This window comes from Frateuria sp. sgz306004 (assembly GCF_057750885.1).
In genome coordinates this window covers 1-57,671 of record NZ_JBYLFE010000007.1, presented here as the reverse complement: position 1 = coordinate 57,671, position 57,671 = coordinate 1, and the positions used below count along the sequence as shown (strand labels likewise).

The window sequence follows — 57,671 nt, the reverse complement described above, 5'->3', positions numbered from 1 at the left end:
GGCGCTGAAATAGGTGTCGATGAAGCGCTGGTGGTCGCCGTACACCGTGCGCATCTGGCCCGGCCAGGAGTCGGTGATCACCAGGTTGCCTTCGGTGGCGCCCTCCAGCACGTTGCCACCGGCATCCACCACGGCGGGCACCACGCCGAAGAACGGCAGCGTGGCCGAGCCGGGCTTGGTATCGATGGCGCCGGCCAGCGGGGTGATCAGGATGCCGCCGGTTTCGGTTTGCCACCAGGTATCCACGATCGGGCAGCGCTCGTCGCCCACCACGCGGTAGTACCACTCCCAGGCTTCCGGGTTGATGGGTTCGCCCACCGAACCCAGCAGGCGCAGCGAGGCGCGCGAGGCCTTCTTCACCGGCGCCTCGCCTTCGCGCATCAGCGCGCGGATGGCGGTGGGGGCGGTGTAGAACAAGGTCACCTGATGCTTGTCCACCACGTTCCAGAAGCGGCTGGTGTCGGGGTAGTTGGGCACGCCGTCGAACATCAGCGTGGTGGCGCCGTTGGCAAGCGGGCCATACACCACGTAGCTGTGGCCAGTGACCCAGCCCACGTCGGCGGTGCACCAGTACACGTCGTCTTCGCGCAGGTCGAATACCAGCTCGTGCGTGTAGCTGGCGTACACCAGGTAGCCGCCAGAGGTGTGCAGCACGCCCTTGGGCTTGCCGGTGGAGCCGGAGGTGTAAAGGATGAACAGCGGATGCTCCGCGTCCACCGGCGTCGGCGGGCAGTCGGCCGATTGGCCTTCCATCAGCGTGTGGTAGTAGCGATCGCGCGGGGACTGCATCGGCACGGCACTGCCGGTGCGACGCACCACGATCACCGTTTCCACGCTGTTGGTGCCGGCGCGCTCGAGCGCCGCATCCACATTGACCTTGAGCGGGATCTTCTTGCCGCCGCGTACGCCCTCGTCGGCGGTGATCACCACCTTGGCGGTGGAGTCGGCGATGCGGCCGGCCAGCGAATCGGGCGAGAAACCGCCGAACACCACCGAGTGGATCGCGCCGATGCGCGCGCACGCCAGCATGGCCACCGCCGCTTCGGGGATCATCGGCAGGTAGATCGCTACGCGGTCGCCCTTGGTCACGCCCAGGTGCTTGAGCGTGTTGGCGAACTTGCACACCTCAGTGTGCAGCTCCTTATAGGTGATGTGGCGCGACTCGTTGGGGTCATCGCCTTCGAAGATGATGGCGGTCTTGTCGCCACGCTCGGCCAGGTGGCGGTCCAGGCAGTTGGCCGACACGTTGAGCTCGCCGTCCTCGTACCAGCGGATATGCAGATTGTGCGGGTCGAAGGAGACGTTCTTGATTTTGGTCGGCGTCTTCAGCCACTCCAGCCGTTGGCCCACCTTGCCCCAGAACCCGGCCGGGTCCTTCACCGACTCAGCGTAGAGCCGCTGGTAATCGTCCTTGCGGATGCGCGCCTTGGCGGCGAATTCGGGCCTGACGGGGTAGAGCTTGGTCATCGCGTGGCTCCTGCGGCTGCTAGCCGGCTTCCTCATACGTTGTAGGTACCGCTCCGGCGCTTTGGCCGGCGGTGACCACGGAGTGTAGCGGTTGGCTGGTGAGCGGGATGTTGCCGCCTCCTTTCGACTTTGGTCGAGGTTCGACCAAAGGGGAATAGTCGCTCGCAATGCAGCATCGACAAGCTCGGTCTGTCATCGACCTGGGGAGGCTTGCCATGACACTTCCTACCACCGCACGCCCACACCGGCTGCTGGCGCTCAGCATAGCCTGCGCGCTAGCCCTGCCGCTGGGCGCGCAGGCTCAAAGCGCACCGAGCAAAAGCACCGCCAAGACCACCACGCACGAAGCGCAGTTGGAAAAACGCGTCAATCAACTGGAGCAGGAGCTGGCCGAACTGAAGGCCATGATCCAGGAACAGAAGACGGCCACCACGCAGGCAGCACAGACGGCCCAGGCCGCTCAGGTCACCGCCGAGCAGGCCAACACCACGGCGCAAGCCACCTCTACCAAGGTAGAGGCCGCACCCAAGCCGCAGTTCGTCACCGCCAATGGCTTGACCGTGGCGTTGCATGGCTTCATCAGTGCGAGTGCCTTCGGCCAGGATCGGACATTCTCCAACTACGGCAATGGCCAGAACGCGTTGATTCCAGCGCCGGCCACTGCGGCCAACAAGGAGAATGGCTACACCGGCTCGCTCAGTGGCTTTGATGTGCGCAATACCCGCTTCTGGCTGGACTTCACCGGCGCCAGGCTCAATGACAGCTGGAGCGGCGGCGGTCGCATCGAGATGGATTTCTTCGGCGGCAACAACGGTACCGGCGCGTACGCACAACAGCAGCCAATTCCCCGCCTGCGCCAGGCCTATATGGATCTGGTCAACCCCGATTTCGGCTCTACCGTGCGCATTGGCCAGCAGTGGGACCTGATGTTCCCACTGGAGAACGTGGCAACCTCACTGTCACACATCGCCTTTCCTCTCGGTTATGGCGCCGGTTTCGTCGGTTGGCGCTATCCGGGCGTGGTGTGGATGCAGGATCTCAATCACGGTTCCGATGGCGTGAAGTGGCGCTTGGACCTGGGCGTGTTCGAGGGCAATTGGAACGGTCCGCAGAATCTGGCGGGTACCTCCAACACCAATTACCTCAACGCGGGTGCTGCGAACTTCCATCCACAGGTGGAAGCGCGATTGCATGCACAGGGCAAGGATTGGCTCGCGTACTTTGTGGCGCACTGGTCGCAAATCGACCTGCACGGCGTCGGCGATATCGCGCCCAAGCCCATCAAGGACACGCTGCAGAGCGTGGGCTACGAAGTCGGTGGGCAATGGAAGCCCGGTCCCTGGACCTTCAAGGGCCTGGCCTATTCGGGCAAGGCTTTGGGCGAGCTGTTCGGCGCGATGTCCCAGTTCGGCGACATCAAGGAAAGCGGCGGCTATGTGCAGGCCGGTTACAACTTCACGCCCAAGTGGAGCGTCAATGCGTTCTATGCGATGGGACGGCCCAACAACAACGACGTCATCCGCTGGACCACCACCAGTGCCGTGGCCGGCACCGCACTGCTGCGCAACGATCAGTCCGCGTTGAGCCTGCAGTACGCCTCGGGCAATTACGAGCTGGGCGTGGAGTGGATGTACGACAAGCTCCGCTATCAGGTGGGTTCGGCCGGCCAACGCCAAAGCACCGACGGCAATCAGGTCAGTCTGAACGGTTTGTACAAGTTCTGAAGGAGTTCAGGCGGCGGTGCCCGGTGGGCGCCGCCGTCGCTGCAACATCGGGAAAGCGGCGCGGGGAGGCGCCCGGACCCGACGAAGGAGAGGGAGGCCGAAGGGTGGCGCCAAGCCGCTGCGGAAGCTTGCGCCCCGACATCACCATCCAACGTCCTGACCGGGCACACGTTTAGAGGGCAACATCATGGCAACGACTGCAGTCGATATGCGGGGGCCGCTCGACACCAGCCATCGCCGCGTCATCCTGGCATCCAGCCTGGGCACGGTGTTCGAGTGGTATGACTTTTATCTCTATGGTTCGCTCGCCGCACTGATCGGCAAGCACTTCTTCAGCGGCCTCAACGAAACCAGCCAATTCATTTTCGCATTGCTGGCCTTTGCCGCTGGCTTTGCGGTGCGTCCTTTCGGCGCCATCGTGTTTGGCCGTCTCGGCGACATGATCGGGCGCAAGTACACGTTCCTCATCACCATCATCATCATGGGTCTGTCGACCTTCCTGGTCGGCGTGTTGCCCAGCTACACCACCATCGGCATGGCCGCGCCCGTCATCCTCATCGCGCTACGTCTGCTGCAGGGCCTGGCGCTGGGTGGCGAGTACGGCGGCGCGGCAACCTACGTGGCCGAGCATGCGCCGCACGGTAAGCGTGGCCTGTACACCAGCTTCATCCAGATCACCGCGACCTTCGGTTTGTTCCTGTCGCTGCTGGTGATTCTGGGTACGCGTCTGGGGCTGGGCACGGAAACCTTCGAGGATTGGGGCTGGCGCATTCCGTTCCTGATCTCCTCGCTGCTGCTGCTGGTGTCGGTGTACATCCGCATGCAATTGCACGAGTCGCCGGTGTTCCAGCAGATGAAGGCCGAGGGCAAACACTCCAAGGCACCGCTCACCGAAGCGTTCGGGCAGTGGAAGAACCTCAAGCTGGTTATCCTCGCACTGCTGGGCGCCACGGCGGGACAGGCAGTGGTGTGGTACACCGGCCAGTTCTATGCGCTGTACTTCCTCACCCAGAGCCTGAAGATCGATGGCACCACGGCGAACCTGCTGATCGCCGGCGCGCTGGCCATTGGCACGCCGTTCTTCGTGCTCTTCGGTTGGTTGTCCGATCGCATCGGCCGCAAGAGCATCGTGCTGGCGGGCTGCCTGCTGGCGGCACTGACCTACTTCCCGATCTTCAAGGGGCTAACCCACTTCGGTAACCCTGCCATCGAGCACGCCGCAGCATCGGCGCCGGTGAAGGTGGTGGCCGATCCCAAGGCTTGCAGCTTCCAGTTCGATCCGGTCGGCAAGAGCAAATTCACCAGCTCCTGCGATGTGGCCAAGAGCGCACTCGCCAAGAAGGGCATTCCGTATACCAACATCACTGCCGAATCCGGTGCCATTGCCGAGGTAAAGATCGGCGACCAGGTGATCTCCTCCTTCGAAGGTGGCGCGCTGGACAGCAAGGCATTCGCCGAGCAGGGCAAGGCTTTTGGCACGCAGCTGGGCGCCGCGCTGAAAACGGCGGGTTACCCGGAGAAGGCCGATCCAGCGCAGAGTAACTACCCGATGCTGGTGGTGTTGCTGGCGATCCTGGTGATCTACGTCACCATGGTGTACGGCCCCATTGCCGCGTGGCTGGTGGAGATGTTCCCCACGCGCATCCGCTACACCTCGATGAGCCTGCCGTATCACATCGGCAATGGTTGGTTCGGCGGCTTCGTGCCCACCATCGGCTTCATGCTCGTGGCGTGGAAGGGCGATATCTACTACGGCCTGTGGTATCCGATCATCGTGGCGGTCGGCACGTTCTTCATCGGCCTGCTGTTCCTGCGTGAAACCAAGGACGTGGACATCAATTACTGACTTCCCTCCGCGTTTCGAAGTGCAAGGGTGCGGCGAGTGAATAGCCGCACCTTTTTTTGTCGGTCACGCGCGAGGACTATGATTGGGGCAGCCACGGACCCCGCGAGGAAGGCATGCCCAGCAACGCGCGTGCAAGGACAACGCCCCGTTCTCACGTGCGGCGCCATTGGCGACGCGTGATCGGGTGGACGGCGCTGTTTCTCGATCACCTCAAGCCGGTTCGCGTATCGTTGCTGGTGCTTGGCATCGCCTGTGCAGTGACGCTGGGTGTGGATCAGGCGGCCGAGTTGTTTTTGATCGCCTTATGGACTGATCCGAGTGGCTGGCGCTACACGGCCTTGTTGGCGAGCAGCGCACTGGCCGGTCTATCGATCTGGTATGCCGCACGCAACGCCTACCGATTGCGCTATCCCCGTTGGCCCGCCTTGCAAGAGAGGCGCGCCGCGATACTCCGTGACTGGTTGCCACGCATCCTGGGCGCTGTGGTTCCCTTGCTGGTATGCCTGGGCTTTGTGGTGGCTCTCGCCAAGCTACCGCATGGTCCCTGCGTCAACACCGGGCAATATTGCGATGAGCGCGGCTGGCGCGCGATGGGGCTGCTGTTGGAGTCAGTGGCGATGGTGGTGTTCTTCATCACGCGTCGTCGCCTGTGGAACGCGGCGGCGCGGCGTCTTCCGCGCCATCTCACGCCGCTCAGTCGCACGCCCGGCGAGGCACGCGTGTGGCGCGTACGTGATCTGGGGCGCGTGCCTTGCCTGTTCTATGCCGGGGTGGTGGCGCTCAACATCGCCGCCACCTTTGTGATCGCCTGGCGCCCGGAGGCACTCGATGGCCTCGGGCCGTTGGCGATGCTGCTGATCGCCGAGGCGTTCTTCTGCTCCACCGGCAGCTTATTGTGCATGGTGGGCGACCGGCGCGGCGTGCCCCTGCTGAGCAGCCTGTTGGTGCTGGCCGCTACCCTGCATGGGCTGCATCTCAACGACAACCACAAAGTGCGGCAGTACGCCGACATGGCGACTTATCAACAGCCCGCTCCCGCGCCTGTGGATAACCGTGTGCATTTCGACGATTACGCGGATGCGTGGTTGGACGATCGCTGCGCGCATCGCGACCCATGTCCGGTGCTGCTGGTTTCCACCGAAGGCGGCGGCATTCGCAGCGCAGCATGGACGGCGCTGGCGCTCAGTCGCCTCACCGCCCAACTGGATGCGTTGGCGCCGGGACAGGGCGAGCCTTTGTTCGCCCGCTATTTGTTCGCGGCCAGCGGGGTATCCGGTGGAAGCTTGGGCCTCGCGACGTACATAGGCATGTTGCAGCAACCGGATGCGGGCGGTAGCGCAGACATGGCTGCACGCGCGCAAGCCATGCTCGGCCACGACTTCCTGGCGCCCACGCTGGCCAACGCCTTGTTCATCGACTTTACCCAGCGCTGGCTGCCTGGCGCCTGGTTCAACGATCGATCCCGTGCGCTCACGCGCGCGTGGGAAGCCGCGGCGCGCGAACAAGGACTGGACAGTTTCGGCCAGCCCTTCGCCGATCTCTATCGCGGGCCCCAAGGCCGGGCGTCTACGCGCTTGCCGGCGCTATTCATCAATAGCGCGACCGTGGGCGAAGGTCGGCGCTTCATCCAGCACCCATTCCAACCGATCGATACGCCGCAGCGCCAGCCGTGGACCGCTGCTTTCGATGGTTCGGCTTGGCTGGACCCTCGCGTACCGATGAGCGAGGTGGTGCTCAATGGCGCGCGCTTCACCTATATCAGCCCTGCCGGCACGCTCATCGCCAACAACGCGCATCCGCCGGTGCCCGCACGTGTGCAACTGGTGGATGGTGGCTACTTCGAGAACTCCGGCACCACCACCCTGCTGGAAGTGATTCGGCTGCTGCGTGAGCGCGCGGCAAAGCGTTCGCTGTCCTTGCGCTTGATCGTTATCCACATCAGCAACGATCCGACCATGAGCGATTTCGTGGAGGCGCACGACGCGCAGCACCTGGCGCCGTTCTACAGCGCGGCGTGTCCCGCCGAACCTGGGCCGGCGCGTGATCGCGTGCGCGGTGAGGCGACGGCACCGCTGGACGCCTTGCTGGCAACCCGCGCCGCGCGTGGCGAGTACGCCCGCGTGCAACTGCTACGGGCGCTGCATCCGAATGCGCGCGATCCCCTTCGGGGCGACCTGTTGTGGCACCTGCGTCTTTGTCCCGGGGACTACCCGGTGCCCTTGGGCTGGACGATTTCCGCGCCGGTATTCACCGAACTCGACCGCCAGTTGACGGCGCACTATCCACTGCCAGCGATGGCGCGCCTGCTCAAGACCCAGCTTGTGCCGTAGGAGCGTGGTGTCGCGGCGATTGAGACATCGTCGGCGCACACTCCGCCCATGGATCACATCCCGCCGCCGCTGCAGGCCTTCAAAGGCCGTGGCGCCGCTTCCAACCCGGAAGGGCGCTTTGAAACCATCCGCCATCACGTCGAGGATGACGGCTGGCAAAGCCTGCTGCTGGATGAGAGCGCACCGCGACCGCGCACGCAGGTCACCGAGGAAGTCGCGCGCAGCGTGATCACGCGCAACGACTCGCCGGATATCCATTTCAGCCAGGCATTGAACCCGTATCGCGGATGCGAACACGGCTGCATCTACTGTTTTGCGCGGCCCTCGCACAGTTACCTCAACTTGTCGCCCGGCCTGGATTTCGAAACCAAGCTGCGCGCGAAGAGCAACCTGGCCGAGGTGTTGCGCCATGAGCTGGCGCGACCGGGTTACGCGGTCAGCCCGATCAACATCGGCAGCAACACCGACCCCTACCAGCCGGTGGAGCGGCGCTGGAAGCTCACGCGCGCCGCGCTGGAAGTGCTGGCCGAATGCCGCCACCCGTGCACCATCGTCACCAAGAACGCGATGGTGGAGCGCGACCTGGACATTCTCGCCCCGATGGCGCGCGCCAACCTGGTGCAGGTGTTCGTGTCGGTGAACTCGCTGGACAATCACCTCGCGGCTAAACTGGAGCCGCGCGCCAGCGCACCGCATCGACGCATTCAAGCGATCCGCACGCTCACCGAAGCTGGCGTGCCGGTGGGCGTGCTGGTGGCGCCGATCATCCCGGCCTTGAACGATGGTGATCTCGAAGCCGTGCTGGAGCGGGCCGCCGAGGCCGGTGCACGTTGCGCTGGTTACACCACGCTACGTCTGCCTTACGAATTGAAGGCGCTATTCCGCGAGTGGCTGGCATTGCACGTGCCGCAACGCGCGGCGCACGTAATGAGCCTGGTGCAGCAGATGCACGGCGGCAAGGATTACGACAGCAACTTCGCCACGCGCATGCGCGGGCAGGGCGTGTTCGCCGAATTGATTCGCCGTCGCTTCGACGTGGCATGTCGCAAGCATGGCTTTGGCCGTGCCCGCGAACTGTGGCTGGACACCACCCAGTTCGTGCCGCCGCGCGAGCCTTCGCCGCAGGGACAGTTGTTCTGACGGTGTCGGCCGCCTCCCGAAGGAGGCGGCCACACGACATCAATTCGTCGCCGGCAGGTACTTTTCGAACCACAGCAGCGCGCGTTGCAGCACATCGCGCTGGTGTTCGGGATCGACGAAGTGGTGACCTTCGTTGGGATACACCACCAGCGAGGTGGGTACGCCCTGGGCACGCAAAGCGTGCCAGTACTCGAACGACTGCGGCGCCGGGCATTCGGCATCGCGATCACCCACCACGATCAAGGTGGGTGCCTTGGCCTGCTTGATGAAGTTGATCGCCGAGCTCTTGGCATAAGCAGCGGGGTCGTCGTACACGGAGGCGCCGAAGTACGGAATCATCCACTGGTCGATGAGGTTCTGGCCGTAATAGCTCTGCCAATTGGCGATACCGGCGCCGGCCACCACTGCGCGAAAGCGCGTGGTTTGCGTGGGCACGAACATGCTCATGAAGCCGCCATAGCTCCAGCCGGTCAGACCCAGGCGTTGATCGTCCACGGGCAGCTTCTTTTCGATGGCATCGATGCCCGCCAGCGTGTCGCGCAAATCGCCGTGGCCGAAATCCTTGCGATTGGCCTGCACGAACGCCTCGCCCTGGCCGAAGCTGCCGCGCGGATTGGGCATGAACACGAAATAGCCGAGCGCCGAGAACGGCACGCCGCCAAAGCCCACGCTTGGCCAGCGTGGCAGCACGGCAGCGGCGGGGCCACCGTGCACGGCCACGATCATCGGATAGGTTTTCTTGGGGTCGTAGTCGGCCGGGTAGAGCAGCCAGCCCTGCACCGGGTGGCCATCGTTGTTCCACTCCACCGACTCGGCCTTGCCCCAGCCCGCCTTGAGCGCGGCGTTGAAATGCGTGACCGCCGCCGGCGCCTGCGTGCCGAGCGCACCGGCGCGCACTTCCGGCGCCTCGGTGTACGAGCTGTGGATAAATGCCAATTTGGTGCGATCGGCCGACAGAGACAGCGCCATGCTCTCGCTGCCGTCGCCGATGCTGGCGGCCAGCGTGAACAGCGTACGCGTGGCGCTGGCCTTGCTGTTATCCACCGCGTACTCGGCCACTTCGCTGTGGCCGCGATTGACCTGGCTTACCAGCAACTGCTGCGCGCCGGTCCAGGCCAGCCACACTGGCGTGACGCCGATGCCGGGCGTGAGGTTCACCGCGTCACCGCCGTTGGCCGGCACGGCATAAATGTCGCCGCCAGTCGAACCCTGGTCGCTCATCAGGCCGCCGATGAAGGCAATGCGCTGACCATCGGGCGAGAACCGCGGCAGCGCGATCTGCAGGCCATGCAGCGAACCCTTGGCGGTCACCGGGTCCAGCACCATCGTCGCGCGGGCGTCGACTTTGGTGTCCTGCACGTAGAGCTTGGCGAGCCACCAGTTGTTGTCGCCCGGCGGCGGCGCGCCCACATAGGCAATGCGCTGGCCGTCCGGTGCCCAAGTGAACTCGTAGGCATACGTATCGGGCGCGGTGAGCAGACGCACGTCGCCGCCGTTGGCGTCCACGCTGGCTACGCGCTGCACTTCCAGGCCATCTACACCGATCTCGCCAGCGGCCGGTTTGGCGGCGTATACCGCACTGGCGCGACGTGTGCCGTTGGGCACGTAGAGGAAACCCAGCGACTTGCCATCGGGCGACCAGCGCAAGTCGTCGGATACGCCGGGCAGGGCGGCCAGGCGCCTGGCGCTTTCCTTGCCCGGGGCATCGGCCAGCAGCAATTCGCGCTGCTTGCCGCCGCTGGCGCAGTTGGAGAAGAACGCCACGCGCTGGGAATCGGGCGACCACGCCGGATTGGCCTCGCTGCACTTGGCCGCGGCGTCGGCGCGGGTGAGGCGATGCGCTTGGCTACCGTCGAGGTTGGCGACTTCGATGCGACCCTTGCCCTCGGTGCGGACTACCCACGCCAGTTGGCGGCCGTCGGGTGAGATCTGCACGCTCTCGACCGAGCGCACCTTGCCTAGTTCGGTGAGCAGGCGCTCGATGCGCGGATCGACACGGGGCGCATCCGCGAACGCGGTGGGCACAAAAGACGCCACCAGCAGAGGCAGCAGCAGACGGGCGGGTCGGGACATGACAGTGTTGCCTGGTAACGAAACGGACTACGCACGCTAGCAGCGGCCTGGGTCGGCCGCCACTGTGGGTCCATGACCGCAGGAACTCGCCGTCGCGTTCCTGTTATTGCCGGTTAGTGCGACGCCACCGGCGTGGCGGGAGCCTGGCGCGCGGCCTGAGCTGCCGCCAGCTTGGCCTTGATGGTGGGCATGGCCGCCAGCGCGGCGCGCTCGCCTTCCAGGATGGCCTGGTTCTTCTGCTCGAAATCGGCGGCGCCGATCTGATTCACCTTGGGCCGTATCACGATGTCCGCGCGCGCCAGCTCCTGCTCGCCGAGCTTCTGGCCCATGATGCTGATGGACTGCCCGACGATGTTGAGCATGCCCTGTGGATTCTTTCCGTCCGCCTTGCTGGAGATATCCACTGCAATCACCACATCGGCGCCGAGCTGGCGTGCGGCATCCACCGGCACCGGGCTGACCACGCCGCCATCGACGTAGTGCTTGCCACCGATATCCACCGGCTCGAACACGCCCGGCACACTGCTGGAGGCACGCACCGCCTGGCCGGTGTTGCCGCGCACGAATACCGTGCGCTGCCCGGTTTCCAACTGGGTCGCCACGGCGGCGAACGGCACGTTGAGCTTGTCCAGCGGGCGGTTCTTCACCAGCTGGTTCACGTAGTCCTGCAGTTTTTGGCCCTGCACCACGCCGCCGGAGAACAAGCGCACGTCGCGGATGTTGTTCTGGTCCAGCGTGAAAGCTGTTTCCTGCAGTTGGAACGGGTCCATGCCGCTGGCATACAAGGCGCCGACCACACTGCCGGCGCTGGTGCCGCTGACCACGTCCGGGTGGATGCCGTTGGCCTCCAGCATCTTGATCACGCCAATGTGCGCAAAGCCCTTGGCAGCGCCGCCGCCCAGCGCCAGCCCGATGCGCAGCTTGGGCGGCGGCGTCACCACCACCGGCGCGGGCGGTGTGGGCTTGGTGGAGCCGAAGCAGGCGCACAGCACCAGGCTGGCGAGCAAGGGCAGGAGCGGGCGAAAACGGCGGGTGGCGGTCATGGTGTCGGCGCGTGGAAGGAGGTTGTCGCCTCCGCTGCAAAATCGGGGGCGACTGGCGCGCGAGTGTAAGGCCGCCGAAGGGCGCCGGTATGTCGGTATCGGGCACGCCGTTGGGCGGCGCTCAGCAAGCTGTGGATAACTGCCGTGATATCCGCCGGTGCGGACACCACGGCAGCGCGCTTAGATGGCCGCGTCGGCTTCGACGTGGTAGTGCGTGGCTACTTCCACTTCCTTCTTCGAGCCCAGGAACACCGGCACGCGCTGGTGCAGGCCGGTGGGCTGCAGACTCATGATGCGTTCGCGGCCGGTGGTGGCGGCGCCGCCCGCCTGCTCGATGATGAAGGCCATCGGGTTGGCTTCGTACATCAGGCGCAGCTTGCCGCCCTTGGATTTGATCTTGGCGTCCAGCGGATAGAAGAACACGCCGCCGCGAGTGATGATGCGATGCACGTCGGCCACCATGGAGGCGACCCAGCGCATGTTGAAATCCTTCGCGCGCGGGCCGTCCTTGCCGGCCAGCAACTCGCCGATGTAGCGCTGCATGGGTGCTTCCCAGTGGCGCTGGTTGGACATGTTGATGGCGAACTCGGCGGTTTCCTCCGGAATGCGGATGTCGCGGCGGCTCAGGATGAAGCTGCCGACCTCGCGGTCCAGGGTGAACTCATGGGTGCCGTGGCCAAAGGTCAGCACCATCACGGTGGCCGGGCCATACACCACGTAGCCGGCGGCAAGCTGGGTGGTGCCCGCCTGCAGAAAGTGCTCGGCCTTGGGCTCGGTGACGCCGTCGGGGCAGCGCAGCACTGAGAAGATGGTGCCGACGGAGATGTTCACGTCGATATTGGAGCTGCCATCCAGCGGATCGAACAACAGCAGGTGGTGGCCCTTGGGGTACATGTCGGGGATGGGCTGCGGGTCTTCCATCTCCTCCGACGCGCAGGCGGCGAGCTGGCCGCCCCAGGCGTTGGCTTCCAGCAGGATCTCGTTGGAGATCACGTCCAGCTTCTTCTGCGCCTCGCCCTGGATGTTGCCGGTGCCGGCCTCGCCCAGCACGCCGCCGAGGGCGCCCTTGTTGGTAGCCACGGCGATGCGCTTGCAGGCGCGCGCCACCACTTCGATCAACAGGGAAAGCTCGGCATTGATGCGGCCGGCGCGTCGCTCCTCGATGAGGAACTGGATCAGCGAGATGGACTTCATGGCGTACCCGCGAAGAAAGGGATGCCTATTGTCCCGGCAGAGCCCTCCGCTTGTCAGCTCAATATGTAACCAGTGTCTTCATCTGCCCGTCATGAAAACCTTTTCGGACAAACCACCCGCGCGTCGGGGGCGTTGCCTCTTTCATGAGCCGGACCCCTGCTGACAACACGTTGGCAGTAGGGGGTAGGCAAGCTGGGCACCGTCACGAGGAGGGATGCTTCATGCGCGATACGGTGTATTTCCTGGCGTTCGACGGCTATGCCGACTGGCACGCGGCGCAGGCGTTGTGCGAGATCCGCCGCCCCGGCGACTGGCAGCAGCGCACGGTGGGCTTTTCGATGCAGCCGGTGTTGTCCATGGGTGGCCTGCGGGTGGCGCCCGAGCTCACCCTGGCGCAGATCGATTGGGAGCGCGCCGCGCTGCTGATCGTGCCCGGCGGCTATCTGTGGGAGCACGGCCTGGGCGAGGAGGCCGTGGAAGCCGCGCGCCACGCGCATGCCGCCGGAGCCACGGTAGCCGGCGTGGATAGCGGCGTGCTGGTACTGGCCCGGGCGGGCCTGTTGGAGGGGCGTCGACATACCGGTAGTTGGCTCGGCCATATCGACATGCACGTGCCTGGCTACCGCGCCGCCGAGCTATACGACCCAACTGCGCTCGCGCTCAACGATGGCGGTGTGATCACCGCCAGCCAGCTCGGCAGTGTGGAGTTCGCGCGCGAGGTGATCCGCGCACTCGACCTGTACAACCCCAGTGATCGCGAACACTGGTATCGCCTGTTCAAGCACGCCGTGCCGCCGCCGTGGTGCGCGGGCGACTTGGCCGCGGCCGCCTGAGGAGGCGTCATGCCATTTCCACTTGGAAAGATTCTGATGGCCTATCGCCCGCTGTACCTGCGCGGATTGTTGATGGATGGCCATTACCGCCTGCCGGCCGCGCCCGCACTGACGCCGCCTGAGCCGGCTTCCACCGAAGTGAAGGCCGCGCGAGCGCAGCCCATCTGTTTGGACAAACCTCTGCAAGGAGCTAACCGATGAGTCGTCTTTACCAAGGCAGTTGCCACTGCGGTGCCGTGCGTTACCAGGCCGAGCTGGACTTGGCCGCAGGCACCGGGCGCTGCAATTGCTCTATCTGCCGCAAGCTGCGTTTCTGGGGCGCCATGACCAAGCCCGACAGCTTTCAATTGCTCAGCGGCGAAGACGCGCTCGCCGATTACCAGTTCGGTACCCACAGTGCGCATAACCTGTTCTGCAAGCACTGCGGCGTGCACGCGTTTCATCGTGGCTACGTCGAGCAGATCGGTGGCGCGTACGTGTCGGTCAATGTGGCCTGCCTGGACGATGTGAGCGATGAAGAGTGGGCCGCCGCACCCGTGCGCTTTGCCGATGGTCGCGCCAACAACTGGCGAGAGACACCGGTTATCCACAGCTACCTGTGAATAAGAGAGCAGTTATGAACAGCTCAAGCCTGATCTTCTATCACGCACCCAACAGCCGCTCCGGCGGCACGCGCGCCCTGCTGGAAGAACTGGGCGCGACCTACGAGCTGCACGTGCTCAATTTCAAGACGAACCAGCAGCGCGGTTCGGCGTACACGGCGATCAATCCCATGGGCAAGGTGCCCGCTGTGGCTTGGCATGGACAGCTGGTGACCGAGCAGCCGGCGGTGTTTCTCTTTCTCGCCGACCTTTTCGCGGACAAGGGACTAGCGCCCGCGATCGACGATGCGCTGCGAGCGCCCTACCTGCGCTGGATGGTGTTCTACGGTTCGTGCTTCGAACCCGCGCTGGTGGATCGCGCCATGAAGCGCGAGCCGGTGCCGCCGTCCACCTCGCCGTACGGCGATTGGGACACCATGTTCAACGCCTTGCTGAGCCAGCTCGAACGCGGCCCTTACCTGTTAGGCGAGCGCTTCACCGCACTGGACGTGCTTTGGGGCGTGGCGCTGCATTGGGGCACTTCGTTCAAGCTGGTGCCGGACTTGCCGGTGGTGTGTGCCTATATTGATCGCATCATGGCGCGACCGGCCGTGCAGCGGGCCATGGCGCTGGACGCGGAGCTGGCGGCACAGCTGGCCGCCTAAGGCTTCCGAGAGGTCGATGTGACTGGCCGCCCTTCCTTGTCGTCGTCCCAGCGAAGGCTGGGACCCAGCGCCTCTATGACTTTGTGCGTGAGCGAAAGTCACTGGATCCCAGCGTTCGCTGGGACGACGGAGATGGGAGCTGAGGCGAGCTTGCTGCCACCCATGGCGACGATGGATGGCGACACCGCCATCATGAAACTCCCGCACCGTGACTCCCGACGCTGGTCGCGCGGCGCGGGCTCCGCCATCATGCAACGATGCGTCGCGCCGATCGGCTCTTCCTCATCATCCACGCCCTGCGAGGCCGGCGAACCGCGCTGCAGGCGCGTCAGCTCGCCGCCACGCTGGGCGTATCCCTGCGCACCGTCTATCGCGACGTGGCCGACCTGCAGCTCTCCGGCGTACCCATCGAGGGCGAGGCAGGCGTTGGCTATCTGCTGCGCAAGGGCTCGGACATCCCGCCGCTGATGTTTACCGCCGACGAGCTTGAATCGCTGGTGGTCGGCACGCGCTTCGTGCGCGCCTTTGCCGGGCAGAAGCTGGCGGAAAGCGCCCAGGCCGCGCTGCTCAAGATCGAGGCGGTGCTGCCGCCCGAATTGCGCGAGAAGGCCACGCGCACGCGCATCTACGCGCCGATCTGGCGTGACCAGACCAAGACCGACTTTGCCGCGCTGATCGACCGCCTCAACGCGGCCATCACCGATGGCCAGGTGCTGCGCCTGGACTACAGCGACGAGGCCGGTCGCACCTCCACGCGTGAGGTGGAGCCGCTGTGCCTGGCGTTCTGGGGCGGCGCGTGGACGCTCGGCACCTGGTGCCGACTGCGTGTGGGCTTCCGCAATTTCCGTCCCGACCGCATCGCCCAATGCACCATTACCGGCGAACGCTTCGCCGATGCGCCAGGCCGCAACCTGGAGGCTTATCTCCAGGCCATGCGTGGCTACTACGAGGGCATGGACGGCTAAGGATGGTCTGATTAAACGAGATGTTGCCCGTCATTCCTGCAACCGCAGGAGGCGCTTGCCCCCCTCGTTGGGGCTCGCTGGGATGACGATCAACATCAGAGCACCCCAAAGAGCCTGCTCACAATCTACCCGCAGCGCCGACCAAGACCGTGAGCAAGCTCCAAGAGCCGCTGCGAGACGCGCCGCAACATCGGCTACCCTCGCAGGCGCCACCCGCGCCGGAGCCCTCCATGCCCGACACCGAGCACGCCACCCCTGCCTGGCATAGCGACCTGGTCGCAGGCATGTCCGTGGCAGGGCTGCTCATCCCCGAAGCGGTCGCGTACTCGGGCATTGCCGGCATGCCGCCTCAGGCTGGCGTGATCGCCTTGTTCGTGGGCCTGGCCACCTATGGCTTGTTGGGGCGCAGCCGCTACGCCATCGTGTCGGCCACCTCGTCTTCCGCTGCCGTGCTGGCGGCTGGCACGCTGGCGCTGGCCGGTGGCGATCTGGTGGCGCGCGCCGCCGTGGCTGCCACCCTGGTGCTGATGGCGGGCGTGTGTTTCCTCGTGGCGGGCGCGGCGCGCTTGGGAGGACTCTCCCATTTGATCGCGCGGCCGGTGTTGCGCGGCTACACCTTTGGCCTGGCCTGCGTGATCGCGCTCAAGCAGTTGCCCCATCTGATGGGCGTGGCGGACGTGCATGGCGACTTTGTTCCGGCGCTGCTGGTTCAACTGGTGCGCGAGCTGGGCACCGTGTCGCCCGCCGCGTTTGGCACCGGGGCGCTGGCGTTGGCTCTCTTGTTTCTGGGTGAGCGCTTGCGCCGCGTGCCGGGCAGTCTGGTAGTGATCGCGCTCGGCGTGGCCGCCTCGGGTTGGCTGGCCGGGCAGGGAGTGGCCCTCACGGGCGCCATCCGCCTTGATGCCGGCTTGGGCTGGCCGCGCTGGCCCAGCAGCGAGCAATGGTTGCCCAGCGTGGAACTGGCGGCGGCGCTGCTGTTGATCCTCTACGCGGAGTCCTACAGCTCCATCCGCGGCTTCGCGCTCAAGCACGGCGACACGGTGAACCCCAACCGCGATCTGTTGGTGCTGGGCGTGGCGAACGTGGTCTCCGGTGCGCTGCACGGCATGCCGGTGGGCGCGGGGTACTCCGGCACCTCGGCCAACGAGGCCGCCGGCGCGCAGTCGCGCCTGGCTGGCCTGATCGGTGCAGCCAGCGTGCTGGTGCTGGTGTTACTGGCGCTGCGCTGGATTGAGCGCATTCCCCAGCCGGTGCTGGCGGCCATCGTGATTCATGCAGTGAGCAAGTCGCTGCGGCTGGGTACCTTCGCGCCTTACCTGCGCTGGCAGCGCGACCGCCTGGTGCTGTTGGCCTCGGTGCTGGCCGTGTTGTCGCTGGGCATTCTCAACGGCTTGCTGTTCGCCATCGCCTTCAGTCTGGTGATGCTGCTGCGCCAGCTCGCGTCGCCGCGCTTGAGCGTGCTCGGGCGTCTCGCCAACGGCCACGATTTCGTGGACGTGGCCCAACACCCCAACGCGGTGCCGGTACCGGGCCTGCTGATCGTGCGGCCGGAAGAGCCGCTGTTCTTCGCCAACGCCGAGGCCGTACTGGCCCAGGTGCGTCATCAGGTGGTGGCGGATGCCAGCATCAAGCGCGTCGTGCTGAGCCTTGAGGAGTCCCCCGACCTGGACGGCACCGCGCTGGAATCCCTGGGCGATTTCGTCGCCTGGCTGAGCGCTCGTGGGATCGCGCTGCGCGTGGCACGATTGAAGGACGCCGCCCGCGATGCGCTTTCGCGCATGGCCTTGCCCCAGCTTCCGCCACAGGCACTGGACGACTGGAGCGTGGAGGATGCCGTGGCCGCCATAACTTCGCCCAAGGGAACAACGCAGTGAACAAAGCTCAACGCATGACCTGGCTGGCGCTGGCCGCCGTTTCGCTGGCCGCGCCGGCCTGGGCCGAGCAGGGCGCGGATGCGCGCTTCAAGCAGGTCTACGAGCAGGAATGGGCGTGGCGCAACGGCCAGGCCGGCATCGCCACCTCCGGCGAAGCGCAGCCCAACGGCTCGCGCCTGGACAACGTGGACGCGGCCAACCAGCAAAAGCGCCTGGACTACTGGCAGAAGGTGTTGACCAGCCTGGACGGCATCAACCCCAAGCAGCTCTCACCCGAAGAGCAGGTCAACTACGCCGTGTATCGCGCGCAGATCCAGAACCTCCTGGCGGCCCAGCAGTTCAAGCAATGGCAGATGCCGTTCAACAGCGACTCGGCCTTCTGGAGCGACCTGGGTTATGTGCTGGAGAGTGACAACCTGCGCACCGTGCAGGATTACCAGCACTACCTCGATCGCCTGGGCGAAGTGCCGGCGTACTTCCAGCAGCAGATCGACAACATGCGCGACGGCCTGGCGCGCGGCTTCAGCGTGCCGCGCGAGGTGCTGGCCGGGCGCGACGTGTCCATCGCGTCGGTCGCCGAGTTGAAGGACCCGACCAAGAGCAGCTTCTACGAGCCGTTCACCAAGCTGCCCGCCAGCATGCCGGCCGCCGATGCAGCCAAGTTGCGCGAGCAGGCCAGGCAGGTGATTGGCGGCAAGGTGATTCCCGCCTATGCCAACCTGCTCGGCTTCTTCCGCAACGAATACGTGCCCAAGTCGCGCACCACGCTGGCCGCCGAAGCCATGCCCGACGGCAAGGCCTGGTATCGCCAGCAGATCGTGGAATACACCACGCTGGATCTGGACCCGGACGCCATCCACAAGATCGGCCTGGAGCAGGTGGCGAAGATCCACGCCGAGATGCTCAAGATCATGCAGGAGACCGGCTTCAAGGGCGATTTCCCGCAGTTCCTGCATTTCCTGCGCACCGACCCGCAGTTCTACGCCAAGACGCCCGACGAACTGCTGATGCGCACCGCCTGGGTGGCCAAGCAGGTGGATGCGCAGCTGGGCAAGGAGTTCGGTCGCCTGCCGCGCCAGCGCTTCGCCATCGTGCCGGTGCCGGCCGATATCGCGCCGTACTACACCTCCGGTCGCGGCGGCGCAGGCACCTACCTGGTCAACACCTATGACCTGCCGTCGCGTCCGCTCTACAACATGCCGGCGCTGACTCTGCACGAATCGGCGCCGGGCCACTCGCTGCAGCTGGCGCTGGCGGCCGAGCAGCATGGCCAGCCGGCGTTCCGCCGCGAGGGCTATATCTCCGCCTACGGCGAGGGCTGGGGCCTGTACTCGGAGTATCTGGGCAACGAGATGGGCATCTACAAGACGCCCTACGATCGCTTTGGCTACCTCACCTACCAGATGTGGCGCGCCTGCCGCCTGGTGGTGGATACCGGCATTCATCACCTGGGCTGGACGCGCCAACAAGCCATCGACTTCATGACGCAGAACACCGCGCTGTCCGATCGCGAAATCGCCAACGAGGTGGATCGCTACATCAGCTGGCCGGGCCAGGCGCTGTCGTATGAGCTGGGCTACCTGAAGATCCTGGAGCTGCGCCACAAGGCCGAGCAGGCACTGGGCGCGAAGTTCGACATTCGCCACTTCCACGACACCGTGCTGCAGATCGGCTCGGTACCGCTGCCGGTGCTGGAGCAGCGCATCGATCGCTTCATCGCCGACGGCGGCCCAGCGCCGGATTTCGGCTGTGATTGCGGCAAGGACAAGGACGCCAAGAAGTAAACGCCGCGTTTTGTGCTTCTCACGCGCCGCCGTGTTCGCATGGCGGCGCGTGCACATCAGGGTTTAGCAGGAGCCATTGCGCTCGCCTGTGCATAACGCTGCAAGCGCTGCATTTGCTCCATCAACACCTTGTCCACAGCCGGCGCCAGCGTATCGAGCGTACTCGCGCTGCTGCCGTTGACGCGGTATTCCAGTTGCAACGTGCTGCCCTGCTTGGCCGGCTTGATGGTGAAGGTCATCACGCCTTGCGCCGCCATGCTCTGCAGCGGACCCAGTGCGGTATCCATCCGCAGCAGATGTCCGGGCGCGGCCCAGATGACGTGTCCATGCGCCACGCTCTGGTTGCTCCAGCGCTCGCAGAAGCAACCGCCCGCCTGGGCATCCAGGCTCAGGTGCGTGGCCTCGCCGGAATAAGTGTGTTCACTGCTCCACCAATGCCCGATGTCGATCAGCGCGGCATAGACCTGATCGGGCGTGGCGGCGATGTCGCGGCTGTCCTGGATCACCAAGTGATCGGCGGTGGCTTCCTTGACGGCTGCGTGGGCCGAACCGCCGGCAGCCAGCAGAACCAAGGCGAGGGTGGCAAAGCGCTGGCGCATGAGCGGTCTCCACGATGGCAGTGGCCGCAGTATGCGCCGGCCCGTTGGCCCAGCCCATCGGCGAAAAGGCGGATCTGGATGGCGCTGGTGAAAAATTCACCAGTAAAGTAGAATGGCTCCGAACTTCACCGGGAGAGTTACGCCATGGCTGCCCATCTCCTACCTGAAAGCCATCCCACCGCCGACCTGGGTGGCCCCGCGCTGCGGGCGTTCTTCCAACTGGCCGAGCGCTGGAACCTACGTATCGCCGACCAGCGCCGCCTACTGGGCGATCCGCCGGAATCGACCTTCTACAAGTGGAAGCGCCTGCAAAGCGGCACGCTGGGGCGCGACACGCTCGAACGCATCAGCTACCTGCTGGGCATCTTCAAGGATCTGCAGATCCTTTTCCCCGACCCCGAACAGGCCGATGGCTGGGTGCATCGCCCCAACCACGCTACGCTGTTCGGCGGGCAGTCGGCACTCGAACGCATGCTGTCGGGCAACGTGGCCGACCTCTATGTGGTGCGCGAGTACCTCGACGCGCAGCGCGGCTGGGGCTGATCCGCTCGCGAGGTAACGCCTGACGAACACCGTTGCGGCGGTCGCAGCCAGCGATACCGATCCTGTGCATACTCGCCGTCCCAGGTGAACGATCAGGATCGAGCACGTCATGGCAGACCTTCCACCGCTCAAACGCATTCGCTGGAGCCATGCTTATCGCATCGTGCCCAGCCGCTTTCCGCCGGTGGGCGTGTTCGACCGCATCGCTGCGCCCGCCGATCTGGAAGCCTTGTACGCCATTGAGGCGCTCACCAATCCACGCCTGCGCGATGAACTGGGCGATCTGCGCCTGGTGCCGAGGGATCGACGTGTCAGCGGCCCGGGCACCACGCCAGTCATGGCGGCCTTCACCCACCTCAATCCCGAGGGCAGTCGCTTTTCCGACGGTAGCTGGGGCGTGTTCTACGCGGGCCACAGCGTAGCCACGGCGGTGGAGGAAACCGTTTACCACCGCGAGCGCTTCTTGGCGGCCACCGCCGAAGCGCCCTGCCAGATCGAAATGCGCTGCTATCGCACGAGCATCCAGGCCAAGCTGCACGATCTGCGTGGTGGCTGGAAAGCCGTGCACGATCCGGATGACTACAGCGCCGGCATCGCCCTCGCGCGTCGCCTTCGCCAGGAAGGTTCCGACGGGCTGGTCTACGACAGCGTGCGCCATCGCGGCGGCGAATGCGTAGCGGTGTTCTACCCCGATCGCGTGGGCCCTTGTACGCAGGCGCAACACCTGATGTATCGATGGGATGGCACACGCATCGCGCAGGTGCTCACCGTGGATGAGTGGAAGCGGCATTGATCTGGTTGGGCCTGAATGATCGACGCATTTGGGCCTTGGTGACAGTGAAAGCAGACAGCTGATAGGGCTCATATTTGGTTAGTCGCACGTGGCGCCGATGTCAGCTTGGCAACGTCGTTCAGCCAGCGCCTCCCTTTTTTTGCAAAGCGTGTCGCACGTACTCGTTCTGGCGGCATCGGCCGGCTTACGACCGTAGGTGATAGATGATCCGCTGGGCGGCGGCGGTGCCTTAGCACTGACGTTTCACCCTCTCGGAGTCCACCTCATGCCCAAACGTAACGGCGTCCCTCGTTCCCTGAGGGAAACCGCTCGCGCGCTGGTGCTTGCCAGCCTGCTTGTGCTTCTCCATGCCTGCGGCGATCCGCCGCCAAGCATGGGCACCGACTATGCCAGCTCAGGCTGCCTACCTTGGGCCATCGACGTCGCCGCGCCACGACATATGGAGGCCTGGGTGGAGGCACTCTGGGTACTCGATACCAAAAACCATTGGCATGACATTCCCCAGGGTGTGGTCGGGCAACTGCGCGATACCGCCGGCTGGAGCGATCTGCGTGATGGTGGCGGCGGCACGCGCATTGAAGGCATGCCCCCACCGAAGGAAATCTACGTGCGCTGGCAATCGCTGGTCGAGCCGCAAGCGTACTACTGGCGATTCCCTGTGACCGATGAGTTGCGCAAGGCATTGGTGCATCGCGAGACGGCCAAGCCCTGGTATGGGCCACCACGAAGCGCTTGCCGCAGCGACATCACCGTGGGCGTAGCACCGGGCGGCCGCACCATTCTGTGGATCACCGGCGGCGGCTTGCCGCCGATGGAAATCGCGCGTGGACAGGCAACGGTCGTGCCGGAAGGGCCCGATCTTGGGCAGTTCGGCGGGCGCTACGTCCGTATGGACGACAAAACCAAGGCGTATCTGCAAGCCAACCCCATTCCCTACGGCAGTTGGTAAGCCACCTTACGGAGTATTCCCGCATGACCGAGCGCAAAGGCATCACCTGTTGCTGCAAAGTGATTCACGACGGTGAGGAGGGCTACGTACTCAATGGCTACTTGTTGAGTCGCCATAAAGGCCATGCCGTGGCTGGGCTAGGGCACATGGTTTATTGCGGCAAGTGCAAGGGCATTTTCCCCATCGTGGAATCGACCCAGTCCTTCGCCAGGTTCGCCCCTGCCGTGGAGGGCATGCGCGCCAGTTGCGGTGCGCACCTGATCGGCATGCACGACGACCTGATGTACGAGGACGACAGCGGCCTGCCGCTGGATACCCGCGATGCGCCGCCCCTCACCGCCAAGGGCGGCGGGGAGGGTAAGGCTCCTGCGCCCAGCGTCGCCCCGCCCGGCAGCGGGCAGGTGGCCGGCATGAGCGCCAGCGCGCCCGTTGCCACCCCGCGCCCCGCCGCCGTGCACGTAGTGATTCGCATCGGGGTATTTAACGATGGCACCGGCAACAATATCGACAACAGCCGTGCTTTCCACGCCAAGTGCGCGCCCGCCACCGTGGATATGCACAAGCATCCGGACATCCTCGCCAAGATGGCGCGCGACTGTGCCAAGGCCAATGACATGGCGGGTGCCAGCTATGAGGGTGGCGAGACCAATGTGCATCGATTACGCGATCTGTATTCCCGCACCCGCGCATTGGATGAGGCGGTTCGATGCAAGGATGGTCGTTTCGCCATCTATCGCAGTGTTTATGTACCCGGCATTGGTACAGTGACTGGAAAAAAGGACACCGTTATCGGTGGTGCTTTCGGATACGCAGGCACTGGCGTAATAGACCGCGCCATGGAGGGAATGCGAGGTGTCGTCGCTGAAATTCTGACGTTCATTGGAGAAAATCCGAACGTTGTGATCGACGCGATCGAATTTGATCTATTTGGCTTCAGTCGCGGCGCCGCCGCTTCGCGTCATTTGGCATGGCTGATTCATCATGGCGAACAGAGCGTATTCAGTCGCTCGCTGCGCGATGCCATGGCATCGCTCGCCTGGGTCGCCGATGCCGCACGGGGCGGTGCGAGCCCCATGGGATACGCGCCGCCTAGCGCTGGCGACGGCAGCGCCATGAATCAAGCGCTTCTGAAAGGCTTATTGCCGCTCAAGCCCGGCTGGAGCAAGCAGGATCTGCGCATCCGCTTTATCGGCCTGTTCGATTGCGTGGCCGCCATCGGCGTTCCCGACAATGCGGACAACGACCCGGTCAAGCTCTACCTGCCGCGCGATATCGCCGACAAGGTGGTGCACTTGGCCGCCCGCGACGAATACCGGCTCAATTTCGCCAGTAACCCGGTGGGCTTTCACACCACCATCGTGCTGCCGGGCGCGCACTCCGACATGGGCGGCGGCTACCCCATGCTCGGCTGGGAGCATCGGCTGATCGGCCGCCCCTTTAGCTGCACCCGCGTCAAGACCGTGGCCAATCCGCTGGCGCGCCCCAGCGACAACCCGGCTTGGAAGCAAGCCTTTGAAGAGATGATGGAGAACGGGTGGTTCGACTACCGCCTGTTAGACAAGCCCGCCAAGGGCGAGCGGAACGACAACCAGCTCCACATTCAAACCTGGTCGCACACGCACGTCGCCAGCAAGGTGGACATGGAAACCATAACTGCCGCCGTCACCTTGCAACGCTGGGTGCGTGGCGAGTACCAGTTGGTGACGTTGCGCATCATGCATGCATTGGCAGCCGAGGCAGGCGTTCTATTCACTAAGACACCAGACGAAGTTCCGGAGTTGGCGCTGCCCGACGAACTCAAACCCATCCACGCCAAGCTACTGGTCTACGCCCGCAACAACGGTCGCGGCAAATGCCCACTCACCGGAGAGGAGGAGGCGTTGCTGATGCGTCGCTACCTGCACCAATCCGCGCATTGGGAGCCCGCGCTGTGGGAGCCGGGCGTGCCACAGGGCAACGAGAGCGTAAGCCGCGACCCGGAGCCCGGGGCGCTGCCCCCGCACATGTTCATCAACCGACCGGCTCCCAAGCGCAAGCGCTTGGTGTTCGATCCGCTGCCGGGGCATTGAGCGGAGACATGATCATGATTTCTCGGCTAATGACGATTCTTGTTCTGCTGCTGACTTTGTCGGGCTGCGATAGTGGTCGTCCCTATGGCGGCTCTCCGGAATGTCCCCACTGGGCCATTCGTGTGATAGCGCCGCGTCATATGGAGGCCTGGGTCGAGAGGCTTGAGGTGCTGGATGCGCACGGCAATTGGTACCACGTGCCGCAAGGTGTGGTGGGTGAGATGCGTGACACCGCGGGCTGGAGCAATCTCGAGGCTGGTGGCGGTGGCCCGCGCCTGAAACAAGCGGGCGAACCCATGCGGGTGTACGTGCGTTGGCAATCGCTGGTCGAGCCGCAAGCATACGTTTGGGAGTTTGAGGTACCCGACACCATGCGTCAGGCGTTAACCCATCGCGAAATGGGCAAGACCTGGTATGGGCCGCCGCAGATGAGTTGCCGCAGCGATATCACAGTAGGCGTCGCCCCTGGCGGGCGAACGCGGGTATGGGTGACCGGCGATGGACTGAGCAGCCAGGAAATGTTGCGTGGTCAAGCGGCGGTGGTACCGGAAGGCCCAGATCTCGGCCGTTTCGGCGGACGTTTTGTACGCATGTCCGACGAAACCAAGCAATACATCGAAACCCACGACATTCCCTATGGCAGTTGGTGAATGGATGGCTAGGTAGTAGCTCCCAAAGCAAAGGGCCTCCCTTGCGGGAGGCCCACCCGGCTTCCGTGCCGGTAGCCCTTGCGGTGTAAGGGCCTAACCCGTTTAGAAGCGATAGCCCAAGCTCACGCCGTACACCAGCGGATCGATCTTGGCGGTGCCGACCTTGGCGCCGTTGACCTTCACATCGCTCTCGATGTTCACCCAACGCAGGTCGGCGGTGAAGATCCACTTGGGGTTGAGCTTTACGTCGATACCGGCGTGCGCGGCCACGCCCCAACTGTTGGCGATGCTCACGCTGGCACCCGAGAGCGCACCGGCGCCCTTGGTGTTGAAGAAGTTCGTGTAGTTCAGGCCGACGCCCACGAACGGCGACACCGTGCTGTCGGGCATGAAGTGATAGTTCACGCCCAGCGTGGGTGGCAGTTGCTTGGTCTGTGCCACTTTTCCCAGGCCACCGAGTTTCACGTTGTGCTGGAACGGCCAGGCGGCCAGCAGGTCCACGCCGATGTTGGGCGTGAACATGTATTCGATGCTGCCGGTGGGGCGCACGCTGGTATCGATGCTGGCGCGCGCGCCGGCGAGGTTGCCGTTGTTGCTCTTGGGGTCGACCGCATGCACGCCAAAGCGCACGACCCAATTGTCGTTGTCCTGAGCGTGAGCGGTGGGGGCGATGGCGACGGCGCCAAAGGCGGCGGCGATCATGATGGGTAGCAGTGCTTTCATGGGATTCATCCCTTGTGTGTGTGTCTTCGGGGTGAATGCATGGTCGTGAAGAAGTCGTTGGACGCGCTTGATCTGGATCAGTCGAACCTGGGGCATACGGACGCAGTCGTGAACGCGCACCAACGCAAACGGCCCGCGAGTAGCGGGCCGTTGCGCGAGATCAATAACGCGATGCCGGGTTTTCAGGTATCGGCGTTAGTGGCCCAACCTTCGCGATTACCTCGGGTGAACACGCGATCGTTGTCCAGCACCGCGCCAGCAGCCTGCGCAGGCAATTCGCGCAACTTGGCGTAGATCGGCGTGAAGTCAGGATGCGTGGCTTCGAACAACTGCTCGAAGCTGTCGATCACGAAGTAGGTCTGCTGGAAGGTGTCGATGCGGTAGCGCGTGCTCATCACACGCTCCAGACCAAAGCCGATGCGGTTGGGCGAAGGCGAATCCAGCGAGTAGATCGACTCGCCCTTGGAACTGACGATGCCGGCACCGTAAATGCGCATGCCGTCCTTGGTGTTGATCAGGCCGAACTCCACCGTGTACCAGTACAGGCGCGTGAGATTCATCAGCGCGTCGGGGCCAATCCCGAAGGCCTTCATGCCGCCGCGGCCATAGGCCTGCATGTAGTCGGCGAACACCGGGTTGAGCAGCAGCGGCACGTGGCCGAACAGGTCGTGGAACAGATCCGGCTCGCTCAGGTAGTCAAGCTGATCGGGCTTGCGGATCCACCAGCTCACCGGAAAGCGGCGATGGGCCAGGTGATCGAAAAACACTTCATCCGGCAGCAGACCCTCCACCGCCACCAGCTCCCAGCCGGTGGTGGCGCCCAGTACCTTGTTGAGGTCGGCGAACTTGGGGATGCCGCCATCGCCCAGGCCAAAGCGCGCCACGCCGTCCATGAACTCCTGGCAGGCGCGGCCCGGCAGCAGTTCGCACTGGCGCTTGAACAAGGTGTCCCACACCTCATGGTCCGTGCGGCTGTAGTCGGCCCAGGGCTGCTCCACCACGCCGGTGGCGTACACCGGCACATAGCCACGGTCGGTCTGTTGGTGCTCGACGCGGCGGGGTGTGGTGTTCATGGGGGACTCCTGGCACGGGGCCGGCTGGTTTGGACGACTCAGCATAGGGCCAATGCCGCGCACGAAGATTGTTTTGTTGTTTCATTCACAGGCATTTGCGCAATAATCGAGCGTCAAATGATGATCTGTGGATAATTTGTTGACATGCCTAGCCTGGACCGCACCGATTTGCGCATGCTCGCCGTGCTGCAGGCCGACGGGCGCATCACCAATGCCGAGCTGGCCGAGCGGGTGAGCCTGTCGCCCTCGGCCTGCCTGCGCCGGCTGCAGCGGCTGGAAGGCGAGGGCATCCTTACCGGCTATACCGCCCAGGTGGACCCCCAGGCGGTGGGTCTGGGGCTGCAGGCCTTCGTGCGCGTGCAGCTGAGCAAGCACGAAAGCGCGGCGGTGGAGCGCTTCGTCGAGCTGGTGAATGGCTGGGATGAGGTGGTGGACTGCTACGCCCTCACCGGCGACATGGACTACCTGCTGCATATCTATGTGGCGGATCTGCAGGATTTTTCGCGGTTCCTGCTGGATCGTCTGCTGAACGCCACGGGGGTGGCCGATGTCAATTCCAGCTTCGTGCTGCGCACGGTGAAGCATTCCGCCGCCTTGCCGTTGCGCCAATGGGAACGCTGATTGGCGCGACACGGGGTCGCAGGGCGCTCGACTAACGCTAAACTAACTGGACGAATGAACACCCACACCGTTTCCGCCCCGGCCCGTCGTGATCTGATGCGTCCCCTGCGTTACGTCTGGCGCGTACCCATGCTGCTGCTGCACGTTGTGCTCGGCGTACTGCTGTGCTCGCTGATCCTCAGCTGGGGCCGCCATGCCGTCATGAAGAACGGCCGCGAACCCTTCCCCCATCGCACGATTCGCTGGTGGTCCACCGCCCTGTTGCGCATCTTCGGGTTGCGCTCGGTACGCTTTGGTCAGCCGTTGGCGGACCCGGTGCTGTTCGTCGCCAATCACACCTCGTGGATCGACATCGAGCTGCTGCACAGTCAGCGCGCCGCCTGCTTCGTCGCCAAGGCCGAGATCGCCAGCTGGCCGCTGGTGGGTTGGCTGGCCGCCAGCGGTGGCACCATTTTTCATCGTCGCGGCAGCAATCATTCGCTGGCGGCGGTGATGCAGGTGATGGTGGAGCGTCTGCGCGGTGGCCGTTCGGTGGCCGTGTTCCCCGAGGGTGGCACGGGCCACAACGGTGTCCTGCGCGTGTTCCACGCGCGTATTTTCCAGGCGGCACTGGATGCCGAAGTGCCGGTGCAGCCGGTGGCATTGCGTTTTGCGCGCGGTGGCCGTCGCGTGGTGGACGCAGGCTTCCGCGAGCATGAGAACTTCATGCAGAACTTCCTGCGCCTGCTCGGCGAAGCGCCGCTGGATGCGGAAGTGCATTTCCTGGAACCTGTGCCGGCCACGCCCGAGGCGCGCCGTCGCATGGCGGAGGTGTCGCGTGAGCGCATCGCCGCCGCGCTGGATGATCAGCCCAACGTCACCGATCGCGCATGAATCTGCCCGCATGAATCTTCCCAGGGGAAAGGATTTCCTGCCGCCAAGGCCGCTGCGCAGCGGTCATGTGCAGACCATGCTCTCCTCCAGTGGCGTGCGTCGCCTGTTGCTGCCGAAAATGGCGCAGACGGTGTTGCAGGGCGCCGAGCCGGTGACCGTGAGCGGTGGCGATGGCGTGCGCCTCACCGGCGCTTACACGGCGCAGCAGGTACGCCCGCAGTCGCGAGGCCTGGCCGTGCTGTTCCACGGTTGGGAGGGTAGCGTCGATTCCACCTATGTGCTGCAGACCGGCAGTCGCCTGCTGCGCGATGGCTGGGACATTTTTCGGCTGAACTTCCGCGATCACGGCGATAGCCATCACCTCAACGAAGCGCTGTTCCATTCCTGCCGCATCGACGAAGTGGTGCACGCGCTGGGTGACATTGCGCAGCGTTACCCGGGGCGTCCGATGGTGCTGGCGGGCTTTTCCCTTGGTGGCAACTTCGCGCTGCGCGCTGCACTGCGCGCGCCGGCCGCCGGCTTGCCGTTGAGCTATGCGCTGGCGGTGTGCCCCATCATCGATCCCAGCGAAGGCCTGTTCTCGCTGGAGGAAGCCGCGCCGTGGTTCTACCAGGCGTACTTCATGCACAAGTGGCGTCGCTCGCTCAAGGCCAAGCAAGCGGCGTTTCCCCAGCGCGAATATTTCGAGCTGGCCGAGCTCAAGCAAAACCTGCGCGGCCTCACCGCCTCGCTAGTGGCGCGCCATACCGACTTCGGCTCGCTGGAAGCCTATCTGGACGGCTATTCGGTAGCCGGCCGCGCGCTGGAAGACTTGCATGTGCCCGCCACCATCCTCACCGCGCGCGATGATCCGGTGATCCCCGTGGACGCCTTCGAGAAACTGGAGCTGCCCGCCAACGTGGAGCTGGATATTTCCACCTACGGCGGCCATTGCGGCTTCATTCGCGGTTGGGACATGACCAGCTTCACCGACGACTACATCGCCGCGCGTTTCAATACCGTGGCCGACGCCGCCTGAGCGGCGTTGACAGGGGCCGCAAGCGCGCCGAGGATGCGCCTTCGAAAGGCGCCGCCAGGACGCCCGTGGACGAGGATGCGCACATGAGCAGGCAAGCACGCGGAACCTTCAAAGTCGACATCACACCCCAGCCGCCGCAAGACGGCGCGGCCGATCCTGGCGTAGGCCGCATGCTTATCCACAAGCAATTCCAGGGCGATCTCGTCGGCGAAGGCCATGGCCAGATGTTGGCGATGGGCACGCCGGTGGATGGATCGGCCGGATACGTCGCGATGGAGCGTGTCAGCGGCAGCGTACATGGCCATGAAGGCAGTTTCGCGCTGCAACATAGCGGCACCCTGCATCGCGGCGCCGCGCAGTTGTCCATCACCATCGTGCCCGATTCGGGCAGCGACGCGCTCGTGGGTATCAGCGGCACGCTGCAGATCGTCATCGAGGGCGGCGCCCATCACTACGTGCTTGATTACGATTTGCCAGATCCGTCCTGAAAGGTTTAAACCAAGGGCGCGGCGGCGCTACGCTTTCGTTCTTCCCGCTGGAGTCATGGCCATGCGCACATTCATTTTCGCCCTCATTGCCCTGCTGGCCGCGCATGCAGTTCATGCGGCACCTCAGCTGAATCAGCTGACCCTGCCCAAGGGTTTCCATGTGGCGGTGTATTCAGACCAAGTGCCCAACGCACGCGAGATCGCGCTGGGTGCCAAGGGCACCGTGTTCGTCGGTTCCAACAGCGCCGGTAAGGTGTATGCGCTCACCGACAGCAAGGGCAGCGGCCGCGCCGACAAGGTGCGCGTGATCGCCAGCGGCCTGCAGTTGCCGGTGGGCGTGGCATTCCGCAACGGCGATCTGTACATCTCCGCCGTCAGCAAGATCCTGGTGCTGCGCGACATCGAAAATCACCTGGACAAGCCGCCGACGCCGGAAGTGGTGTACGACAAGTTTCCCACGGAGACCCACCACGGCTGGAAGTTCATCGCCTTCGGCCCCGACGGCAAGCTCTATGTGCCCATCGGCGCGCCGTGCAACGTGTGCGACAAGGGCAACGCCTACGCCAAGCTCACCCGCATGAATGCCGATGGCAGCGGTTTGGAAGATGTTGCCTACGGCATCCGCAACACCGTGGGCTTCGATTGGCAGCCGGGCAGCAAGCAGTTGTGGTTCACCGACAACGGCCGCGACATGTTGGGCGACGATATGCCCAGCGACGAGCTCAACAAGCTCAGCCGCACAGGCGAGCATTTCGGCTTCCCCTATTGCCACCAGGGCGACACGCTCGATCCGGAATTTGGCCAGGGCAAGAGCTGCAAGAGCTATACACCGCCGGTACTCAAGCTGGGCGCCCACGTGGCTTCGTTGGGCATGCGTTTCTACGAGGGCACGATGTTTCCGCCAAGCTACAAGGGCGCCATCATCATCGCCGAACACGGTTCATGGAACCGCACCACCAAATCGGGCTACCGCGTGATGACGGTGCGTCTCAACGGCGACAAAGTCTTGTCCTATGAGCCTTTGCTGGATGGCTTCGAGCAAGACGAGAAAGCCTGGGGCCGCCCCGCCGACGTGCAACCCCTGCCGGATGGCAGCCTGCTGGTGAGTGACGATCTCGCCGGCGCCGTGTATCGCGTGACCTACAGCAAACCGTGAGGTGGCGCCCGCGCGGCGACGCCTGCCTTTCCCAATGACGTACCAGGAGAACCGCCTTGCAACTGCGCAGTGACAACTTCGAGCATGGCCAGCCCATTCCGGTCCGCCTTGCCTTCGGCAAGCCTGGTTCACCGGTGGCGCTGTCGGACAACCGCAGCCCGCACCTGGCGTGGAATGGTGCGCCGCGCGGCACGCGTTCCTTCGTGCTTACCTGCATTGACGTCGACGTGCCGAGTAAGCCCGACGACGTGAACCAGGCCGGTCGCACTGTGCCCGCCGACCTGCCGCGCGTGGAGTTCGTGCACTGGCTGATGGCCAACATTCCGCCCGAATGCGGCGAGCTGGCCGAAGGCGCGTGCAGCGACAGTATCGTGGCGCGTGGCAAGCGTGCGCCCTATGGCCCGCCGGGCAGCGTGCAAGGCATCAACGATTACACGGGATGGTTCGCCGGCGATGCCGACATGCGCGGCGAATACCTCGGCTACGACGGTCCGTGTCCGCCGTGGAACGATTCCATCGTGCATCACTATCACTTCCGGCTCTATGCACTGGATGTGGATAACTTGCGTCTCGCCGATGGCTTCACCCTCGCTCAATTGCGTGCCGCGATGGACGGCCATGTGCTGGCCGAGGCAGAAGTGATGGGCACGTACACGATCAACAGCGCGGCCGCCTGAATGGTTCCTTCGCCTGGCGTGAACAGAGCACAACGTGGCGTTGCCATGAGTGTTTCTTCACGCCCGCAAGGCATGGCGTGTGGGTGAATGGGGTTGGGGCGAAACGCTGCCCCGCCACGAGGAATGTATCCATGCTCCACTACGCCCTGGTATTTCTGGTCATTGCCATCATTGCGGCATTGTTCGGGTTCACCGGCATCGCCGGCACGGCGGCTGGCATCGCGAAGATTCTGTTCATCATCTTCCTGATCCTCGCGGTGATCGCGTTCTTCCGTCGGGCGAGCTGAGACGTGGCGCAGCGAAGCAGGAGCGCTTCGCTGCGCGCCCGTCGGTGATATTGGTTACAGTGGAATCCATCCCACGCCGCATCGGAGATCGACATGAGCAAGCAAGTCCAGGCGCACGAGGAAAGCAGTGCCGCCGATCGCATCGAGGAACGCGCCGATCGCATCAAGCAAGCCACGACCAACGCGGTGAACAACACCAAGGAAGCCGTGGACCGGGCAGCCGACCATGTGGAAGAGGGGCTGCATCGCGCCACCGACAAGGCCGCCGACGCCGCCACCCGCGCGTCCGTCAAGGCCGAGGAATACCGCGAGCGCACCCGTGAGGCCTACGACGATGCCATCGACCGAGCCGACGAATGGCTGGAGCGCGCGCGTGACTATGTGCGCGAGAAGCCCGTGCAGTCCGTAGCCATCGCCCTTGGCGCCGGCTGGCTGTTAGGCCGCATACTTCGTCGCTGAAGCCAGATCTGCCCTCGCCAAGGCTCCGGCGATCCGCCAGCGGTCCGCAGCGGTGGCAGCTATGCTCCGTTGATCAGAGCATCCCTTACGACGAGGACAGCGGATGGACCAGACCGGACGCGACGACGCGCCCGCCACTCCGGACGAGCCGGCGGCACCGCCGCCGCCGCCCGGTTTGCTGGATGACATTGGCCGGCTGGGCCGCGCTGTCCAGAAACTTTTTGGCGCCCAGTTACGGCTGCTCGCCGCCGAACTAGGCCTGGCGCGTACCGCCGTGCACTGGATGCTGGCGGCCGGGCTGGTCGCCACGGTCGCAGGTGTGGGCCTGGGCCTCACCCTGCTGGGGTTGGTGGGTTGGTTACTCGCCCAATGGTTCCATTCCTGGACCTGGGCCCTGGTGGTGTTGGCCCTGCTGGAGCTGGGCTTTCTTGTCGGCGCGGTGGTGTTCTTCAGCCGCTGCATGCACTGGATGAGCCTGCCAGCGACGCGAAAGGAATGGGGTGCGATGATGCGCGAGACCCTGCATCGTCCCGAGCCGCAGGGCGAGTCCCGCGGGGAGGACCAGCCATGAGTCTGCTCAAACGATTGCAAGCTGTGCGCGCGGCGCAGGAACGCGTACAGCACGCGCGCCAAGCCGTGGCCGAACCCGCGCAATCCCTGCTGGCTCGCGGTCAACAGCACCCGCTTACCACCGTGGGCATGGCTGCCGGTGCCGGCTTCGTGCTGGGTCAACTTAATGTGCATCCTCTGCGGGTGCCGGGCCTCGGCGCATTGCTAAGCGGCACTGCCGCCGAGTTGGTGGGCCAAGCGACGCGGCTGGTGGCCGAGTTCGCGCAGGACAACCTCGACCTCTCATGACGCCCACCCTTCCATCCGATGCGCCCGCCACCCCCGGTGATGCGGCGGGTACGCCGATACCTGCCGTTCCCGGTATCAGCCTGCGCGAGCCGCGCACCACGGCCCTGCGCATGCAGCGTGCACGCAGCGTGCGTCGCCATTTGCGGGCGATCCGGGTCATGCTCGGGCTGCTGCTGGCGCTGGCCTTGCTGTATACGATCACGCTCACCAAGGCCTTGCTCATCCCGCTGGTGCTCGCCGCGTTCATCGGTCTGGCGCTCAACCCCATCGTGGCGACCGGCGCACGCTGGGGGTTGCCACGTTGGCTGTGCGCCAGTGTCTTGATGCTGGGCCTGATTGCCGGCATCGGTAGCGGCATCGGTTTGCTGAGCCAGCCCGCCTTGGGGTGGTTTCATGAATCACCGGCAGCGATTCGCGGCTTTCTGCCCAAGCTCAAGGCGATCATGCAGCCGCTGGAAGCAGCCAGCCGCGCCACGCAAAGCCTGGTGGCCGGACAAAACGTGCGCGCGCCACAACCCAACCCCAGCGCATTGGCCATCAATGCATGGGATGTGGTCGCCTCCACGCCTAAAGTGCTTGCGGCCGTGCTCACCGTGGTGTTGTTGGTCTTCTTCTTCCTCGTCTACGGCGATCACTTGTTGCGACGATTGGTCGAGGCCTCACCCAGCTTCGGCTATAAACGCCATGCGGTATCGATCGTGCGCAGCATCCAGATCGAGGTGTCGCGCTACATCCTCACCACCTCGCTGATCAACCTGCTGCTGGGTGCGCTTACCGCCGGCATGCTGTGGCTGTATCACATGCCCGACCCGCTGCTGTGGGGCGCGGTGGCCATGCTGGCGAACTTCATTCCCTACGTGGGCGCCATCACGACCACGACAGTGCTGGCCCTGGTGGGGCTGATGAACTTCAACGATGCCGGCTCCGCGCTGCTACCCGCGCTCACCTTTGCCGGCATCACCGCGGTGGAAGGCAACCTGATTACGCCGATGATTCAGGGCCACCGCATGCGCCTGAGCCCCATTGCCATCTTGTTGTGGCTGCTGGTGTGGGGTTGGTTGTGGGGTATTCCCGGTGCGCTACTCGCGGTGCCGATGCTCACCAGCTGCAAACTGGTGGCCGAGCGCGTGCGTGGCTGGCGCTGGTTCGCGATGATGGTGCAGCGGTGAGTGCGCTCGTGGTCGTGCGCGCTGTACGTGCTGACGACTACATGGCGTGGAAACCATTATGGGATGGCTACAACGCCTTCTACGGGCGCAGCGGCGACACGGCGCTGGCGGATGAGGTGACGCGCACCACGTGGGCGCGCTTTCTCGATGCCCATGAACCGGTGCACGCATTGGTCGCCGAAGATAGCGACGGGCTGCTTGGCCTGGCGCACTACCTGTTCCACCGCAGCACGATCAGCATTGGCATGAATTGCTACATGCAAGACTTGTTCACCGTGCCGGCCGCGCGCGGGCGCGACGTGGGGCGTGCCTTGATCGAGGCTGTCTACACACGCGCCGCACAGGCAGGATCGCCACGCGTGTACTGGCAAACCCACGAAACCAACGCCACCGCCATGCGCCTCTACGATCAGGTAGCCGAGAAATCAGGTTTCGTGGTGTACCGCCACCTGCTGCCGCGCTGACCGCACGAGCAGCGAAGCGGCTGCGTTCAACGATCGATACCGTGCGCCTTCAACACATCGCTGATATCGAAGCGCCACAGGTTGCGCGAACCGTTGAGCGGTTCGGCCAGGCGTTGCTGCAATGAGCGATAGTCGTCGCGTGGCTTCGGATAGGCCACGGCCTCGCGGCGGTTGCTCGATACGTACAGCTCACCGAAGTTGCGCCCCAGCGATGGCGCGTTTTCCAACTGTGGGCTGTTCACCTCACCCTCCAGGTGGATCGGCTTACCCCAACGACCATCGGCCTCGCGAAAGGCGATATAGATGTCGGCGCTACCCAGCGAATCGCCTTCGTTGCCGGCGAACAGCAGAAAGCGTTGCTGCGGATCGATGGCCGGGTCCATGCGATTGCGTGACACGTCGCCCAGGTCCACGCGTTCGGGCGCGGCATAGCCCTGTTCGGTGCGACGGGCGACGTAGATCTGGTACGCCTTGCCGGAATCCTCGCGGTGGGCGGAGAAATAGATGTCGCCGTTCGCCGCCACCGACGGGTTGTAGATCATCGCGCTGTCGTTGAGCGCGCCATCCACATGAACCGGTTCGCCCCAGCGGCCATCGCGCTGGCGTTCCACGTACCAGAGATTCTTGCCGGGAAAATGCGAGCCGTTCATCTCCGCCACCAGTGGTGCGTCGCCGGCATGCGGCGGTCGATTGGAGACAAAGTACAGGCGCTGGCCATCGGGCGATATCGACGGCTCCGAGTCGTGCCACTGGCCGGAGAATGGCGCCACTTCAGGTGTGGACCACTGGCCGTTGCGCTTGTGCGTGAGCAGGATGGTGTCGTCCTTTTCAGCGAAGTCCGAACGCATGAAGTACATCGTGTTGCCATCTACCGTGAGCGTGGCGGAGGTTTCCTGGCCGCCGGTGGAAATCACGCCAGGCCCGACCAGTTCACCGGCACTGGCGCCGGTGGCGATCAAGGCGAGGGCGAAGGCCAGGCTGCGTGCAAGCAGGTTCGACGACATGAGTCATGCTCCTTATCGACACGTCGGGTCGGAAGCGCCGCAGTCTGGGCGGCGCGCCGCAGGCGAGACAGTGCCTGAAGGCACCGTGCCAATCGGACTAACTCACCAGTCGATGCGTTGCTGGTCGCGGAAAAAGCCGCCACTTATCGATGGTCGTGAGGGCAGCGTGGCCGCCCACACGATGCCGGCGGCACCCTCGGTCACCGGTCGCCCGCCATGTCCACCCATATCGGTGGCGACCCAGCCGGGACACACGGCGTTGACCAGAATGCCGCTGCCAGCCAGCTCCGCGGCGAGCATGCGCGTATGACTATTGAGTGCGGCCTTGGACACGCGATACGCCGGGCAATCGCTACCTTCGCTGCCGATGGCGCCGCAGCCGCTGGAGACGTTCACGATGCGACCGTAGCCATGGCGTTGCATCAACGGAAGCATGGCTTCGGTGAGTTGCCATGCGCCGAGAAGATTGGTTTCCAGCGCTTGGCGCACCAGATCCAGGCTTACCGAGGACGGCTGGTCGTCAATGTCGAAATACGCGCCGGCATTGTTGATCAGGATATCCAGCCGGCCGTACTCGCCCTGGATGCGCGCGGCGAGTTCTTCCACGTCGCGGGCGGAGGTGACGTCGAGGGAAACCGGCGCGACGACGCCGCCTTCGCGGCGCAACGCGCGTGCCGCCTGCTCGCCGCGCAGGGCATGGCGAGCACCCAGCAATACCGTGATGCCTTGCAGCGCGAGCTGGCGCGATATTTCGAACCCCAGCCCGCGATTGCCGCCGCTTACCAGCGCAATGCGCTGGGCCGGCACCGGGTCGGCCGCGACGCCACGGCGTCGCGCCGGCCGACCCGGAAACGCCACCGCGTTCATGGCGTCGTGGCCAGTTGGTCACAACGCTCGCTGGCGCACGCCTGCCAGCCACCGCCCAGCGCCTTGTACACCGCCACCGCGCGCAGGTTGATCGATGCCTGCGCATCGGCCAGTGCATCTTCCGCTGCCAACTGCGTGCGTTCGGCATCCAGCAACTGCAGGAAGTCGGCGGCGCCTTCGTTGTAGCGCACGCGTGCCAGGTCCGCCGCGCGGCGGCTCTGGGTCACCTGATCGCTCAGTTTCAGCACACGTTCGCGCTGCAGGTTGTAGCCGACGATGGCGTTATCCACATCTTCCACCGCCTGCAACACGCTGCGCTGGTAGCTCGCCAGCGCGGCATCGGCGCGCGCTTCGCTGGCTTTTACGTTGGAGCGCACGCGCTGCACGTTGAGGCCGGCCCAGCTGATGCTCGGCGCGATGGACCACGCACGCGTCGACGGCCCACCGAAGTCGTTGCTGCGCCCGGCGAGAAAGCCGAGAAAGCCGCCCAGCGTGATGTGCGGGTAGTAATCGGCCTTGGCCACGCCGATGCGCGCGTTGGCCGCCGCCAGCTGGCGTTCGGCGATGCGCACATCGGGGCGGCGTTGCAGTACGTCACCGGCGTTGCCGATATCCAGCGCCACGTCGATCGGCTTGAACGCCTGCGGCGACAGGTCGATGTCGAGTTCGCCGGGGCGCTCGCCCAGCAGCACCGCCAGGCGCGCGGTGTCGTTTTGCGCCAGCGTCTGCAAGGCCGGCAGTTGCGCCTCCACTGAACTGAGGCGTGCGCTGGCGCTCGCCACGTCCTGCTCCGAGCCCGTGCCCACGTCGGCGCGGGCACGAATCAGGCGCAGCGACTCGCGCTGGTTCTCGATATCGCGATTGGCCACATCGATGCGCAGCTGCACGCCACGCAGGTCGAAGTAGTAGCGCGCCACCTCGGCGAACAGCGTCACCTGTGCGTCCTGCAATGAGGCTTCACCGGCGCCGGCATCGGCCCGCGCGGCTTCCACCGAGCGACGCACGCCACCGAACAGGTCCAGCTCCCAGCTGGCGTCAAAGCCTGCCTGGTAGCTGGTGGTGGTGACGCGTTGATCGGTGAAGCCCGGCTGCTGTTCGCGGCTGCGCGAATAATTGGCCACGGTTTCCACGTCGGGAATCTGCTGCGATTTCGCCACGCCCAACAGGGCACGCGATTCACGCAGGCGGGCATACGCGATCTTGAGATCCGGGCTGTTCGCCGCCGCGCGCTGGATGAGGGCATCCAGCGTGGGGTCGTTGAACTGCTTCCACCAGTTGGCCTGGAAATGATCGGTGGATTCCTGCGCGGCGCTCACGCCCTGCAAGGTCACCGGCTTTTCCTGTGGCGCGTGGTAGTTGGGCCCCACGCTGGCGCAACCCGCCAGCAGCATCGAGGCCATGAGTACGGTGAGCTTGCTCATCTCAATGGTTCTCCAGGGCAGTGGCAACCGCGGCGAGGCGGGCTGCCTTGCGGGCGCGGCGGCGTTCGCTCATGCGTTCGCCCCAACCGCGCACCAGCACATAGAACAGCGGCGTAAAGATCAGACCGAAGAAAGTCACACCCAGCATGCCGGCGAACACCGCCACACCCATCGCATGACGCATCTCGGCACCCGCACCGTGCGAAGTCACCAGCGGCACCACGCCCATGATGAAAGCGAACGAGGTCATCAGGATCGGGCGCAGTCGCAGGCGAGCGGCTTCCAGCACGGCCTGCACGCGGTCCATGCCTTCGATGATCTGGGCTTCGCGGGCGAACTCCACGATCAGAATGGCGTTCTTGCAGGCCAGGCCCACCAGCACGATCAAGCCGATCTGGGTGAAGATGTTGTTGTCGCCAGCGGACATCCACACACCGGTGATGGCGGACAGCAGCACCATCGGCACGATCAGGATCACCGCCAGCGGCAGCAGCAAGCTTTCGTACAGCGAGGCCAGCACCAGGAACACCAGCAGCACACACAAGGGGAACACCAGCACCGCGGTATTGCCGGCGAGGATCTGCTGATAGGTCAGCTCGGTCCACTCAAAGGTCATGCCATTGGGCAGGTTCTCCGCCGCCAGTTTCTCGATGGCTGCCTGGGCCTGTCCGCTGCTGAAGCCGGGAGCCGGGCCGCCATTGATTTCCGCGGTGGGGAAGCCGTTGTAGTGCTGCACGCGATCCGGTCCCACGGTCTGCTTGACGGTGAGGAACGAGCCCAGCGGAATCATCTCGCCCGTCGCGCTGCGCGTCTTGAGGCCGAGGATGTCCTGCGGCTCATGACGGAAGCCCGGCTCGGCGGACACGTTCACCTGGTAAGTACGGCCAAAACGGTTGAAGTCGTTGACGTAGAGCGAGCCCAGGTACGCCTGCATGGTCTGGTACACGTCGGCCAGGTCCACGCCTTCGGCCTTGGCCTTTTCGCGATCCACGTCCGCGTCGATCTGCGGCACGCTCACCTGGTAGCTGGAGAACAGCCCCGCCAGCGTCGGTACCTTGGTGCTGGCCTGGATCAGGTTCTGCGTCTGCTTGTACAGCTCCTCGAAGCCCGCATCCGAACGGTCTTCCACCTGCAGACGGAAGCCGCCGATGGTGCCCAGGCCGTTGACCGGCGGGGGCGGGAAGATCGCGATGTAGGCTTCCTGGATGCCCGCGTATTTCTGTTGCAGCGCCGCCGTGATCGCACCGGCCGACAGCGACGGATCGCGACGTTCCTCGAACGGCTTGAGCGTCACGAACACGATGCCGGAGTTGGTGCTGTTGGTGAAGCCGTTGATGGACAGGCCAGGGAACGCCACCGCGCTCTCCACGCCCGGCTGCTTGAGCGCGATATCGCTCATGCGGCGGATCACGTCTTCGGAGCGATCCAGCGAGGCGGCGTCGGGCAGCTGCGCGAAGGACACCAGGTACTGCTTGTCCTGCGGCGGCACGAAGCCGGTGGGCACGTGGGCGAAACCGAACAGGCCGAGCAGCACCAGGCCACCGTAGATCACCAGGGCAATCGCGCTGGAGCGGAGGATGCGCTGCACGCCACCCACGTAGCGATTCGCGCTGCTGATGAACAGGCGGTTGAACGGGCGGAACAACCAACCGAACGCGCGATCGATAAGGATGCTCAGCTTGTCCTTGGGCGCGCCCTGCTCCTTCAACAGCAGCGCGGCGAGGGCGGGGCTCAGGGTGAGCGAGTTGAACGCCGAGATCACCGTGGAGATGGCGATGGTGAGCGCGAACTGGCGATAGAACTGACCGGTGAGGCCACTGATGAACGCCGCCGGCACGAACACCGCGCACAGCACCAGCGCCGTGGCCACGATGGGCCCGGTCACTTCGGTCATCGCCTTGCGTGTGGCTTCCTTGGGCGACAGGCCATGCTCGATGTGACGTTCGACGTTCTCCACCACCACGATGGCGTCGTCCACCACGATACCGATGGCCAGCACCAGGCCGAACAGCGACAGCGCATTGAGCGAGAAGCCGGCCAGGAGCATCACCGCGAACGTGCCGATGAGCGATACCGGCACCGCCACCAGCGGAATGATCGAGGCGCGCCAGGTCTGCAGGAACAGGATCACCACCAGCACCACCAGGGCGATGGCTTCGAACAGCGTATGCACCACCGCTTCGATCGAGCCGCGCACGAACACGGTCGGGTCGTACACGATCTGGTAGTCCACGCCTTGCGGGAAATCCTTCTTGAGGTTCGCCATCAGCGAGCGGACTTCATCGGAGATCTGGATGGCGTTGGAGCCGGGGCGCTGGAAGATCGGCAAGGCCACGGCGGGCTGGTTGTTGAGCAGGCTGCGCAGTGCGTAGCTGTTGGAACCCAGTTCCACGCGCGCCACGTCGCGCAGGTGCACGAACGAACCGTCGGCCTCCTTGCGCACGATGATGTTGAGGAAGTCTTCCTCCGACACCAGGCGGCCCTGCGTATTGATGTTGAGCTGGAAGGCGGCGTTGCTCGGGCCCGGCGGTGCATTCAGCGCACCGGCGGCCACGGTGATGTTCTGCTCCTGGATCGCATGCACCACGTCACCGGTGGTGAGTTGGCGAGTCGCCAGGCGCTGCGGGTCCAGCCACACGCGCATGCTGTATTCGCCCGCGCCAAAGATCTGCACGTCGCCGACGCCGTCCAGGCGTGCCAGCTGGTCCTTGATGTGCAGGCGCGCGTAGTTGGACAGGTACAGCATGTCGTAGCGCTGATCGGGCGAGATCAGGTGCACCACCATGGTGAGGTCGGGCGAGCTCTTCTGGGTGGTCACACCCAGGCGCTGCACTTCCTCGGGCAGGCGCGGCAGCGCCTGCGACACGCGGTTCTGCACCTGCACCTGTGCGTTGTCCAGGTCGGTGCCCAGCGCGAACGTGACGGTGAGCGTCATCGCGCCGTCGCTGGTGGACTGCGAGCTGGTGTAGAGCATGCCTTCCACGCCGTTGATCTGTTCCTCCAGCGGCGTGGCGACGGTTTCGGCGATCACCTTGGGGTTGGCGCCGGGGTAGCTGGCGCGCACCACCACGGTGGGCGGCACCACTTCGGGGTATTCGCTGATCGGCAGCTTGAACAGCGCGATGCTGCCCGCGATGACGATCAACACGGAGAGGACGCCAGCCAGGATCGGCCTGTCCACGAAGAATTGGGCGATTTTCATTGCATTCGTCCTGGTTGCTCTAGGCACCATTCCCGCGCGAGGCGGGGACTAACGGGTGCTCGCCCCGCATGACGCGGAGACAAAGCGACCCTGGCCCTCGCTCGAAAGCGAGGGCGTGCATGTCGTTGCGTGTTGCTGAAGCTCTTGCTCGTCATCCCTGCGAAGGCAGGGATTCAGCGTCTTGGTTGCCCGGAGGCGAAGTCACTGGACCCCCGCGTTCGCGGAGATGACGCGTTGAACGCGTTACTTCTGCTGCGCGGCGTTCTTGCTGTTGCCGCCGCCGGCCATCGCCAGCTGCTTGTTCGGATCGAGGCTGCGCGTTTCCATCGCCACCTTGGTGGCGTTTACTTCCACGCCCGGACGCACGTGCTGGAGGCCGTTGACGATCACCACGTCGCTGGCGGCCAGGCCTTCGTTGACCACGCGCAGGCCGTCCAGCAGCGGGCCGGTGACCACGCGGCGGTATTCCACCTTGCGATCCTTATCCACCACGTAGACGAACTTGTTGCCGAGGTCGGCGCCGATCGCACGATCGTCCACCAGCGCACGCGGCTCATGGCTGTCGCTGCGCAACTGGATGCGTACGTACAAGCCCGGCGTGTAGCCTGCATCGGCGTTGTCGAACACGGCGCGCAGGCGAATGGTGCCGCTGCCGGCGCGCAGCTGGTTATCCACAAAGTCCACGCGGCCGGTGTGCGGGAAACCCTTTTCGTCGGCCAGTGCCATGGTGATCTGCGGCGCGCCGCCATGTTCGCGACGCTGGCGATCGAACTTGAGGTAGCTGTGCTCGTCCACGTCGAAGTAGGCGTAGATCGGGTCGATGCTCACCACGCTGGTCAGCACGTCGTTGCTGGTGACCAGGTTGCCCGGCGTCACCAGCGCATTGCTGACACGACCGTCGATGGGCGCGCGCACCTCGGTAAAGCCCAGGTTGAGGCGGGCTGCGTCCAGCGCGGCATTGGTGGAAGCTACCTGGGCCTTGGCGCTTTGCGCTGCGGTTTGCTGGCGGTCGGCCTCTTCTTTGGCGATCGCATGCTGTTCCAGCAGGCGCTGGGCACGCTCAGCGTTGGCCTGGGCCAGCAACTGCTCGGCCTTGGCTTGGCTCAGGTTGGCGGAAAGGCGGTCCACCTCCGCCTGATAAGGGCGCGGGTCGATGCGGAACAGCAGGTCGCCCTTGCGTACGGCGGCGCCTTCCTTGAAGTGCACCGAGTCCACGTATCCGCTCACGCGCGGTCGTAGCTGGATGGTGTCGACCGCCTGCAGGCGGCCAGTGAATTCGTCGGCATCGTCGACCGGGCGCACCAGCACCTGGGCTACGGTGACCGCCGGCGGCGGCATCGGGCCAGCCTGGGCGTGGCTGTCAGCGCCGTGACCGAGCAAGGCCCAGCTGCCGCCCGCCACGGCGACGGCGAGTAGGGCGAGGGTCCATCGTTTGTTCATGTCGGGCTCCCAGAATGAACCTGCTGGCGCGGGGTACCCCAGCAGACAGGGGCGAGAGATTAGGTGTACCATCGGGTTCAATAAATAGTTCTTTGTGCAACGCAATAGTGACTGTGAGTCACGAATGGGGCGAGAATCGACGCTATGGAAGACTTTGCCGCAATTTCCGCGTTCGTCCGCGTGGTCGAGGCCAAGAGCTTCGCCGCCGCCGCCACCCAGTTGGGCATGACCCCCTCGGGGGTGAGCCGGGCCGTTTCCCGCCTGGAGGAACAGCTTGGCGCGAGGCTGTTGTTCCGTTCTACCCGTTCCTTGCGATTGACCGACGATGGCGCCGCGTTCCACGCGCGTTGCAAGGAGATCCTTGCGGATCTGGCCGAGGCCACCGAGGCGTTGGGCTACGCCAGCCGCAAGCCCACGGGCAAGCTGCGCATCGGTGCGCCGGCCGCCTTGGGGCGCACCATGTTGATTCCCCGTCTGGCCGAGTTCGAGCAGCGCTATCCGGATATCCGGCTGGAGCTGGCCATGTGCGACTACCCGTATGACCTCAACGAAGAGGGCATCGATTGCGCCATTCGCGGCGGCCCGCTGGAGGACTCCAACCACATCGCGCGCAAGATCGGCTATCTGCGCAACGTGGTGCTGGCCTCGCCCGAATACCTCGCCCGCTATGGCGCGCCGCAAAGCATCGACGACCTCAAGCAGCACCGCTGCATCAACTACGTGCAGCCCAACGGCCGCCCGCGCCAGTGGCAGTTCGATACGCCCAGCGGCCAGGTCACGGTGGATATCGATGCGCACATGCTGATCAACGACGCCGAGTCGGTGATCCAGGCGGTGGTGTCGGGGCTGGGCATCACCCAGGCGCCACACATCATCGCCTCGTGCATGCTGGACATCGGCAAGCTCGAACTGGTGATGAGCGACACCATCTCCACCGGCAAGCCGGTGTGGATCGTCTACCCGCAGAAGCGCCATTTGTCCGCACGCGTGCAGGCCTTCATCGAATGGGTGCGCGAGGTGTTCGAGCAGACCAATGAGCCTGGCCTGAAGAAGCTGCACAAGCCCATTGCCGCGCGCACGGAGCAGCGCCTAAGCGCCTGATTTCGCTCGCTTCATAATTCTTCACTGGCGTTTCAGGCGCTTCATACGGCGCGCTGTTGTGCTTGCCCGCACCTCACTGCGGAGAAGCACCCATGCCTGTCGTTTCATCCTGCCGGCGGTTCGCCGGCCTGTTGGCCTTTATCGCCCTGCCGCTGGCGGCCGCGGACTACCAGCCGCCCGCCAAAGGCAGCGATGGCTGGGACGTGCTCGATGCGCGGGCGGCGCATTGGGACAGCACGCGGTTCGAGGCGCTGGAAGGCAAGCTGGCCGATCAGACCTACAAGGGCATCACCAGCATCGTGGTGGCCCAGCACGGCAAGCTGGTGTACGAGGCCTACTTCAACGGCGGCAGCGCCGAGCGGCTCAACGACATCCGCTCGGCCAGCAAGAGCATCACGGCCTGGCTGGTCGGCGCGGCGATCGATCGGCACCTGATCCCCGGCGTGGAGGCCAAGGTCTACAGCTACTTCCCGGACAAGCAACCGGTGCAGCATGCGGACCCGCGCAAGCAGGCGATCACCCTGGAAGACCTGCTCACCATGAGCTCGCTATGGGAGTGCAACGACGACAATGAATTCTCCTCGGGCAACGAAGAGCGCATGTACGTCACCGAAGACTGGCTGCAGTTCGCGCTGGACCTGCCCATCAAGGGCTTTGCGCCGTGGATGGCCAAACCCGCCGATAGCCCGCACGGCCGCGCGTTCTCCTACTGCACGGCCGGCGCCTTCGTGGCCGGCGCGGTGGTGGAACGGGCCACCCACGAGCCGCTGGCGCGCTTTGCCGCCGAGGCGCTGGAGCGGCCGCTGGGCATCACCCGATCGCAGTGGAACACCTCGCCGCTGGGCATCGGCATGGGCGGCGGCGGCACGCGCTACCGCAGCCGCGACCTGGCCAAGCTGGGCCAGCTGGCGCTCGATGAGGGGCGCTGGCAGGGACGCCAGATCATCTCCGCGGCATGGGTGCAGCGCATGTTGAGCGTGCATGCACAGGCGCGCGAGGATGCCGACTATGGCTATCTCTGGTGGTGCTTCACCTTTCCGGCCAAGGGTGCGCAGCAGACCGTCTGGGCGATGTCCGGCAATGGCGGTAACTACGTGTTCGTGGTGCCCTCGCAGCAACTGGTCGCGGTGATCACCAGCACGGCCTACAACCAGCGCTACGCGCATCCCCAGTCGCAGGCGATCTTCCGCGACTACCTCCTCAAGGCGTTGCCGTAGCGCTGCGCAATTCCGGCGGACACCAATCGGCGGCCAGCAGCAGTGCACGCTGTGCCGCCGTGCGTCGGCTGATCGTATCGATGGCCGCCGCGTAGGCCGGGTCATCCGCCAGCGGTCGCAGCAGCGGCGAGGTCTGCAGGTAGGCGCGGTCGCTGTAACCCGCCGCCACGGCGTTCGCCACCGTGGCGGCGGCCTGCTGGTGATGACCACGCGCCTGTTGCAGCAAGGCCAGCTCCAGGCGATCGGAGGGATAGCCGCTGCCGGCGGCCATCTGCGCCGCCATGTCGGCGATGCGTTGATCCAGCCACGCATTGCTCGGCGGCACCGGCGCATACAACGTCGCCAGCGTGGTGGGCAGGCTCATCTTGGGGCGCAGCTGCGCGGCGTGTGCAAACGCCGCGTGCGCGGCCGTGCGATCGCCGCGCAACAAGGCCAGTTCACCGTCGAGCAGGTACAGCGCCGTGTGCGGTGTGTGCCGGCCCAGGGCTTCGTCCAGGGCCTGCTGCGCTTCGCCGTAGCGACCCTGCAGGAACAGGTGCTGTGGCCAGGCGATGTTGGAGAACACGTTGTCCGGGTTGAGCTGGAAGCTGTGGCGAAACCGCGCTTCGGCGGCCGCGGTGAAGCCGAGCAGGTCCAGCTCGCGAGCGATCTGCACCCCACGAAAGCGCACCTTGGCCGGGTCGCCGCGCATATCCAGGTTGGCGTGCAGCGCGTCGACCAGGGCACCGCGCTCCTGGTACAGGTAAGCCGCCGAGGCGCGACTGGCATCGTCCGCAGGGTCGATTGCCACGGCGTGGTTGTAGGCGTCGATGGCCGCCTGCATCTCGCCGCGACAATCGTGGGCATACGCCAGCGCCGACCACGCAGCGGCGGTCTGCGGCTCGCGTTTGAGCGCCGCTTCGGCGAGCCGCTGCGCTTGCGTGGTCCAGTCGACGTCGAAGTTGTACAGGCATACGCGTGCGCTGTAGGCGCGGCTGAGCCCCACCTGCGCGGCGAGGTCGTCGGGGGCGCGCGCCAGCACCTGCTGGTACAAGGCAATGGCGCGCTCGTTGTTGTCGCTCTGGCCGATGCCGGCGTAATAGGCGGCGCGTTGCAGCAGCTCCTGCGTGGCGTTGGCCTGGACTGTCGCGGGCGTACGGGCGCGATACCACCACCCGGCAGCCAGCAGGCCAAGCAACCCGAGAACGACCGCCAACGCGATGCGCGGAGCGCGTGCGTAGCGGCGCGCGGCGGGTGCGGATGCCTCCAGCACTTGTGGCGATTCGCACAGCTGGTAGCCGCGTCCACGCACCGAACGGATGTAGCGCGGCGCGCGGCCATCGTCACCCAGCGACTGGCGCAGTAGTTTCACGCGCTGGGTGACGGTTTCCTCATTGACCACCGCTGGCGCCCAAACCTGGGCCATCAACGTGTCGAAATCCACCACGGCGTTGCCATGGCGCAGCAGGCAGGCGAGCAGCTGAAAGCTCAGGCCCTGCACATCCAGCGCAACGCCATCGCGGGTCACGCGCTGGCGTGCCAGGTCGATCTGCAGATCCAGCAGTCGATAGTGTTGCGGAAGATCCATCCCTTACTCGCCGGTGGCTGGGCGGCGACTATGGTTTCACGGATCGACGTGGCGCGCTCAGCCGCCCGAGGGCAGCCACAGCAGCAGCGCAACACCCAGCACGATGCGGTAGATCGCGAACGGGGTGAAGCGGTGGCTGCGGATATAGCCGAGCAGCCATTTCACTGCCACGAAGGCCACGATGGCCGACACCACGAAGCCCACGCCGAAGGCGGTCCAGTCTTCGTGTACGCCGCCTTCCTTCACTACCTTCAGCAATTCGTAGGCGGTGGCGGCATACATGGTGGGAATGCCCACCAGGAACGCGAACTCCGTTGCGGCCGCGCGGTTGCTGGTGCCGGCCAGCATGGCGGTAAAGATGGTGGCTGCCGAGCGCGAGGTGCCGGGGAAAATGCCCGCCACCATCTGCGCGAAGCCCACCAGGATCGCCACGCGCCAGGTCACCGTGCTGCGGTCGGGCTGCTTGGCGGCCAGCCGTTCGGCCGCCAGCATCCACACGCCGCCGATCACCAGCGCCCAGGCCACCGGCGTTACCGCTTCGGGCAGCTTGAAGCCGAGCTTCACCGCGATGAAGCCGAGCACCGCCGTGATCAGGAAGGCCACGGTGAGCTTGGCAAGGTAGTCGCGATTGGCTGGGTCACGCCACTGCGTGAGCAACTGCCAGATGCGGTTCCAGTAGATGAAGGTGACGGCCAGGATCGCGCCGGCCTGGATGCCCACGTTGAACAGGTCCGAACGCTCGCCCAGGCCGAACTTCTCGGCGATCAGCAGGTGTCCCGTGCTGGAGATGGGCAGGAACTCGGTAATGCCCTCGATGATGCCGAGCAGGATGACGTTGATCAGGTCGCTCACGAAAACTCCGTAGAAAGAGGGGCCGGATGCCGCAAAGCGCCATAGCTTAAGGGAACTGCGTGGCGGGTTTGCTTTCGCGTTGCCGCCTGCCCGCGCCGCGCCACTTGGTGGGCCCGGTGCTGCCCGATTACTCTCTGCGCCTTCATCGAGCGCCCGCAGGATGCTGCGGCGCGCGGCCACCCCGTCAGGCGAGTCTTGCATGTCCTTCACGCCACCGCGGCGCAGCCGCTCCGCTTTCCTCGTCCTGCTGCCCGTGTTGTTGGGTGTGCTGGCGTTTGCGCTGGTGACCGGCGGCCCCATGCTGGCGCCCGGCAATGTGCGCTGGTTGCAGCACCAGGATCTTGCGCAGAGCTACCTGGGCTGGGCGTTCTATCGCCACGATCCATGGAGCTGGCCGTGGGGCGCCAATCCCTCGTACGGGCTGGAGATCCATTCGTCGGTGTACTACTCCGACTCCATTCCGCTGCTGGCGATGCTGCTCAAGCCGTTGTCGGCGCTGTTGCCCGAACCGTTCCAGTATTTCGGCCTGTGGGTGCTGCTGTGTTTCGTGCTGCAGGCGCTGTTCGCCTGGCGGGTGCTGTCGCTGGCTAGCGACAGCGTGGCGGCGCGCTTGCTGGGTTGCGTGTTCTTTGTGCTGGCGCCGCCCATGTTGATACGCCTGGGCGGCCACATGGCGCTGTTCGGGCAGTGGACCTTGCTGGCGGGCCTGTGGCTGTACCTGCGCCCCTCGTCGCGCCCACGCGGTGCATGGACCGTGCTGGTGGCAGTCACCATGCTGATCCACGCCTACCTGTTCCTCATGGTGACCTTGCTGTGGCTGGCGGACCTGCTCCGCCGCACGCTGGCCGATCGCGCGGCGGGTGAGCGCTCGTGGCTGCGGCTGTTGATGCGTGGCATACCGGAAGGCGCGCAGGTGGTGCTGGTCACCGCACTGGTGGCCTGGGCGGCGGGCTTCTTCCTGGTGCCGGGCGGCGGGCAGGCGGCCAGCGGTTTCGGCTACTACAAGATGAACCTGCTGGCGCCGATCAATGGCGGCGGCTGGTCCTGGTTCGGCTTGAACGCCGCGCAGGCGGCCGGCGAGTACGAAGGCTTCAACTACCTGGGGCTGGGCGGGCTGCTGGCGTGCGCCATGGCGTTGCTGCTGCAGTTCGTCGCGCATCGCCGCCACGCATCGTCGCCGCGCGTGGCACCCCTGGTGCTGGTGGCGCTGCTGCTCACCGTGGCGGCCATCACCCAGCATGTCGGCGTGGGTGCATGGCAGGGCCAGCTTGGGTTGCCGGGCTGGCTGGAGCGCAAGCTGTCGCACGCTTCCATCCAGTCCACCGGACGCCTGTTCTGGGTGGCGTACTACGGGCTGCTGGTGTGGTCGTTCTTCACGCTGGCGCGGGTGTTGTCCGCGCGGGCCCTGGTACTGGCGCTGGCGGCGCTGGTAGCCATCCAGCTGGTGGACCTGCGCCCCGGCCTGACCCAGCTGCACCACACCCTGGTGCAGCGCGCCCAGCAGGACGACGCCCCGCACCTGCGCGGCCCGTTCTGGGAGGCCGCCGGCCAACGCTATACGCAGCTGCGCCTGGTGCCGACCCGGGTGCTGGCGCCCGGCTGGGAAGTGCTGGCCGGCTACGCGCTGGAGCACCGCATGGGCACCGACGCCGTGCAGGTGGCCAGGGTCAACTGGCGCTTGTTCGCCCGCCTGAGCGAGCAGCAACAGCAACGGATCGCCCGCGGCACGCCTGAGCCGCAGACGCTCTATATTCTCGAAGGTCCCGCCGTGGCGGCGGCGATCCAGGCGGCCCGACCGCAGGATGCGCTGTTCCGCCTCGATGGCTGGAACGTGCTGGCGCCGGATTGGAACCAGCCGTTGCCTGCGGGGGCAGTCGACCTGAAGGCGCCCCACTGACCGGTGCGCCCGGTGTGCGCCAATATGAGGCTATGAGCGGGGTCTCATTGCTCCAAATTGGTGCACTTGGTTTCGCGACACCGATGCAATCTGTAACTAAGTGTTTGATTTAATGCGTTCTGGCGGGTTGGCATGGCCTTTGCCAATCCACGTTGCATTTACCCCTTCCATCCGTCGAGGTTGTCCATGTCGTCCGCCGTCCAGAAAGTGCTCGATCTGATCCAGGAACACGAGGTCGAGTTCGTCGACTTCCGTTTCGCCGACATGCTCGGCAAGCACCATCACGTCTCGTTCCCGGCCCACGCCATCGACGAGAGCACCTTCGAAGACGGCAAGATGTTCGACGGCTCCTCGATCGCCGGCTGGAAGGGCATCAACGAGTCCGACATGATCCTGATGCCGGACCCGGACACCGCCTACATCGACCCGTTCAGCGCGCACACGCAGATGATCCTGCACTGCGACGTGCTCGAGCCGTCCACCATGCAGGCCTACGGCCGCGACCCGCGCTCCATCGCCAAGCGCGGTGAGGCGTTCCTCAAGTCCACCGGCATCGCCGACACCGCCTTCTTTGGTCCGGAGCCGGAATTCTTCATCTTCGATTCCGTGCGCTGGCAGAACGACATGGGCCGCGTGTTCTACGAAATCGGCTCCGAAGAAGCCGCATGGTCCTCGCGCTACAAGTACGAAGACAACAACACCGGTCACCGTCCGGGTGTGAAGGGCGGCTACTTCCCCGTCAGCCCGGTCGACTCGCTGGGCGACCTGCGCGCGGACATGTGCAAGGTGCTGGAGTCGCTGGGCCAGGTCGTTGAAGTGCATCACCACGAAGTGGCGAATGCCGGCCAGTGCGAGATCGGCGTGAAGTTCAACACGCTGGTGAAGAAGGCCGACGAACTGATGACCATGAAGTATGTCATCAAGAACGTCGCCCACCAGAACGGCAAGACCGTCACCTTCATGCCCAAGCCCATCGTGGGCGACAACGGCAGCGGCATGCACGTGCACCAGTCGCTGAGCAAGGACGGCAGCAACCTGTTCGCCGGCGACCTGTACGGCGGCCTGTCGCAGACCGCGCTGTGGTACATCGGCGGCATCTTCAAGCACGCCAAGGCCATCAACGCCTTCGCCAACTCCACCACCAACAGCTACAAGCGCCTGGTGCCGGGCTTCGAAGCCCCGGTGATGCTGGCCTACTCGGCCCGCAACCGCTCGGCCAGCTGCCGCATTCCGTACGTGTCCAGCCCGAAGGGTCGCCGCATCGAAGTGCGCTTCCCCGATCCGATGAACTCCGGCTACCTGGTGTTCACCGCCCTGATGATGGCCGGCCTGGACGGCATCATCAACAAGATCGACCCGGGTGCGCCGGCCGACAAGGATCTGTACGACCTGCCGCCGGAAGAAGAGAAGAACATTCCGCAGGTGTGCGCCAGCCTCGACGAAGCGCTCAACGCGCTCGACAAGGATCGCGAGTTCCTCAAGGCCGGCGGCGTGTTCACCGACGACTTCATCGATGCCTACATCGAGCTGAAGATGAAGGAAGTCACCGCCTACCGCGCCAGCACCCATCCGCTGGAATTCCAGATGTACTACGCGCTCTGATCGCGTAGCCCAACACGGGGTAGAGGGGACAACGGGCGCTTCGGCGCCCGTTGTTTTTTTTCCTGCAAGATGGCCGTGTGTGGCCATAACGACAGGCATAAAAAAGCGCGCGACACCGAGAGGTGCCGCGCGCTCGATGCGTCCTGCTTAGCGCAGCTCCACCACCACCAGGCCCTGCGGCGGGATGTCGATGCTGAGCTTGCCGTTCTGCAGCGTCGCGGTTTCCGACGGGGCCATCTTGCCCGCGTCGCGCAGCTGCACGATCTGCTCGCGGCTCGGCCAGGCGGGGCGGCCCATCTGGTCGAAGGTGGCGACCACGTTGCCGTGGGTCTGGTCCAGGCGCCACACGGTGGCCTGGGCGCTGGCGGTGAGGTGCTTCACGTCCACCTCGAAGTGCTTGGTGTTGCCCTTGGGTTCGCCCACCGTGTAGCTGGCGGTGTCGCCCACAGGCGCGGCGTAGTTCCACAGCGCCAGCACCACGGTGCCGTCGGCGCGGCGCGTGGCGAGTGCGCTGTCGGACTTCAGTGGCAGCTGTTCGTCACCGAGCTTGTGCAGCATGGCGAAGGCGTTGAAGGCCGGCTTGGGGATGCGATCGGCCGCGATCAGGCCGAAACCGCCGTAGAACGGCGTCTTCACCACGCCCTGTTCCTCGAACACGTCGGAGAACGACCAGTAGCTCATCATGTCCACCTTGCCCGCGCACTGGCGGATGGTGTTGGCCATCCACGGGCCCATGAACACGGTGTCGGTGACGTTGGGCAGGTTGGCGTACGAGGCGTTGTACTCGCTGAAGATCAACGGCAGCTTGGGGAACGGCGAGGCGGCGATTTCCTTGTGCACCTTGTCCACCGAGCGGCACACCATGTCGGCGCGCGAGATGTTCTCGCTGGTGTGGAACACGTTCTGCGCGGTGTCGTCGCCGTACACGTGGCTGCTGACGAAATCGATCGGCGCTTTCACCTCATGCACGTGCTGGAGGAACTCCGGCACCCACGCAGCCTGCGCGGTGCTCGGGCCGCCCACGCGCAGGCGCGTGTCCACGCCCTTGAGAGTGCGAGCGGTGCGGTCATACAGCTCGTAGTAGGTGGGCTTTTCCGGCGAGCCGCCCCAGAAGGCCAGGTTGGGCTCGTTCCACACCTCGAAGTACCAGCTGGACACCTCTTCGATGCCGTAGCGCGCGATCAGGTGCTGGGTGAAGGCGCGGATCATCGCCTCCCACTCACTCCAGTCCTTGGGCGGCATCACGTTGGGGTGGTACCAGAAATCGTGCACGCGGGTGACGTCGGAACTCAGTTCCGGCGGCATGAAGCCCAGTTCCACGAACGGCTTGACGCCACGCTCCAGCAGGCCGTCGTAGATCTGGTCCACGTAGCTGAAGTTGTAGGCGATCTTGCCCTGCGCATCGCGGTACACCACGCCCACGTCACGGTCGAAGATGCCGTGGAAGCGGATGTACTGGAAACCGGTGGCGCCGTGCACGGCCTCCAGGTCCTTGCGGTAGTTGTCGCGCAGCGCCAGCGAGGCGCGGCCAGAGCCGAACATCTGCTCCCAGAAATGCGGCAGCGGCGTGCTCTTGGCGGTGGCATCCACGCGCAGGGCGACGGTGTCGTTGCCGGCGGGGGCCGCCTGCGCGGTGCCCAGCAGGGCAAGGCAGACGGCAGCGCAGACGCCAGTGGCGAGGCGACGGAACGGGGACTGGGCTGGCATGGCGATCCTCAGGGATAGATGGGTGGCCGGCCGGGCTCGACCGGGCTAGCATGTAAACGTTTACATGCGAGTCAGGGAGTCTCTTACATCCCGACCCGTTCAATCAATACGGGGGCATTCCGGCCAGCCCGGCCACCGCCCCGATCGCTGCTCGAGGGGAGTCGCCGATGTCCAGCTCCATCCATCGCGTCACGCGCCTGCTGGCCGTTCTGGCGCTTACCGTGCCGCTGGGCCTGGCCCACGCCGGCGACGGCCGTACCTGGGCCAACCCGGTGGATCTGGACTACCGCTACAACTTCGAGCAGATGAACGAGGGCATCTCCTACCGCACCGGCGCCGATCCCGCGGTGGTGCGCTTTGGCGATGCCTACTACCTGTTCCTCACCCTGGCCGATGGCTATTGGCGCTCCGCCGACCTGCTGCACTGGCAGTTCGTTAAGCCCGACCGCTGGCCCTTCGACAGCGAAGTGGCGCCGGCCACCCTGGTGGCGGACGGCAAGCTGTTCCTGATGCAGGCGGCCACGCAGCCGCGCCCGCTGCTGGTGTCCACCGACCCGGCCCACGGCCACTGGGATTTCTGGACGCGCCAGTTGCCGAGCGTGCCCGGTGCGGTGTTCAGCGAGATGGAACACGCCCTGCAACCGGGCGAGCTGCCGCCCGGCCCGTGGGACCCAGGCTTGTTCCAGGACGACGACGGCAAGACCTACCTCTACTGGGGCTCCTCCAACGTGCATCCGCTGTACGGCGCGCAGCTCGACCTCAAGCTGGGCGATGTCGCGCAGGGTGAGGGCAAGCGCCTGGCCTTCGTCACCCAACCGCAGGCACTGCTGGCGCTCGACCCGGCGCAGCACGGCTGGGAGCGCTTCGGCCAAGACCACACCGATGAGCACACCGCGCCCTTCCTGGAAGGCGCCTGGATGAATCGCGTGGGTGATCGCTATTACCTGCAATACGCCGCGCCCGGCACCGAGTACAACGTGTACGGCACCGGTGTGTACGTGGGGCGCAGCCCGCTCGGCCCATTCGACTATGCTCCCTACAACCCCGTGGGCGAAAAGCCCGGCGGCTTTGTCACCGGCGCAGGGCACGGCTCCACCTTCCAGGATGCGTACGGCAACTGGTGGAACACCGGCACCTCGTGGATCGGCAGCAACTGGACCTTCGAACGGCGCATCGGCCTGTACCGCGCCGGCTTCCATGCAGACGGCCAAATGTGGGTGGACACGCGCTTCGGCGACTTCCCTCAACGCATGCCCGATCATCGTCTGGCCGATAACGAAGACACCTTCAGTGGCTGGATGCTGCTCTCCTATCGCAAGCACGCCAACGCGTCTTCCGCCTTGCCCGATCATCCAGCCAGTACCGTCACCGACGAAAACCCACGCAGCTTCTGGGTCGCTGCCAGCAACACGGCGGGACAAACCCTCACCGTGGACCTGGGCGGCGAGCGCAACGTGCGCGCCGTGCAAGTGAATTACGCCGACTACAAGTCGGAGCGCTACGGCGACGCGCCCGATCTCATCACCCAGTTCCGCCTGCTGGGTTCGCGCGATGGGCGCCAGTGGAGCGAGCTCGCCGATCTATCCAAGGAAACGCGTGATCGCGCCAACGCCTATGTGGAGTTGGCCGAGCCCGCGCGCATTCGCTACGTGCGCTATGAACACGTGCACGTGGGCGCGCATACGCTCGCCATCGCCGACCTGCGCGTGTTCGGCAACGCCGATGGCGCCGCGCCTCCCGCGCCCACGCTCACCACCGCCAAGCGTCTGGCCGACTCGCGCGACGCCGACCTCGCGTGGACGCCCGTGCCCGGCGCGGTAGGTTACAACGTGCGTTGGGGGCTGGCGGCCGATCGCCTGCACGCCACCTATCAGCGCTTCGCCGATCAACCCACCAAGCTCACCCTGCATGGACTCAACAAGGGCGTGAACTACGTGGTGGCGGTAGAGGCGTTCGACGAGCGCGGCGTATCCGTGCTGTCGCGCGTGATGCCCCTGCCGGCGCAGCCCTGAGTACACGGCGTTGGCAGGCGCTCACTCGCGCAAGGTTTGATTCAACTGCTGTAACGCCGGCAGCAAGGTCGCCGGCTCGCGCAGTGCCTTGCGCGCCGCACCCACGGCCTGGCGCACGCGACCGGGCGTGGCGCCTTGCTCGATCAAGGCGACAGCCGGCGCATGACACGCCTGCAGCACATCGATCCAATCGGCCGGATGCGCCGTACCACGACGACGCGTGATCCAGCGACTGGCGCGAAATGCGGGTCGTACCAAGGCCACCTGCGCCAGTGCTTCGTTGAAGCGCGTCGGTGTGCGCGTTGCCTGTTGTGGGTCCAGCGCCTCGGACAATGCCGCCAGCGCATCGGCCAGTCGTCGCCGCAACACATCGGTGGAGCGCACCGGCAACACACACCAGGCGGACAGCAAGCCGATCACCGCACCGATTGCGATTTCCTCCAGGCGTTGCCACAGCAGCGCCGTCGGCGAACCGCCGGCAAAACCTTGCAGCAAGGCCAGCGCCACCGTCACGAACAACGCCCACCAGGCGTAGCTGATCGGGCGCAGCCACATGCCCATAAACAACGCGCCAAGCACCAGCGCACTCATGAGCGCCGGATGCTCCCCCACATGCAGACTGAGCGACAACGCCACTACGGTACCGCCTGCCGCACCCAACACACGCAACACACTCTTGTACGCAACATCCAGCCGCCCGCGATTGCCGCTGTTGACGATAAACGCGGTGAGCACGATCCAGCTCCAGCGCTCGGCAAAGCACAGATAACCCACCACGAACGACACGCCCAGCGCCAGCGCCATCTGAATCGCCATGCGCGTACTCGCCACCGGCCGCATACCACCGCCCGGTGCCGGCGTGGTCGGCGGTGTTTCCTCCGCGATGGTGATCGATGGCAGGCGCCCCGTGAGTCGATGCGCCACGCTCACCCACAGCAAAGCCAGCAAAGCGACGAATATGGGCACCAGCCATACCGGCAGCGGCCCGCCCGATGCGGCATGCACGTGCGGCACGGTGAGCAAGGTGATAAACGGCAGCGCGATCAAGCTGCCCGCACGCTGTGCCATGGGCCCAAACCGACGCAGCCAGATCGACACAAACAAGCCCGCCACGAACACCACGGCGCCCACCCATGGCCACCTCAGCAGCAGCAAACCCACACCTAATGCAGCCAGACCCACCACTGGCAACACCAACGCCGCCTCCAACCGCCCCCGCACGTCACGATCGAGCTGGCTGCGCGACAGCGACAGGCTCAACACCACCGCAAGCACGCCCGTCTGCACACCCGGCGCCACGAGCAGCGCGCTGCCTAGCGTGGCGAGCACGGCAAGCATGGTGATGAGCGCCTCCCACAGGGCGGGTTTGAGTTGTTGCCATGGGGTGGTGGCGAGGGCGTTGTTGGTGGGGGGCATGGGGCGTCCGTGCGCGTGGGTTAAGCGGGGGGACTATAGCGGGAGGTGGTGACAGGCTCTTGCGATGGGGGCGTGTGCTTCTTTCTCTTTGCTCCGGCGTTGGCCCTGCGGACCCCAAGAAGGGGCAAGAGCCGGTGGAGGGCTGGTCACCCAATGGTTTTCGCTTTTGAGGTGGTGTCACCGCGACCTAGCTTGCCTGCGACCGAAGGGAGTCCCCGTGGAACGGCGGGCTTCCGATCTCCTGGCGGCGGCCGGGCTACTTTCGCTTGCTCGCCAAAGAAAAAGTAACCACGAAGAAGGCCCCCCTTTCATGCGAGGCCGCTGTGGTTGGGGGAGTTGATGACGTTGGCGATTCGGGTGGAAGGTTGGTTGATCCACCTCACGCGCCCCTACCACGTCGTCCCAGCGAAAGCTGGGACCCAGTGACTTGGCCTTTGGTTTTACCGCAGCGGCAACCTGGCTCGCCTGCGACCGAAGGGAGTCCCCGTGGGACCGCGGGCTTCCGCTGTCCTGCCGGCCAGCGGGTCACTTTTCTCTGCGTGGCCAGAGAAAAGTAACCAAAAGAGAGGCCACCCCGATGTCGCGCCTTCCGGGCTGTGCCCGGAAGGTCCGCGGGTGGGCGGCGGGGTTTGTCGACAGGGCCTCCTGCCCTGACGACAAACTGGCCGGCATCCCTGCCGGCCACCCTGCGGGCTGATCGACCCCCCACCCGCCGCGCCAAAGGGGAGTGGAGGTCAAGAACCACGGCGGCGCGTTGCGCGCCAGAAGCCGAGCCAGAGCCAGAGCAACAGCACAGCCACAGCCAATGGCAAAGGCAAAGGCAAAGGGGTAGTCACCGCCATAACCGGTTTGAAAACCATGGCTCGCTCCAGCGCCGTGGATAGCGGCGCAATGACATTGGGCAGGGAAAGCCAATGCGCTCGTTGCGACTCGCAGACTTGGACATCGCTGCGCGCGACACCGAACTTCCAAGTTCAACTTGCCAAGCCCAACTTGGCTTTCGCCGCACAACACAACGCCACCACCACGCGTGCACCGCTAGCGCTCCGCAAGGTGCGATGTGCCGCTCCGCGGCACGAGCCCCCGCTTTGGATGTTGGGCCCCCTGTGTGGCGGTGAGGGGTGGACGATCAGGCCCGCAGGGGGATCGGCAAGGATGCCGATTCCTTTTCGTCCGGGCAGGAGCCCGGTCGAAAAGCCCGGCCGCCCCTCACGGACTTGCCGAGCGACCAGCTCGGCAAGCGCCACGCGGGGGTGCCTTTCTCTTTGGTTGGCGGTGTCAATCTAGAAGTGCATCATCGATGGCTTGGGCGAGGTCATCACGCCCCATCGCACGCATGAACATCTCGGCAGGACAGTGGTAGTCGAGGGTCGCTCGC

General features: G+C 65.1%; 49 protein-coding genes (1 of these 49 running past the window's edge). 33 read left to right on the top strand and 16 right to left on the bottom strand.

Annotated features, from left to right (window positions below; genetic code table 11):
• On the bottom strand, positions 1-1,467 hold the 5' portion of the coding sequence (gene acs, locus AC3G2C_RS15470) for an acetate--CoA ligase (protein WP_488385528.1). Its footprint begins 474 nt before the window's first position; only the first 1,467 of its 1,941 coding nucleotides appear in the window; its start codon is at positions 1,465-1,467; its stop codon lies beyond the left edge, outside the window.
• A 215-nt stretch (positions 1,468-1,682) separates the two neighbouring features.
• Between acs and AC3G2C_RS15465 the strand changes: the two genes are divergently transcribed.
• From AC3G2C_RS15465 to AC3G2C_RS15450, 4 genes are all read left to right on the top strand, one after another.
• Positions 1,683-3,191 carry a porin gene (locus tag AC3G2C_RS15465; protein WP_488385527.1) on the top strand — a complete coding sequence of 503 codons (1,509 nt, stop codon included), beginning with the start codon at positions 1,683-1,685 and terminating at the stop codon, positions 3,189-3,191.
• A gap of 187 nt (positions 3,192-3,378) precedes the next feature.
• On the top strand, positions 3,379-5,037 hold the full coding sequence (locus tag AC3G2C_RS15460) for an MFS transporter (RefSeq protein ID WP_488385526.1): 1,659 nt from the start codon (positions 3,379-3,381) through the stop codon (positions 5,035-5,037).
• Between the two features lie 155 nt (positions 5,038-5,192).
• Positions 5,193-7,367: a hypothetical protein gene (locus tag AC3G2C_RS15455; protein ID WP_488385525.1), complete on the top strand. Its 2,175-nt coding sequence runs from the start codon at positions 5,193-5,195 to the stop codon at positions 7,365-7,367.
• Between the two features lie 48 nt (positions 7,368-7,415).
• The gene (locus AC3G2C_RS15450) at positions 7,416-8,507 is read left to right on the top strand and encodes a PA0069 family radical SAM protein (protein ID WP_488385524.1); all 1,092 of its coding nucleotides are present in this window, start codon (positions 7,416-7,418) and stop codon (positions 8,505-8,507) included.
• Between the two features lie 39 nt (positions 8,508-8,546).
• On the opposite strand, the gene AC3G2C_RS15445 is transcribed toward AC3G2C_RS15450, so the two are convergent.
• The 3 genes from AC3G2C_RS15445 to AC3G2C_RS15435 all read right to left on the bottom strand — a co-directional run bounded on the left by AC3G2C_RS15445 (position 8,547) and on the right by AC3G2C_RS15435 (position 12,817).
• A complete protein-coding gene (locus AC3G2C_RS15445; RefSeq protein ID WP_488385523.1) occupies positions 8,547-10,580 on the bottom strand; it encodes a S9 family peptidase in 2,034 nt (677 codons plus the stop codon).
• A gap of 113 nt (positions 10,581-10,693) precedes the next feature.
• Positions 10,694-11,623 (bottom strand): patatin-like phospholipase family protein, encoded by a 930-nt coding sequence (locus AC3G2C_RS15440; protein WP_488385522.1) that lies wholly within the window; start codon positions 11,621-11,623, stop codon positions 10,694-10,696.
• A 180-nt stretch (positions 11,624-11,803) separates the two neighbouring features.
• Complete coding sequence (locus AC3G2C_RS15435) at positions 11,804-12,817, bottom strand: class 1 fructose-bisphosphatase (protein ID WP_488385521.1); 1,014 nt, start codon at positions 12,815-12,817, stop codon at positions 11,804-11,806.
• A gap of 221 nt (positions 12,818-13,038) precedes the next feature.
• Here AC3G2C_RS15435 and AC3G2C_RS15430 point away from each other — a divergent pair, with 221 nt between their 5' ends.
• The 7 genes from AC3G2C_RS15430 to AC3G2C_RS15400 all read left to right on the top strand — a co-directional run bounded on the left by AC3G2C_RS15430 (position 13,039) and on the right by AC3G2C_RS15400 (position 19,519).
• Positions 13,039-13,650: a DJ-1/PfpI family protein gene (locus AC3G2C_RS15430; RefSeq protein WP_488385520.1), complete on the top strand. Its 612-nt coding sequence runs from the start codon at positions 13,039-13,041 to the stop codon at positions 13,648-13,650.
• Positions 13,651-13,659: 9 nt separating this feature from the next.
• Positions 13,660-13,851, top strand: coding sequence for a hypothetical protein (locus tag AC3G2C_RS15425; RefSeq protein ID WP_488385519.1), 192 nt, complete (start codon positions 13,660-13,662; stop codon positions 13,849-13,851).
• Positions 13,848-14,252: a GFA family protein gene (locus AC3G2C_RS15420; RefSeq protein WP_488385518.1), complete on the top strand. Its 405-nt coding sequence runs from the start codon at positions 13,848-13,850 to the stop codon at positions 14,250-14,252. The genes AC3G2C_RS15425 and AC3G2C_RS15420 overlap by 4 nt, the downstream gene beginning before the upstream one ends.
• Before the next feature lie 14 nt (positions 14,253-14,266).
• Positions 14,267-14,896, top strand: a complete 630-nt coding sequence (locus AC3G2C_RS15415; protein ID WP_488385517.1) for a glutathione S-transferase family protein — start codon at positions 14,267-14,269, stop codon at positions 14,894-14,896.
• 257 nt (positions 14,897-15,153) lie between these two features.
• Positions 15,154-15,861 (top strand): helix-turn-helix transcriptional regulator, encoded by a 708-nt coding sequence (locus tag AC3G2C_RS15410; RefSeq protein WP_488385516.1) that lies wholly within the window; start codon positions 15,154-15,156, stop codon positions 15,859-15,861.
• 149 nt (positions 15,862-16,010) lie between these two features.
• Complete coding sequence (locus tag AC3G2C_RS15405) at positions 16,011-17,735, top strand: SulP family inorganic anion transporter (RefSeq protein WP_488385515.1); 1,725 nt, start codon at positions 16,011-16,013, stop codon at positions 17,733-17,735.
• A gap of 14 nt (positions 17,736-17,749) precedes the next feature.
• Positions 17,750-19,519 carry a DUF885 domain-containing protein gene (locus AC3G2C_RS15400; protein ID WP_488385740.1) on the top strand — a complete coding sequence of 590 codons (1,770 nt, stop codon included), beginning with the start codon at positions 17,750-17,752 and terminating at the stop codon, positions 19,517-19,519.
• A gap of 56 nt (positions 19,520-19,575) precedes the next feature.
• On the opposite strand, the gene AC3G2C_RS15395 is transcribed toward AC3G2C_RS15400, so the two are convergent.
• Positions 19,576-20,118, bottom strand: coding sequence for an SRPBCC family protein (locus AC3G2C_RS15395; RefSeq protein WP_488385514.1), 543 nt, complete (start codon positions 20,116-20,118; stop codon positions 19,576-19,578).
• Positions 20,119-20,262: 144 nt separating this feature from the next.
• Between AC3G2C_RS15395 and AC3G2C_RS15390 the strand changes: the two genes are divergently transcribed.
• The 5 genes from AC3G2C_RS15390 to AC3G2C_RS15370 all read left to right on the top strand — a co-directional run bounded on the left by AC3G2C_RS15390 (position 20,263) and on the right by AC3G2C_RS15370 (position 25,122).
• Positions 20,263-20,661, top strand: coding sequence for an MbcA/ParS/Xre antitoxin family protein (locus AC3G2C_RS15390; protein WP_488385513.1), 399 nt, complete (start codon positions 20,263-20,265; stop codon positions 20,659-20,661).
• 109 nt (positions 20,662-20,770) lie between these two features.
• Positions 20,771-21,454, top strand: a complete 684-nt coding sequence (locus tag AC3G2C_RS15385) for an RES family NAD+ phosphorylase (RefSeq protein WP_488385512.1) — start codon at positions 20,771-20,773, stop codon at positions 21,452-21,454.
• Positions 21,455-21,719: 265 nt separating this feature from the next.
• Complete coding sequence (locus AC3G2C_RS15380; RefSeq protein WP_488385511.1) at positions 21,720-22,403, top strand: DUF2931 family protein; 684 nt, start codon at positions 21,720-21,722, stop codon at positions 22,401-22,403.
• Between the two features lie 23 nt (positions 22,404-22,426).
• Positions 22,427-24,472 (top strand): type VI secretion system family protein, encoded by a 2,046-nt coding sequence (locus AC3G2C_RS15375; RefSeq protein ID WP_488385510.1) that lies wholly within the window; start codon positions 22,427-22,429, stop codon positions 24,470-24,472.
• Between the two features lie 29 nt (positions 24,473-24,501).
• Entirely contained in the window at positions 24,502-25,122 is a 621-nt protein-coding gene (locus AC3G2C_RS15370) for a DUF2931 family protein (RefSeq protein WP_488385509.1), read from the top strand.
• A 102-nt stretch (positions 25,123-25,224) separates the two neighbouring features.
• Here AC3G2C_RS15370 and AC3G2C_RS15365 read toward each other — a convergent pair whose 3' ends face one another.
• A complete protein-coding gene (locus tag AC3G2C_RS15365) occupies positions 25,225-25,845 on the bottom strand; it encodes an OmpW/AlkL family protein (protein WP_488385508.1) in 621 nt (206 codons plus the stop codon).
• A gap of 182 nt (positions 25,846-26,027) precedes the next feature.
• Positions 26,028-26,918 carry a phenylalanine 4-monooxygenase gene (gene phhA, locus AC3G2C_RS15360; protein WP_488385507.1) on the bottom strand — a complete coding sequence of 297 codons (891 nt, stop codon included), beginning with the start codon at positions 26,916-26,918 and terminating at the stop codon, positions 26,028-26,030.
• Positions 26,919-27,062: 144 nt separating this feature from the next.
• Here phhA and AC3G2C_RS15355 point away from each other — a divergent pair, with 144 nt between their 5' ends.
• From AC3G2C_RS15355 to AC3G2C_RS15300, 12 genes are all read left to right on the top strand, one after another.
• Positions 27,063-27,539 carry an Lrp/AsnC family transcriptional regulator gene (locus tag AC3G2C_RS15355; protein WP_488385506.1) on the top strand — a complete coding sequence of 159 codons (477 nt, stop codon included), beginning with the start codon at positions 27,063-27,065 and terminating at the stop codon, positions 27,537-27,539.
• Positions 27,540-27,635: 96 nt separating this feature from the next.
• On the top strand, positions 27,636-28,412 hold the full coding sequence (locus AC3G2C_RS15350) for a lysophospholipid acyltransferase family protein (RefSeq protein ID WP_488385505.1): 777 nt from the start codon (positions 27,636-27,638) through the stop codon (positions 28,410-28,412).
• Between the two features lie 10 nt (positions 28,413-28,422).
• Positions 28,423-29,430 (top strand): YheT family hydrolase, encoded by a 1,008-nt coding sequence (locus tag AC3G2C_RS15345; protein WP_488385504.1) that lies wholly within the window; start codon positions 28,423-28,425, stop codon positions 29,428-29,430.
• 65 nt (positions 29,431-29,495) lie between these two features.
• Positions 29,496-29,918, top strand: coding sequence for a DUF3224 domain-containing protein (locus AC3G2C_RS15340; RefSeq protein WP_488385503.1), 423 nt, complete (start codon positions 29,496-29,498; stop codon positions 29,916-29,918).
• A 61-nt stretch (positions 29,919-29,979) separates the two neighbouring features.
• Positions 29,980-31,074, top strand: coding sequence for a PQQ-dependent sugar dehydrogenase (locus AC3G2C_RS15335; protein ID WP_488385502.1), 1,095 nt, complete (start codon positions 29,980-29,982; stop codon positions 31,072-31,074).
• A gap of 56 nt (positions 31,075-31,130) precedes the next feature.
• Positions 31,131-31,751 (top strand): YbhB/YbcL family Raf kinase inhibitor-like protein, encoded by a 621-nt coding sequence (locus tag AC3G2C_RS15330; protein WP_488385501.1) that lies wholly within the window; start codon positions 31,131-31,133, stop codon positions 31,749-31,751.
• Between the two features lie 131 nt (positions 31,752-31,882).
• Positions 31,883-32,038 carry a DUF1328 domain-containing protein gene (locus tag AC3G2C_RS15325; RefSeq protein ID WP_114240942.1) on the top strand — a complete coding sequence of 52 codons (156 nt, stop codon included), beginning with the start codon at positions 31,883-31,885 and terminating at the stop codon, positions 32,036-32,038.
• Positions 32,039-32,131: 93 nt separating this feature from the next.
• Positions 32,132-32,497, top strand: coding sequence for an ElaB/YgaM/YqjD family protein (locus tag AC3G2C_RS15320; protein ID WP_488385500.1), 366 nt, complete (start codon positions 32,132-32,134; stop codon positions 32,495-32,497).
• Positions 32,498-32,600: 103 nt separating this feature from the next.
• Positions 32,601-33,068 carry an ABC transporter ATP-binding protein gene (locus AC3G2C_RS15315; RefSeq protein WP_488385499.1) on the top strand — a complete coding sequence of 156 codons (468 nt, stop codon included), beginning with the start codon at positions 32,601-32,603 and terminating at the stop codon, positions 33,066-33,068.
• Positions 33,065-33,355 carry a hypothetical protein gene (locus AC3G2C_RS15310; RefSeq protein ID WP_488385498.1) on the top strand — a complete coding sequence of 97 codons (291 nt, stop codon included), beginning with the start codon at positions 33,065-33,067 and terminating at the stop codon, positions 33,353-33,355. The genes AC3G2C_RS15315 and AC3G2C_RS15310 overlap by 4 nt, the downstream gene beginning before the upstream one ends.
• Positions 33,352-34,524: an AI-2E family transporter gene (locus tag AC3G2C_RS15305; RefSeq protein ID WP_488385497.1), complete on the top strand. Its 1,173-nt coding sequence runs from the start codon at positions 33,352-33,354 to the stop codon at positions 34,522-34,524. Before AC3G2C_RS15310 ends, AC3G2C_RS15305 begins: the two co-directional genes overlap by 4 nt.
• Positions 34,521-34,988, top strand: a complete 468-nt coding sequence (locus tag AC3G2C_RS15300) for a GNAT family N-acetyltransferase (RefSeq protein WP_488385496.1) — start codon at positions 34,521-34,523, stop codon at positions 34,986-34,988. The genes AC3G2C_RS15305 and AC3G2C_RS15300 overlap by 4 nt, the downstream gene beginning before the upstream one ends.
• Before the next feature lie 26 nt (positions 34,989-35,014).
• Here AC3G2C_RS15300 and AC3G2C_RS15295 read toward each other — a convergent pair whose 3' ends face one another.
• The 5 genes from AC3G2C_RS15295 to AC3G2C_RS15275 form a co-directional block, all read right to left on the bottom strand.
• Positions 35,015-35,992 (bottom strand): TolB family protein, encoded by a 978-nt coding sequence (locus tag AC3G2C_RS15295; protein ID WP_488385495.1) that lies wholly within the window; start codon positions 35,990-35,992, stop codon positions 35,015-35,017.
• A 102-nt stretch (positions 35,993-36,094) separates the two neighbouring features.
• Positions 36,095-36,859: an SDR family oxidoreductase gene (locus tag AC3G2C_RS15290; protein ID WP_488385494.1), complete on the bottom strand. Its 765-nt coding sequence runs from the start codon at positions 36,857-36,859 to the stop codon at positions 36,095-36,097.
• Complete coding sequence (locus AC3G2C_RS15285; RefSeq protein ID WP_488385493.1) at positions 36,856-38,280, bottom strand: efflux transporter outer membrane subunit; 1,425 nt, start codon at positions 38,278-38,280, stop codon at positions 36,856-36,858. Before AC3G2C_RS15285 ends, AC3G2C_RS15290 begins: the two co-directional genes overlap by 4 nt.
• A 1-nt stretch (position 38,281) precedes the next feature.
• The gene (locus AC3G2C_RS15280) at positions 38,282-41,482 is read right to left on the bottom strand and encodes a multidrug efflux RND transporter permease subunit (RefSeq protein ID WP_488385492.1); all 3,201 of its coding nucleotides are present in this window, start codon (positions 41,480-41,482) and stop codon (positions 38,282-38,284) included.
• A 243-nt stretch (positions 41,483-41,725) separates the two neighbouring features.
• The gene (locus AC3G2C_RS15275; protein WP_488385491.1) at positions 41,726-42,922 is read right to left on the bottom strand and encodes an efflux RND transporter periplasmic adaptor subunit; all 1,197 of its coding nucleotides are present in this window, start codon (positions 42,920-42,922) and stop codon (positions 41,726-41,728) included.
• Positions 42,923-43,066: 144 nt separating this feature from the next.
• Between AC3G2C_RS15275 and AC3G2C_RS15270 the strand changes: the two genes are divergently transcribed.
• On the top strand, positions 43,067-44,023 hold the full coding sequence (locus AC3G2C_RS15270; protein WP_488385490.1) for a LysR family transcriptional regulator: 957 nt from the start codon (positions 43,067-43,069) through the stop codon (positions 44,021-44,023).
• 92 nt (positions 44,024-44,115) lie between these two features.
• Positions 44,116-45,240 (top strand): serine hydrolase domain-containing protein, encoded by a 1,125-nt coding sequence (locus AC3G2C_RS15265; RefSeq protein ID WP_488385489.1) that lies wholly within the window; start codon positions 44,116-44,118, stop codon positions 45,238-45,240.
• Here AC3G2C_RS15265 and AC3G2C_RS15260 read toward each other — a convergent pair.
• Together AC3G2C_RS15260 and AC3G2C_RS15255 are read right to left on the bottom strand one after the other, a co-directional pair.
• Positions 45,224-46,807: a winged helix-turn-helix domain-containing protein gene (locus AC3G2C_RS15260; RefSeq protein WP_488385488.1), complete on the bottom strand. Its 1,584-nt coding sequence runs from the start codon at positions 46,805-46,807 to the stop codon at positions 45,224-45,226. The two genes, AC3G2C_RS15265 and AC3G2C_RS15260, sit on opposite strands and share 17 nt — an antisense overlap.
• 57 nt (positions 46,808-46,864) lie before the next feature.
• Complete coding sequence (locus AC3G2C_RS15255) at positions 46,865-47,659, bottom strand: undecaprenyl-diphosphate phosphatase (protein WP_488385487.1); 795 nt, start codon at positions 47,657-47,659, stop codon at positions 46,865-46,867.
• 199 nt (positions 47,660-47,858) lie between these two features.
• On the opposite strand from AC3G2C_RS15255, the gene AC3G2C_RS15250 reads away from it, so the two are divergent.
• Together AC3G2C_RS15250 and glnA are read left to right on the top strand one after the other, a co-directional pair.
• Positions 47,859-49,556 carry a DUF6311 domain-containing protein gene (locus AC3G2C_RS15250; protein ID WP_488385486.1) on the top strand — a complete coding sequence of 566 codons (1,698 nt, stop codon included), beginning with the start codon at positions 47,859-47,861 and terminating at the stop codon, positions 49,554-49,556.
• 186 nt (positions 49,557-49,742) lie between these two features.
• Positions 49,743-51,158, top strand: coding sequence for a type I glutamate--ammonia ligase (gene glnA, locus AC3G2C_RS15245; protein WP_488385485.1), 1,416 nt, complete (start codon positions 49,743-49,745; stop codon positions 51,156-51,158).
• A gap of 147 nt (positions 51,159-51,305) precedes the next feature.
• Here the strand turns inward: glnA and AC3G2C_RS15240 are convergent, their stop codons facing one another.
• On the bottom strand, positions 51,306-52,865 hold the full coding sequence (locus tag AC3G2C_RS15240) for a GH39 family glycosyl hydrolase (RefSeq protein WP_488385484.1): 1,560 nt from the start codon (positions 52,863-52,865) through the stop codon (positions 51,306-51,308).
• A 167-nt stretch (positions 52,866-53,032) separates the two neighbouring features.
• Here AC3G2C_RS15240 and AC3G2C_RS15235 point away from each other — a divergent pair, with 167 nt between their 5' ends.
• Complete coding sequence (locus tag AC3G2C_RS15235) at positions 53,033-54,877, top strand: family 43 glycosylhydrolase (RefSeq protein WP_488385483.1); 1,845 nt, start codon at positions 53,033-53,035, stop codon at positions 54,875-54,877.
• Positions 54,878-54,898: 21 nt separating this feature from the next.
• Here the strand turns inward: AC3G2C_RS15235 and AC3G2C_RS15230 are convergent, their stop codons facing one another.
• On the bottom strand, positions 54,899-56,293 hold the full coding sequence (locus tag AC3G2C_RS15230) for an FUSC family protein (RefSeq protein WP_488385482.1): 1,395 nt from the start codon (positions 56,291-56,293) through the stop codon (positions 54,899-54,901).
• Between the last annotated feature and the right edge of the window lie 1,378 nt (positions 56,294-57,671).

Coding starts and splice junctions, on each gene's coding strand:
- AC3G2C_RS15415 (WP_488385517.1), top strand. CDS start 14,267: ATGAACAGCTCAAGCCTGATCTTCTATCACGCACCCAACAGCCGCTCC.
- AC3G2C_RS15235 (WP_488385483.1), top strand. CDS start 53,033: ATGTCCAGCTCCATCCATCGCGTCACGCGCCTGCTGGCCGTTCTGGCG.
- AC3G2C_RS15265 (WP_488385489.1), top strand. CDS start 44,116: ATGCCTGTCGTTTCATCCTGCCGGCGGTTCGCCGGCCTGTTGGCCTTT.
- AC3G2C_RS15335 (WP_488385502.1), top strand. CDS start 29,980: ATGCGCACATTCATTTTCGCCCTCATTGCCCTGCTGGCCGCGCATGCA.
- AC3G2C_RS15295 (WP_488385495.1), bottom strand. CDS start 35,992: ATGTCGTCGAACCTGCTTGCACGCAGCCTGGCCTTCGCCCTCGCCTTG.
- AC3G2C_RS15430 (WP_488385520.1), top strand. CDS start 13,039: ATGCGCGATACGGTGTATTTCCTGGCGTTCGACGGCTATGCCGACTGG.
- AC3G2C_RS15315 (WP_488385499.1), top strand. CDS start 32,601: ATGGACCAGACCGGACGCGACGACGCGCCCGCCACTCCGGACGAGCCG.
- AC3G2C_RS15290 (WP_488385494.1), bottom strand. CDS start 36,859: ATGAACGCGGTGGCGTTTCCGGGTCGGCCGGCGCGACGCCGTGGCGTC.
- AC3G2C_RS15310 (WP_488385498.1), top strand. CDS start 33,065: ATGAGTCTGCTCAAACGATTGCAAGCTGTGCGCGCGGCGCAGGAACGC.
- AC3G2C_RS15400 (WP_488385740.1), top strand. CDS start 17,750: ATGACCTGGCTGGCGCTGGCCGCCGTTTCGCTGGCCGCGCCGGCCTGG.
- AC3G2C_RS15350 (WP_488385505.1), top strand. CDS start 27,636: ATGCGTCCCCTGCGTTACGTCTGGCGCGTACCCATGCTGCTGCTGCAC.
- AC3G2C_RS15305 (WP_488385497.1), top strand. CDS start 33,352: ATGACGCCCACCCTTCCATCCGATGCGCCCGCCACCCCCGGTGATGCG.
- AC3G2C_RS15250 (WP_488385486.1), top strand. CDS start 47,859: ATGTCCTTCACGCCACCGCGGCGCAGCCGCTCCGCTTTCCTCGTCCTG.
- glnA (WP_488385485.1), top strand. CDS start 49,743: ATGTCGTCCGCCGTCCAGAAAGTGCTCGATCTGATCCAGGAACACGAG.
- AC3G2C_RS15465 (WP_488385527.1), top strand. CDS start 1,683: ATGACACTTCCTACCACCGCACGCCCACACCGGCTGCTGGCGCTCAGC.
- AC3G2C_RS15275 (WP_488385491.1), bottom strand. CDS start 42,922: ATGAACAAACGATGGACCCTCGCCCTACTCGCCGTCGCCGTGGCGGGC.
- AC3G2C_RS15320 (WP_488385500.1), top strand. CDS start 32,132: ATGAGCAAGCAAGTCCAGGCGCACGAGGAAAGCAGTGCCGCCGATCGC.
- AC3G2C_RS15435 (WP_488385521.1), bottom strand. CDS start 12,817: ATGAAGTCCATCTCGCTGATCCAGTTCCTCATCGAGGAGCGACGCGCC.
- AC3G2C_RS15260 (WP_488385488.1), bottom strand. CDS start 46,807: ATGGATCTTCCGCAACACTATCGACTGCTGGATCTGCAGATCGACCTG.
- AC3G2C_RS15280 (WP_488385492.1), bottom strand. CDS start 41,482: ATGAAAATCGCCCAATTCTTCGTGGACAGGCCGATCCTGGCTGGCGTC.
- AC3G2C_RS15445 (WP_488385523.1), bottom strand. CDS start 10,580: ATGTCCCGACCCGCCCGTCTGCTGCTGCCTCTGCTGGTGGCGTCTTTT.
- AC3G2C_RS15425 (WP_488385519.1), top strand. CDS start 13,660: ATGCCATTTCCACTTGGAAAGATTCTGATGGCCTATCGCCCGCTGTAC.
- AC3G2C_RS15365 (WP_488385508.1), bottom strand. CDS start 25,845: ATGAAAGCACTGCTACCCATCATGATCGCCGCCGCCTTTGGCGCCGTC.
- AC3G2C_RS15450 (WP_488385524.1), top strand. CDS start 7,416: ATGGATCACATCCCGCCGCCGCTGCAGGCCTTCAAAGGCCGTGGCGCC.
- AC3G2C_RS15355 (WP_488385506.1), top strand. CDS start 27,063: ATGCCTAGCCTGGACCGCACCGATTTGCGCATGCTCGCCGTGCTGCAG.
- AC3G2C_RS15385 (WP_488385512.1), top strand. CDS start 20,771: ATGGCAGACCTTCCACCGCTCAAACGCATTCGCTGGAGCCATGCTTAT.
- AC3G2C_RS15270 (WP_488385490.1), top strand. CDS start 43,067: ATGGAAGACTTTGCCGCAATTTCCGCGTTCGTCCGCGTGGTCGAGGCC.
- AC3G2C_RS15230 (WP_488385482.1), bottom strand. CDS start 56,293: ATGCCCCCCACCAACAACGCCCTCGCCACCACCCCATGGCAACAACTC.
- AC3G2C_RS15375 (WP_488385510.1), top strand. CDS start 22,427: ATGACCGAGCGCAAAGGCATCACCTGTTGCTGCAAAGTGATTCACGAC.
- AC3G2C_RS15240 (WP_488385484.1), bottom strand. CDS start 52,865: ATGCCAGCCCAGTCCCCGTTCCGTCGCCTCGCCACTGGCGTCTGCGCT.
- AC3G2C_RS15395 (WP_488385514.1), bottom strand. CDS start 20,118: ATGCGCCAGCGCTTTGCCACCCTCGCCTTGGTTCTGCTGGCTGCCGGC.
- AC3G2C_RS15370 (WP_488385509.1), top strand. CDS start 24,502: ATGACGATTCTTGTTCTGCTGCTGACTTTGTCGGGCTGCGATAGTGGT.
- AC3G2C_RS15285 (WP_488385493.1), bottom strand. CDS start 38,280: ATGAGCAAGCTCACCGTACTCATGGCCTCGATGCTGCTGGCGGGTTGC.
- AC3G2C_RS15460 (WP_488385526.1), top strand. CDS start 3,379: ATGGCAACGACTGCAGTCGATATGCGGGGGCCGCTCGACACCAGCCAT.
- AC3G2C_RS15410 (WP_488385516.1), top strand. CDS start 15,154: ATGCGTCGCGCCGATCGGCTCTTCCTCATCATCCACGCCCTGCGAGGC.
- AC3G2C_RS15325 (WP_114240942.1), top strand. CDS start 31,883: ATGCTCCACTACGCCCTGGTATTTCTGGTCATTGCCATCATTGCGGCA.
- AC3G2C_RS15390 (WP_488385513.1), top strand. CDS start 20,263: ATGGCTGCCCATCTCCTACCTGAAAGCCATCCCACCGCCGACCTGGGT.
- AC3G2C_RS15420 (WP_488385518.1), top strand. CDS start 13,848: ATGAGTCGTCTTTACCAAGGCAGTTGCCACTGCGGTGCCGTGCGTTAC.
- phhA (WP_488385507.1), bottom strand. CDS start 26,918: ATGAACACCACACCCCGCCGCGTCGAGCACCAACAGACCGACCGTGGC.
- AC3G2C_RS15345 (WP_488385504.1), top strand. CDS start 28,423: ATGAATCTTCCCAGGGGAAAGGATTTCCTGCCGCCAAGGCCGCTGCGC.
- AC3G2C_RS15440 (WP_488385522.1), bottom strand. CDS start 11,623: ATGACCGCCACCCGCCGTTTTCGCCCGCTCCTGCCCTTGCTCGCCAGC.
- AC3G2C_RS15380 (WP_488385511.1), top strand. CDS start 21,720: ATGCCCAAACGTAACGGCGTCCCTCGTTCCCTGAGGGAAACCGCTCGC.